This window comes from Phenylobacterium sp. Root700 (assembly GCF_001429025.1).
In the GTDB taxonomy this organism is placed as follows: domain Bacteria; phylum Pseudomonadota; class Alphaproteobacteria; order Caulobacterales; family Caulobacteraceae; genus Phenylobacterium.
The window spans coordinates 109,776-152,556 of sequence record NZ_LMHT01000007.1 but is presented as its reverse complement, the minus strand read 5'-3'; the positions used below and the strand labels follow the sequence as shown (position 1 = coordinate 152,556).

Sequence of the window (42,781 nt, the reverse complement as noted above, 5' to 3'; positions counted from 1 at the left end):
GGTCGGGGCGGCGTTCTTGGCCACCTCGATGCCGGCGCGGGTCGAACCGGTGAACGAGATCAGGTCCACGTCCGGGTGGCTGGACAGCGGCACGCCGACGCCGAGGCCGTCGCCCTGGACCATGTTGAACACGCCGGCCGGCACGCCGGCGGCATGCATGATCTCAGCGAAGATGTGGCCGGTGAACGGCGCGACTTCCGAGGGCTTCAGAACCATGGTGCAGCCCGTCGCGATGGCCGGGGCCACCTTGCAGACGATCTGGTTCAGCGGCCAGTTCCAGGGGGTGATGAACCCGCAGACGCCGATCGCTTCCTTGACGATCATCGTCGGGCCGCGGTCTTCGCTGAACTTGAAGTCCTTCAGCACGGCGATGGCGGTGCCGATGTGGCCCATGCCGATCGGAACCTGAGCGCGCTGCGCCAGCGAGGCCGGGGCGCCCATTTCCTCGGTGACGGCGGTGGCCAGGTCGCCGAAGCGCTTCTGGTACTCGGCCATGATGCGGTTGAGGACGTCGAGGCGCTCTTCGCGGCTGGTCTGCGACCAGGTCACGAAGGCCTTCTTGGCGGCCTGAACGGCCTTGTCCACGTCGGCGGCGCCGCCGAGGGAGATCTTGCCGGCGACCTTCTCGTTGGCCGGGTTGATGACGTCGAGCGTCTTGGGTTCGACCGGATCGACCCACTGACCATCGATATAGAACTGAAGATATTCGCGCATGACGTCCTCCCGGAGGCGTTCGTTGGATTTTTCGGCGCGCCGACGAGAACCCCCGACGGCTTTCAAACAAGCATTTTAGTGATCAATGATCACTGTGGAAGCCCCAATACCCGAGTTCCCTTGGGTGAGCCCTAAGCCAATTGGTGCACATGGGGCTGTCCCGCAACCGGACTACGGCCTTTCAGCACATATCCGGCGCGGATCGAGCCGATGTAAAGGTCCTTCAGATCAGCCCCGCCCCAGGTGATATTGGTCGGGTGATTGACCACCTCGCCGGACGGATCGTCGATCACGGTCACCACTTCCAGCGCCGGCGTAATCACCACCACCTTGTTGGCGGCCGGCAGGCAGACCCAGAGGTTACCCTCGGCGTCCAGGCCCACCCCGTCGGTATAGCCAAGGTCGGCCATCGCCACCTGCGCGCCGCCCGCCTCCTGTAGCTTGCCGAGCACCGGGCCGTAGCGTTCGCCGGGGCCGAGCTTGCCGCCGGGCAGGACGGCGAACCGCATCACGTCGGCGCCGCTGGTCTGGGCGCAGAACAGAAACGCCTCGTCGGCCGACAGCGCCATGCCGTTCGGAAACTTCAATCCCTCGGCGACGATCTCCGACGAGCCGTCCGGCCGCAGCACGAAGATGAAGCCGTCGGCGCGGCCGTCCAGCGCCTGGGGCCAGGTCTCGGCGTGCGTGGAGTTGGCGCACCAGATGTTCCCGGCCCGGTCCATGACCGGATAGTTGGCCGAGGTCAGCCGCTTGCCGCCGACTTCCGCCAGCAGGGTCTCGTGCTGGCCGCTCGCCGGGTCGAACCGCTGCAGCGGCCCCTCCTCGCGGTCATAGATGCCGAAATTGGCGATCAGCACCCGGCCCTGGCGATCCATGTTGATCCCGTTGGGCGCGCCGCCCTTGGGACCCATCCGCCTGAACGAGCCATCCGGCAGGATTTCGGCGACCGCGCATTGGTGGTCGGAGGCGAACACCCGGCCGTCCTTGGCCACGACGACGTCCTCGGGTCGATCGATCCCGACAGCGACCTTGGTCAAGGCGCTGAGCGCGATGGTCTGGAGCGGCATGGCGTTTCCTCGGGCGTTTCTTTTCAGCTTGGCCCGCCCGAACGTCATTCGACAAGGGCCCGCGAACCAACGCCTGGCGCCGGCGAGCGCCTAGACCTCGACAGTCTGCTGAATTACGGCCTCCGGACCGCTCTCGACGCGATCCAGGCTCCTGCGCCCCGTTAGACCCCGGTGGTCGGCCCGATGCCTTCGCCGTTCTCAGGGAAGGTCATCAAGCTCTCACGCCGCACGCGCTCCTGGCGCTGCGTGAGGAAATCGCCGGCCTTCTTGACCAGGGCCTCGGCCTCATGGCCCAGGCGGGCGAACACGCTCTCGGGCGCCGCCACCTCGACCACGGGCTTGTAGCTCTCGATGTCATGAAGGAGCTCCGTGAACTTCTGGTCCGCCGGCGTTCCATGCGCCGGAGGATGTTCCAGAAGGTCGGCCACGCGCTGCAGCGCGGCTTCAAAGGAGGCTTGGTCTCGGATCATGCGCTACTCCTGCCGTTCCGCGCCACCAGCGCCACATAGCAAAGCCTGAACACCGCGCGCGGTTCCATCCCCGAAACATGGTCCCGCACGGGGCGCGGGGCAAGCGTCGACAACGCTCCCGCCCCTTGGCCCGCCCGACAGAAACGCGCGCCTCCCGATAGCTGATCGGCTCCCCCCTGCCGCCAGAGGAACTGCGGCGGCCCCTTGCGAACCACCGCCGCGCCCTCTAAAGCCCGACGGACAAACTCGGAGTTTTTCATGGACGCGATCCTGGCCATCCTCGTCTTCCTCGTCGTCATCGGCGGGCTGAACTACTTCGAATTCGGCCGGCTCGACTAAGACGGCCTTGGCGACCACCCCGCGCGGCGCGGCCCTCATCACCGGGGGCTCGCGCAGGATCGGACGGGCCCTGACGCTGGCCGCCGCCGACGCGGGCTTTGACGTCGCCATCCACGTCCGCGCCATAGACGACGATGCGCAGGCCGCCGCGGCCGACGTACGCGCTCGCGGGCGCAAAGCCTCCCTCCACGCCTGCGACCTGCGCCACGAGGGCGCCACCGCCCCGCTCATCGCCGAGGTCGAGGGCGAGCTTGGTCCCGTGACCCTGCTGGTCAACTGCGCCTCGGTGTTCGAGGACGACTCCTTCGCCAGCATGAACCGCGCCTCGTGGGACGCGCATCTGGAGACCAACCTGCGCAGCCCATTGGTGCTGGCCCAGGCCTTTGCGCGGCGCCTGCCGGCCGACCGCACGGGCCTGATCGTCAACATCCTGGACCAGCGGGTGCTGGCGCCCTCGCCGCATTTCTTCAGCTACTCGCTGTCCAAGAGCGCCCTGTGGGCGGCGACCCAGATGCTGGCCAAGGAGCTGGCCCCGCGCATCCGCGTCAACGGCGTCGGGCCTGGCCCCACCCTACCCTCGATCCACCAGCAGGACGCCGACTTCGCCGACGAGGTCGCCTCCACCCTGCTCAAGCAACCCGTCGCGCCCAGCGAGATCGGACATGCGCTGCGCTACCTCATTGACGCGACGTCAGTGACCGGCCAGATGATCGCCGTCGACGCTGGCCAACACTTGGCCTGACCGGTTTCCAGCCTCCACGGAGCGCACTTGGTTCTCCCATCGCTGCAAGACAACTCGCCCAACGCCCCGACTCCTGAAGTCCATGGGCGCGTGGTCATGACCAAGATCTTCGTCGTCGGCCTGAAGGTCGAGGCCGAGATCGGCGTCTATGCGCACGAGAAGGGCCGCGCCCAGCCGCTGATCGTCGATGTCGAACTCGACGTGCCGACCGCCGGCGCCTCGCGCCTCGCCGACACGGTGAACTACGAGACCATCGGTGAATCGGCCCGCGCCATCGTAGCGGCCGGCCACATCCAGCTGGTCGAGGACTTCGCCGAACGCCTGGCGCGCGCCTGCCTGGCCGACGGCCGCGTAATGCGCGCCCGCGTGCGGGTCGAAAAGCCCCTGGCCCTCGCGCCCCACGCCGCCGCCGCCGGGGTCGAGATCACCGTCGTTCGGGGCTGATCCCTTGGGGGTCTCGCACACCGCGCGGCTCTCGCCTCTGCAGCCGCAGACCGTCTGGACGCTGGAAAAGACCGAGATCGTCGAGCGCAAGGGCGCGCGTGAGCGCCGCTTCCCGCTGTCCCACCTGACCGGCGTGGTCCAGGCCGGGCGCGGGGCGACGCTTCACTTCCAGCGTCGACGCCTGACCATCCCCTCGTTCAGCTACGGCGAACACTTCCGGGCGGAGGATCGCGCGGCCTCGTTCGACGCCTTCATGGCCGCGGTCAGCGCCGCGGCGCCGGCCAGCCCGGTCCGCGCGCCATCGGCCAATGTCGAGGCCTTGCTCTGGATCATGGGGCTGATGGCGGTGGGCGCGCTGGCCGTGCTGTTCGCCGCGGGCCTGGCCGGCGCCTGGCTGCTGGGCGTGGCGCTGGCCTGCCGGCTGGTCTTCATCGTGATCCTGGGCGCCGCCGTCCTACCCTGGCTGCCGCGCACGCGCAGGGCGAGCCGATGATGAACGCGATTTAAGCTGGCAATCTGAGCGATCAGGGCCACATTTCAGTCAGATATTCCTCTTGGGAGACTGAATTGAGCGACACCCAAACCACCGTCGTAACCCGTGAAGACCGCACCCTACCGGCTGTGATCTACGGGCTTTATCTGTTGGGCCTGGTCAACGGGCTCACCATTCTGGTCGGCCTGGTGATCGCCTACATGAACCGCGACGCCGCCGGCCCCAACATGCGGAGCCACTACACCTTCCTGATCAAGACCTTCTGGGTCTCGATCGCCTGGTTCGTGATCGCCGGCGTCCTCATCCTGTTCGGCGGAGTCCTGTCGCTGGTGCTGGTCGGCATCCCGTTCCTGATGCTTGGCCTGTTCATCTGGGGCGTGGTCGGCATCTGGTTCGCCGTCCGCTGCATCGTCGGCCTGGTCTACCTGTCGCAGGGCGAAGCCTATCCGCGCCCCGACACCTGGCTGATTTAACGGCAAAGGCCGCGTCGCCTGATCGAAAGGTCGGCGCGGCCGCTTGTTCCGCCCTTCTCTGGCGGCTCCCTCTGGACGCTAAGCTGCTCTTGGCGCAGCATTAACCCCGTCGACGCGATGGGGGCGACGGCGCGGGGGGATTCGTAGCTGATCTGAGGTGGCGCTGCTGCGATGAGCACAAGCGACGCCAGGGGTCTGCTGGAGGGCGGATCCCCCCGACCACTTCATTGTCAGCTCTGCGAAAACGCCGCCCGCCCCGACCAGGGGCAGGCGGCGATTTTCGTCAAGCCGCCACCAGCTCGCGGCGGACCATGCGGGCGTAGTCGTCCATCAGCGAGAGCGACAGCTTGCCCGGCGTGAAGCTGTACTCGCCGATCTCCGCCACCGGCGTGATCTCGGCGGCGGTGCCGACCACGAAGCATTCGGTGAAGCCCGCCAGCTCCTCCGGCTTGATGTGCCGCTCGATGACCTCGACGCCCTGGCTCTTGGCGAGCGCGATCACCGACTGGCGGGTGATCCCGTTCAGGAAGCAGTCGGGCGTCGGGGTGTGCAGCGCGCCGTCCTTCACGAAGAACACGTTCGAGCCGGTGCTCTCGGCGACATAGCCCCGGTAGTCGAGCATCATCGCGTCGGTGTAGCCGGCCTTCTCCGCGGCGTGCTTGGAGATCGTGCAGATCATGTAGAGGCCGGTGGCCTTGGCGTGCACCGGCTCGGTCTCCGGCGACGGGCGCTTGTACTTGGCCCAGCACATGCGGATGCCCTTGGCGCGCTCTTCGGGCTTGAAGTAGCTCGGCCAGTCCCACACGGCGATCGCCACGTGGATCTTGGTCGCTTGCGCCGAGACCCCGATCATCTCCGAACCGCGCCAGGCGATGGGGCGGAGATAGGCGTCGGTCAGGCCGTTCTTGGCGCAGGTGTCCTTGCAGGCCTTGTCGATCTCGGCCACCGTGAACGGGATTTCGAAATCGAGGATCTCGGCCGACTTGAACAGACGCTCGGTATGCTCGGTCAGCTTATAGATCTCTCCCCCATACATCCGCTCGCCTTCGAACACCGCCGAGGCGTAATGGAGGCCATGGGTCAATACGTGCACCGTCGCCTCGCGCCAGGGCACGAACTGGCCGTCCAGCCAGATCCATCCGTCGCGGTCATCGAAGGGCAGTAAAGACATGAGGGAAAGTCCTCCGTTCAAGAGAGCCCTCTTACAAACCTCCCGATCCGCCGCGTCAAACAAAATGGATTGCAACCCGTAATGGCGGCCGCTGACCCTAGGCTCATCCTGCGCGACGAGGAGTTGGACGCCGGGCTCGAGTTGATGATGCTGGCCGAGGCCGCGCTCTGGGCCGGTGTCGACGCCGGGCTGGCGGCCGAAAACCTTGGCCTGGGCCGGTCCCACTGGCGCGCGGCTTTCCTGCTCAAGCGCCGGCCCGGCGTCGGCGTCCAAGAGCTGGCGCACCTGACCAGCCTGTCGAAACAGGCCGCCAGCCGGATCATCTCCGACCTGGAGGCCAAGGGCCTGGTCGAAAAGGTCGCAGGCGACCTGGACGGCCGCCGACGCGCCGCCAGCCTGACGCAGGCTGGCCAGGCCTTCGAGGAACGGATAGCCGAACGCTTGCGCGCCCAACTGGCCAGGTCCTATCGCGTGGGCGGACTGGACGGCGTGGCCGGGGTCAGGCGCATCCTGTCGGCGCTGGCCGGCGGGCGGATGAAGAGCGGAGGCGCCTGATGGCCGCGATCGAGACCCCGGACCGCCACCTGCTGGTCGTCGACGACGACGACCGGATCCGCGACCTGCTGAAGGAGTATCTCAGCCGCAACGGCTTTCGGGTGACGGCCGCGCCAGGCGGGGCCGCGGCGCGCAAGCTGCTGGAGACCCTGGACTTCGACCTCGCGGTCTTCGACGTGATGATGCCCGGCGAGGACGGCTTCTCGCTGACCGGGTGGCTGCGCGAGCGCAAGGGCGCGGCGGGCCGCACGCCGGTGCTGATGCTCACCGCCCGCGGCCTGGCCGAGGACCGCATCGAGGGCCTGCGGCGCGGCGCCGACGACTACCTGCCCAAGCCGTTCGAGCCGGAAGAATTGCTGCTGCGCATCGAGGCCATCCTGCGCCGCGCCCAGGCCCGGCCGGCGGCCGGGAACGGCGTGATCTCGCTCGGCCTCTGCCAGTTCGACCTCGAACGCGGCGAACTTAGCCGCGACGGCTCGCCCATCCGCCTTACCGAGGCCGAGGTCGCCCTGCTCAAACGCCTGGCCCGCAGCCCGCACGAGCCGGTCGACCGCCTGGAGTTGGCGCGCGAGACCGTTGATCCGTCGGGCCGCGCGGTGGACGTGCAGGTCACCCGGCTGCGGCGCAAGATCGAGAGCGACCCCAAGGCCCCGCGCTACCTGCAGACCGTGCGGGGTGTCGGCTACCTGCTGGCGCCCGACTGATGAAGATCCCGCGCCGCCTCGAACCGATCCACATGCAGCGGCTGATCAAGCGCAGCCTGCCGACCTCGTTGTTCGGGCGCTCGCTGCTGATCATCGTGCTGCCGGTGGCGCTGATGCAGATTGCGGTGACCTGGATCTTCTTCGACGCCCACTGGCAGACCGTCACCAGCCGACTGTCCGACGGTCTGGCCGGCGAGGTGGCCTGGGCGGTCGAGAGCTACCAGGACGATCCCGATTCCGAGACCATGGCCAGGCTGGCCGACCGCGCGGAGAAGTCGCTCAGCCTGTCCATCGCCTTGCAGCCCGGCAAGAACCTGCCGGAAGGCCGCCGCACCAACACCTTCGCCGTGGTCGACCGCTCGCTGGAACGCGCCCTGGCCGAGCGGCTGGACACCCCGTTCTGGTTCGATACGACCCGCTACCCCGCCTATGTCGACATCCGGGTGAAGGTCGACCAGGGGGTGATCCGCATCCTGGCCCCCCGTGATCGCGCCTTCGCCACCCAAGGCCACATCTTCGTGCTGTGGATGGCGATGGCGACCATCCTGCTGACCGCCATCGCCATCCTGTTCATCCGCAACCAGACCCGCACCATCGAGCGCCTGGCCTCGGCCGCCGACGCCTTCGGGCGCGGGATCGACGTGCCGGCGTTCAAGCCGCATGGCGCGCGCGAGGTGCGGCAGGCGGCCCAGGCCTTCCTGGCCATGAAGTCGCGGATCCAGCGCCACATCGACCAACGCACCGCCCTGCTCGCCTCGGTCAGCCACGACCTGCGCACGCCGCTCACCCGCCTGAAGCTGGAATTGGCCTTGGCCGAACCTGGCCCGCGCAACGCCGAGATGAAGCGCGACCTGGCCGAGATGGAGCACATGATCGACGAATACCTCGCCTTCGCCCGCGGCGAGGGCGGCGAGGCCGCCGAGATCGTGCCGCTAAAGCCCCTGATCGACGAGGTCAGCCAGGGCGCCCTGCACGCCGGGGCGCAGGTCCGCGTAAGCGCCGATCCCGACCTCACCGCCAATGTCCGGCCGACCGCCCTGAAGCGGGCGCTGTCCAACCTGGTGATGAACGCCGCCGCCCATGGCGAGCACATCGAAATCTCCGCCGCGGCCCGCCCCGCCGGCGGCGTGGAAATCATCGTCGACGACGACGGTCCGGGCATCCCGGAGGACCGCTACGAAGACGCGTTCAAGGCGTTCAACCGTCTCGATGACGCCCGCAACCAGAACGAAAAAGGGGTCGGCCTGGGCCTGGCCATCGCGCGCGACGTGGCCCGCGGCCACGGCGGCGACGTCACGTTGGATCGCTCGCCATTGGGCGGCCTGCGGGCCATCGTGCGCCTGCCCGGATAGCGACGTTCATCGACACGTCATTCTCCATCGGCAACACTTCGCCGAACATACGGGGAAGAGTCGCATGAAGTTGGTCCATATCGCCGCCGCGTTTGCGGCCTTCTCGGCTCTGGGTTCAGCGGCCCATGCGGCCGATCCGGTCGAGGGAACCTGGCTGGTCCAGGCCGGGACGGCCAAGGTTCGCGTCGCGCCCTGTGGCGGCGATAAGGCCAAGATGTGCGGCGTGGTCGTGTGGATGAAAGCGCCCAACGACAAGGCCGGCCAACCGCAAAAGGACCTCAACAATCCCGACGCGGCGGCGCGCACGCGGCCGATCGTCGGCCTGACCATGATCCGCGATTTCAAACCCGCCGGCGCCGGCAGATGGACCGGCGGCAAGATCTACGACCCGTCCAACGGCAAGACCTATGGCTCGAAGATAAGCCTCAATCCGGATGGCACGCTGAAGGTCGAGGGCTGCATCGCCGTGGTCTGCCAGGCGCAGACCTGGAAGCGGTCGAGCTAGAAAGACGGTCGTCATCCTCCGGCCAGCGGCACGCTGATCCGGGGGATGGGGACTAGCCGCCGAGTTCCTTGGAACGTCGCGCCGCAGCGGCGACGGCGTCGCGCAGCAGGTCGGGGAAACCGCCCTGCCCCATCAAGACTTCAAGCGCCGCCTGGGTGGTCCCCCCGGGCGAGGTGACCTGCTTGCGAAGCTCGGCCGGCTCCTCGCCGCTGGCGGCCAGCAAGGCCGCCGCGCCGGCGATGGTGGAGCGCGCCAGACGCGAGGCGTCGGCGGCGGGCAGGCCGGCCGCGGCGCCGGCGGCCTCCAGGGCCTCGACGAATGCGTAGAGATAGGCCGGCGCAGATCCGGAAACCCCGGTGGCGGCGTGCAGAAGTTCCTCGTCGGCCAGATCGACGGCGGTTCCCACCGGCGCGAACAGGGCATGAGCCCGGGCGCGGGCCTCGGCGCTCGCGGCGTAGATGCTGGTGGTGCCCCGGCCGATCGCCACCGCCGTCGTCGGCATGACGCGGGCGACCGCGCGGCCGCCAAACGCCTGGGCGATGTCGGTGGATTTCACGCCGGCGGCGATGGAGACGATCACGGCGTCAGGCGCCAGGTGCTGGGCGACCTCGGCCGCCGCCTCGCGCCACATCTGCGGCTTCACGGCCAGCAGCACGGTCTTGGCGCGGCTCAGGATCTGGTCGGCCGGATTGACCAAGGCTCCAGCCGCGGCCGCGGCCTCCAGCGTCGGGTTCGTATAGGGCTCGCGGATCAACAGGTCGGCGGCCTGGAAGGCGCCCGCGGCGCGCCACCCGTCGATCAGCGCCCCGCCCATACGGCCGGCGCCCAGCATCAGGATCGGCGTCATGGAACGCTCTTAAGCCTCGCCGACGGTCTCGAACATGCAGGCGGCGATCGCGTCCGCCGGCGACTTCGAGCCCCCCACCAGGAAGTCGAAGGCCGGATAGAAGCGGTCGGCCGCCTCCATCGCCACGTCGATCATCGCGGCGGCCTGGGCCAGGCTCGGCCGCTCGCCGGTCATCAGCGACATGGCGTGGCGGAAGATGATCTCGCCGTCGTCCCAGACCTCGAAGTGACCGAGCCAGACACGCTGGTTCAGCGTCGAGACCAGCTCGAAAGCGGCGGGGCGTTGTTCCGGAGTGACCTGTTGGTCGATGGACAGGCAGAGCTGAAGGCAGTCAGCTTCCGGCCGCCATGCGAACCAAAGCTCGTAGTCCTTCCAGTCGCCGGCGAGCGTGAAGGCGAGATCGCCATCCTCGGTACGATCGAACTGGAGGTTCTCGGCCGTCAGGACGTGCTCGACAACGTCGAGCGGGTCGAGGGTGACCAGGACGTCTTCGTCAGACTGAGGCGTGTCCATAAGACCGGCGGTCCTTTCGCAGATGGCGTGGAGGCCGAGCGGGCCCCCGAATCGCCTGCGATCTTGAAATTAAGCTGCTTCGCGCTGTGTCCGTCACCGGCTTCTTTCCCCGGGCGAGCCACATTCGCGTGTTTGGAATCTAGTCTTTCTTGGCGGCCTTCTTCGGCGCCGCGGATTTCAGCGCCTCGAGCTCGGCGCGCAGAGCCGCGATCTCGGCCTTGAGCGCCTCGAATTCATCGCGGCGGATCAGGTCGAGTTCAGCGGCGAAACGGTCGCCCTGGCTGCGGAACGCGGCCTTAGCCTCCTCGCCGGCCGTCTGGGCGAGGCCCATGGCGGCGTTGGTGAGCTTCGCGAATTCGTCCAGGAAGGGATTCTGGGTCTGCATAGCTTCCTATATGGCCCGGCGGGGGATGAAAGCGAAGGGCTTCTCGTCTAAACCCACAGGCGACGCTTTCGGAGACATATGCCTTGCCGTTCCCCGACTTCGACCCCGTTCTCTTGCAGATCGGGCCTTTCGCAATCCGCTGGTACGCCTTGGCCTATGTGGCCGGCATCCTGCTGGGGTGGCGCTATGTCGCGGGGCTGATCAAGAATCAGAGCCTCTGGGGGCCGCGTGGAGCGCCGGCGACCACCGCCCAACTGGACGATCTGATCCTGTGGATCACGCTCGGCATCATCCTCGGCGGCCGTCTCGGCCACGTTCTCTTCTATACGCCGTCGCTGATCTTCACTGATCCGCTGGAGATCCTGAAGGTCTGGAACGGCGGCATGAGCTTCCATGGCGGCGCCTTGGGCGTGCTGATCGCGGTCTTCGCCTTCGCTCGCGTCAACAAGATCGACGTCCTGCGGATGGGTGATGCGATCACCGCCGCAGCGCCAATCGGGCTGTTCTTCGGCCGCATCGCCAACTTCATCAACGGCGAGCTCTGGGGCCGTCCCACCGACGTGCCGTGGGCGTTCGTCTTCCCGCAGGCCGGGATCATGACCCGCCACCCCAGCCAGCTCTATGAAGCGGCGTTGGAAGGCCTCGTGCTCTTCCTGATCCTGCGCTGGGCGACCCATGGGGCCAAGCTGCTGCAGCGGCGCGGCGTGGTCGCCGGCGTCTTCTTCCTGGGCTACGCGGTGTTCCGGACCTTCGTGGAGAACTTCCGCGAGCCCGACCGCTATCTGGAGCAATTCCCCCTGGGCCTGACCATGGGGATGATGTTGAGCGCGCCGATGGTCATTGGCGGGGTCTGGTTGATCTGGCGGGGCCTGCGCGAGCCGCTGGCGACCGTCGCCGACGCCCCGGCTGACGCCCCGGCGCCAGCCAAGCCATGACCTTGCGCGACCGCCTGACGGCCCAGATCCGGGCCAGCGGGCCCTTGACGGTCGCGCAGTACATGACCGCCTGCCTGCACGACCCGGACTTCGGCTACTACGCCACGCGCCCGGCCCTGGGCGCGGGCGGCGACTTCATCACCGCGCCGCTGGTCAGCCAGATGTTCGGCGAACTCATCGGACTGTGGGCGGTCGAGAGCTGGATCCGGCTGGGCAGCCCCACCCCCTTCCGGCTGGTCGAGATCGGCCCTGGCGACGGCACCCTGATGAGCGACCTGCTGCGCGCCGCGCGGCTGTCGCCGGAGTTCACCGACGCCGCCGAGGTCTGGCTGGTCGAGGTCTCCACGCCCCTGCGCGACCGCCAGCGCCAGACCCTGGGCGACCGGGTGTCATGGGCGGCGTCGCTGGCCGAGGTTCCGGGCGACGCACCGATCCTGCTGGTGGCCAACGAACTGCTCGACTGCCTGCCCGCGCGCCAGTTCGTGCGTACCGAGCGCGGATGGGCCGAACGCATGGTGGGGGTCGACGACGCCGGCGAGCTCGCCTTCGGCCTGGCCCACACGCCGCCGCTGCCGCGCGAGGCGCCGGTCGGCGCCATCCTCGAACAGGCCCCGGCCCAGGCCGCCCTGGGGGCCGAACTCGCCGCGCGGATCACCGTCGACGGCGGCGCGGCCCTGCTGATCGACTATGGCCGCGCGACGCCAGGTTTCGGCGACACGCTCCAAGCGCTGCGCAAGCACCAGAAGGAGAGCCCGCTGGCCGCGCCCGGCGAGGCCGACCTCACCGTCCACGCCGACTTCCCCGCCGTGCTGGCCGCCGCCCACGCGCAAGGCGCCGCGACGGCCCAGATCCTGACCCAGGGCGAATTCCTGGTGCGCCTGGGCGTCGGCTCGCGCGCCGAGGCCCTGGCCGCCGCCCGCCCCGACCGCGCCCAGGAGATCGAACGGCAACTCGAGCGCCTAGTCTCTCCCGACCAGATGGGCGAGTTGTTCAAGGTCGCCTGCATCCATACGCCGGGCTTCGTCCCGCCCGGTTTCGAGGACCTGACTTGACCGACCTGCCCGTGATCACCTCGCCCCTGCTCGATCTGGCGGGGGTTCGCCATGCCTTCTTCACCCGCAAGGGCGGGGTCTCGAGCGGCATCTACGACAGCCTCAATGTCGGACGCGGCTCGGCCGACGCGGCCGAGGACGTCGTGGAGAACCGGCGACGGGCGGCGGCGCATTTCGGGGTCGGCCCCGAGGCGCTGGACACCTGCTACCAGATCCATTCGGCCACAGCCCTGATCGCCGACGGCCCCTGGGGCGATAACCGCCCTGAGGCCGACGGCGTGGTGACCGACCGGCGAGGCCTGGTCTGCGGCGCCCTGGCCGCCGACTGCGCGCCGATCCTGTTCGCCGACCCGAGGGCCGGCGTCGTCGGCGCGGCCCATGCCGGATGGAAAGGCGCCCTGACCGGCGTGGCCGAAGCGACCATCGTCCAGATGCAGGCCCTAGGCGCGCAGCCCTCGCGGATCGTCGCCGTGGTCGGCCCCTGCATCGGGCCGGCGTCCTACGAGGTCGGTCTGGAGTTCCTCGAACGCTTCACGGCCGACGACGCGGGCAACGCCGCGTTCTTCATGCCCGGCGAAGCCGCCGACAAGCGCATGTTCGACCTGCCCGCCTTCGTCCTGCATCGCCTGCGCACCGCTGGCGTCGAGACCTGCGAATGGGTCGGCCGCGACACCTGCGCGGAGGGCGAGCTGTTCTTCTCCAACCGCCGGGCGTTCAAGCAGGGCGAACCGGACTTCGGCCGCCTGCTCTCGGCCATCGCTCTCGTCTAAGGCACGATCGTCGTGAACAGGTAGACCGCGAAGATCACCAGGTGGACGACGCCCTGCAGCACGGTGGTCCGCCCGGTGCCCAGCGACAGGGTGGTGACGATCAAGGTCAGCATCAGCAGCACCATCGCCTTGGCGTCGAGGCCAAGCGACAGCGGCCACTCCATCACCAGCGACACCACCGCGACCACCGGGATGGTCAGGCCGATGGAGGCCAGCGCCGAGCCGAGCGCCAGGTTCAGGCTGGTCTGGAGCCGGTTGGCGCGCGCCGCCCGCACGGCCGCCAGGCTCTCGGGAAGCAGCACGAGGGCGGCGATGATCACCCCGACCACCGCCTTCGGCGCGCCGGCGCCCGCCACGGCCTGTTCGATGGTCGGCGCCAGCGATTTGGCCAGCAGCACCACGGTCACCAGCGCGACGACGAGCAGGCCAAGGCTGATCCAGGCGTCCAGCGCCGTCGGCGGCGCGGCGTGGGCTTCCTCGTCATGGGCCTTGGGGCCGCTGGGCAGGAAGTAGTCGCGGTGCCGAACCGCCTGAACCAGCACGAAGGTTCCGTAGAGCACCAGCGAGACCAGGCCGACGAAGGCCAGCTGGCTTCCCGAGTAGACCGGGCCAGGCGTGCTGGTGGTGTAGTTGGGCAGCACCAGGGTGAGGATCGTCAACGCGGCCAGGGTGGCCAGCGCGGCGCTGACCCCGGCCTGACCGAACTTCTGTTCAAGGTGGCGGGCGCCGCCGACCAGCAAGCAGAGGCCGACGATCCCGTTGAGGATGATCATGATGGCGGCGAACACCGTGTCGCGCGCCAGGCCGGAGGCGGCCTCGCCTCCCGACAGCATCAGCGAGACGATCAGCGCCACCTCGATGACCGTCACCGCGACCGCCAGGACCAGGGTGCCGTAGGGCTCGCCGATCTTATGGGCCACAACCTCGGCATGGTGCACCGCGGCCAGCACGCAGGCGATCAGCCCCACGGCCAGGACAATGTTGAACGGCCCGCCGAGCTTTGCGCCAAACAACAGCAGCGCGCCAACGATGGGAGAGAGCCAAGTCCAGGCCGGGAGTCCGATTTTGGGCATGCCGCACCCTAGACGAAGCATGGCCGTGGCGCGAGGCACGGACGCGTCATTCGCACCGACTGTGGCGCGTGGGCTCTTGCCCCTCCGCATGGCCCTGCTAAAAGCCCGCGCAACACCGACACCATTGCCCCTGAGGGTCTGATGAAGCTGCTGGCCGGCAACTCCAACCGCGCGCTGGCCGAGGCTGTGGCCTCCCACCTGGATCTCCCGCTCACGCGGGCCCAGGTCAAACGCTTCGCCGACAACGAAGTCTGGGTGACGATCGATGAGAATGTCCGCGGCGAGGACGTCTTCATTCTGCAGTCGACCAACTACCCGGCCAACGACAACCTGATGGAGCTGCTGGTCTGCATCGATGCGCTGAAGCGCGCGTCGGCCAAGCGGATCACCGCGGTGATGCCCTATTTCGGCTACGCCCGGCAGGACCGGAAGACCGGGGGCCGCACCCCGATTTCGGCCAAGCTGGTCGCCAACCTGATCGAGCGCGCCGGCGCCGACCGGGTGCTGACCATGGATCTGCACTCCGGTCAGATCCAAGGCTTCTTCGACATCCCCACCGACAACCTGCTGTCGGCGCCGCTGCTGGCGGCCGACATCAAGGAAAACTACGAGAAGCCGTCCGACATCATGATCGTCTCGCCCGACGTGGGCGGAGTGGTCCGGGCGCTGGCGGTGGCCAGCCGGCTCAACGCCGAACTGGCGATCGTCGACAAGCGCCGCTCGGGTCCGGGCAAGAGCGAAGTGGCCAACGTCATCGGTGACGTGGCTGGTCGTCGCTGCATCCTGTTCGACGACATGATCGACGGCGGCGGCACGCTCTGCAACGCGGCCCAGGCCCTGGTCGATGGCGGCGCCCTGGAGGTGTCGGCCTACGTGACCCACGGCGTCATGTCGGGCGCGGCCGTCGAGCGCGTGAACAACTCGGTGCTCAAGGAGCTGGTCATGACCGACTCCATCCCAGCCCCGGAACGCGCCGGCGACGGCGGCAAGATTCGCTATGTCAGCTGCGACAAGCTGCTGGGCGAAGCCATCCGCCGGATCGCCAACGAAGAATCGGTCTCCAAACTCTTCGACTGATCCACAGGATTGGCCTCGTTACGGTCAAGCTTGGTGTATTTCCGTTAAGCATGGGCGGTCACATTCTCGCCCGTTCACGGCGCGATGCTTCGCGCGCCTGTTTAATTGGGGAAGGCGCAGGATGAATTCCGCTTTTCGCGCGGGCCTGACGGTCTCCGCTATCGCTATCGCCGCCGTTCTGAGCGCCTGCGCCGCGCCGCCTCCAGCCAAGCCCGCCCAAAAGGCCGCGCCGCCGATCGTCCTGGCGCCCAAGCTGATCGAGCAGGCCAGCGCCTATCGCTATTACATGGACCGCGCCTCGGCGATCGCGCCGGGCTTCGTCGACGGCCCGGCCATCGCCCAGGCCATGAAGGTCGGCGCCTCCTATGAGCCCAAGCAGTTCCTGCGGGGCGCGATCTCCTACGGCGCCATCGTCGCGCTGCAGGACCCGGCCTTCGTCGCCGGCGTGCGCGTCTACGCCGGCTCCGCCGAGCAACGCCAGCAGATCGCCTACGAGATCATGAAGGACCCGGCCTATGTGGTCGGGCTGCAGGGCTCCGGCAGCGCCGCGGGCCTAGTGGTCGCCGCCCTCGGGGCCGACGGCAACAAGTTCTACGAAGTCGGCAAGACGGTGAAGCAGGCCGCCTACGACGTGCAGAAGCAGGCCTGGTCCAAGTCCGACATCGTCGGCCGCGACCTGCGCCTGTCGCAGGCCAAGACCCTGAGCGCCACGCCGGTGGTGGGCGACGTCGCCGAGACCGCCCGCCTGCAGCAGGCGACGCTGGGCAGCCCCACCCTGGGCCTGACCGGAGCGCCGATCACGCCGCCCTTCACCCCGGTGGTGATTCGCAGCCTTGCCGTCGCCGCCCTGGCCATCCTCGGCCACGCCAGCGAACCGAATCTCGAAACCATCAACGCCATCATGGTCGAGCCGAACATCGCGTCCTGCGCCAACATGGCCAAGCTGAACCTCTATCAGTGCCTGGCCGTGGCCAAGCCGCACTACGAGGACGTCTTCTGCCTGGGCCAGCACGCCATGATGGATACGGCCCGCTGCGTGATCAAAGCCTCCGGCCTTCCCGAGCCCTATGAGGCCCGGTTCGTGCCCACCGTGCGCCCCAACGCGACCTACAAAGTGACCCCGCCGAAAAAGCCCGCGAAGAAACCCGCCAAGAAGCGGTAGAATTCCTCGCGACCGGCCGTTGCCACGGGCCTGGGTTTTGTGTATCTACGCGCACCTTTCGGCCCAAAGGGGTCGTTCCGTCGCCGCGCGGGTTATCGCGCGGCGGCTTCGTTTTGAGGCAAGGCCATGGCCGATATCATCCTGAACGTTGAACTCCGCGAGCGCACTGGAACCGGTGGCGCGCGTGAAACCCGCCGCGCGGGCTTGGTCCCCGGCGTGCTGTACGGCGGTGACAAGGATCCCGTGGCCGTCGCCGTGAAGGCGAACGAGTTCCGCAAGGCGCTCTACACCGGCAAGCTGCTGGGCCACCTGGTGACCCTGAAGCACGGCGACGAAACCCAAGCCGTCATCGCCAAGGCGATCGACATGGACCCCGTCACCGACGTGCCGGTGCACTTCGACCTGTTCCGCGTCGGCGAGCATCAGCTGATCAAGATCGCCGTGCCGGTGCACTTCAAGAACCACGAGGCCTCGCCGGGCCTCAAGAAGGGCGGCACGCTGAACATCGTCCGTCACGACGTTGAGCTGTCCTGCCCGGCCGACGCCATTCCGGAAGAGCTGGTCTGCGATCTGACCGGCCTGGACATCGGCGACACCATCCGCATGTCGGCCTTCGAACTGCCCAAGGGCGTCGTCGCCGCCCTGGATCGCGACTTCGTCGTCGCCACCCTGGCCGGCTCTTCGGCTTCCGCCTCGGCCGACGCCGCGGCTGACGAAGCCGGCTCGACCGCCGAGTAAGCGAAACGATCTCTTCTTCGCGAGGAGATCGTATGCTTGTCCTTTGCGGCCAAGGTAATCCGGGAGCCCGCTATGCGGGCAACCGGCACAATATCGGCTTCATGGCCGTGGACCAGATCGGGCGCCGTTGGCGCTTTGGTCCCGAACGCTCTCGTTTCTCCTCCCTCGTCCGCGAGGGGGAGATCGAGACGCCAGGCGGCGCGGTTCGCGCCCTGATCCTGAAACCCCAGACCTATTACAACGAGAGCGGCCGAGCTGCGGCTGAGGCGCTCAAGTTCTACAAGCTGAAGCCCGCCGACCTCGTACTGTTCTACGACGAGATCGACATGGCGCCGGGCCGCTTCCGCATGAAGACGGGCGGCGGCGCGGCGGGCAATAACGGCGTCCGCTCCCTCACCGCCCATATCGGCCCCGATTTCCGCCGCGCCCGTCTCGGCGTCGGCCATCCGGGGCACAAGGACCGCGTCCAGGGCCACGTGCTGTCGGATTTCCACAAGGTCGACCAGCAATGGGTCGCCGACCTGCTGGGGGCGGTGGCCGACGCCGCGCCGCTGTTGGCCGCCGGCGAAGACGAGAAGTACCAAACCGAGGTCATGCGCCTGGCCCCGGCCGACAAGAGCGACATCCCGCAGGGCCGCGGCTGACTGGCCTGACGACATTTTCTCCCGCGTCCGCTAAACCGGCGCCGACCCAATCCTAGAGGACGACATGGCCCTTAAAGTCGCCATCGTCGGTCTGCCGAACGTCGGCAAATCGACCCTGTTCAACGCGCTCACCCAGACCGCGGCGGCCCAGGCCGCGAACTATCCGTTCTGCACCATCGAGCCCAACACCGGCGACGTGGCCGTGCCCGAGCCGCGTCTGGACGCCCTGGCGGCCGTCATCCCGTCCAAGGAAATCATCCCGGCGCGGATCAACTTCGTGGACATCGCCGGCCTGGTGCGCGGCGCGTCCAAGGGCGAGGGCCTGGGCAACCAGTTTCTGGCCAATATCCGCGACTGCGACGCCGTCGCCTTCGTGGCCCGCTGCTTCATCGACGACGACATCACCCATGTCGAAGGCAAGGTCGATCCCCTCGCCGATCTCGAGACCATCGAGACCGAGCTGATGCTGGCCGACCTCGAGAGCCTGGAGAAGCGGGTCTCCAACCTGGAGAAGCGCGCCAAGGCAGGCGACAAGGAAAGCGCCCAGACCCTGCGCCTGGTTCAACTGGCCCTGGTCGAGCTGAACGCCGGCCGCCCGGCCCGCAAGGCCGTGGTCTCCGCCGAGGACGACAAGGCCTGGCGGATGCTCCAGCTGCTGACCTCCAAGCCCGCCCTCTATGTCTCCAATGTCGACGAGGCTTCCGCGGCGACCGGCAACGAGATGTCGAACATGGTGGCCGAGCGCGCCAAGCGTGACGGCGCCGACCATGTGTTCATCTCCGCCCAGATCGAGAGCGAGATCGCCATGCTGGACCCGGCCGAGCGCGCCGAGTTCCTGGAGACCCTGGACCTGGCCGAACCGGGCCTGAACAAGCTGATCCGCGAGGCCTATCACCTGCTGGGCCTGCAGACCTACTTCACCGTCGGTCCCAAGGAAGCCCGCGCCTGGACCATCCACAAGGGCGACACCGCCCCGCAGGCGGCCGGCGTGATCCACACCGACTTCGAGAAGGGCTTCATCCGCGCCGAGACCATCGCCTACGAGGACTATGTCCGCCTCAAGGGTGAAGCTGGCGCTCGCGAAGCCGGGAAGTTCCGCCAGGAAGGCAAGGAGTACGTCGTCCAGGACGGCGACGTCCTGAACTTCCGCTTCAACGTCTAGCGCGGCAGGTTTTCTATGGGCGGCGCCTTCCTATCTCCGTTGGGCGCCGCCGCGATCTCTGCTTAGGTCCCGCCACAAACGGGAGAGACACATGGGCGAGACGATCACCCTTCGGGGCGCGGACGACTTCGAGTTTTCCGCCTATCACGAGCAGGCCCTCGCTCCGCGCAAGGGCGGCGTGATCGTCCTGCAGGAGATCTTCGGTGTCGACCGCCACATCCGCGCCGATGTCGAGCGCTGGGCCAAGGCGGGCTACGAGGCTGTCGCCCCTTCCCTCTACGACCGCCGCGAGCCCAGCTTCACCGCCGGCCATGATCCCGAGGGCCTGACCGCCGGGGTCACCCATGCGCGCGCCACGCCGCTGGATCAGGCCCTGGGCGACATCGCCGCCTGCCGCGACTTCCTGGCTGAGCGTGGCAAGGTCTTCGTCGTCGGCTATTGCTACGGCGGATCGCTGGCCTGGCTGAGCGCCGGCAAGCTGGAAGGCGTCGCCGCGGCGTCGAGCTATTACGGCAGCCTGGTCCAGGCCAACGCCGCCCTGCAGCCGCTCTGCCCGACCATCATCCACCTCGGCCGCACCGATCCCGGGATCAAGGCCGATGACGTCGAGGCCGCCGTCCTCGCGCACCATACCGACGTTCCGGTCTACATCTACGAAGACGCCGGTCACGGGTTCAACAATGAGAGCCCCGAGCGCTACGGCGAAAAAGCCGCCGACCTGGCCAGGGCCCGCACGCGCGAACTGTTCGAGGCCGCCTGAGCGTGGGCGAGACCATCACTCTGAAGAGCGGGTTCGACGGCTTCGAGCTGGGCGCCTATCACGCCAGGCCGACCGACGCCCGACGCGGCGGGCTGGTGCTGATCCAGGAGATCTTCGGGATCACCGATCATATCCGCGAACTGGCCGACAGTTTCGCCGAGGAGGGCTATGAAACCATCGCCCCGGCCTTCTACGACCGCCTGGAGCCTGGGTTCGCCGCCGACTACGGCCAGGAAGCCGTAGCGAAGGGCGTAGGCTACTCTCAGGAGACTCCCTGGGACCAAGTAGCCGGAGACGCCCAAGCGGCCATAGACGCCCTCTCAGGGCCGGTCTTCGCGACCGGCTTCTGCTGGGGCGGAGCGGCGACCTGGCTGGCCGCCTGCCGCTGCACCGGCCTCTCGGCGGCCTCGGCCTTCTATGGCCGGCGGATCACCGAGCTGAAGGACGAGACGCCGAAGGTTCCGATCATCCTGCATTTCGGCAAGACCGACGCCTCGATCCCGCTGGAACGCGTGGAAGAGATCCGCGAGGCCCATCCCGACGTTCGGGTGCACCTCTATGAGGCTGGGCACGGCTTCGTCTCCGATCGCCGCGCCGACTATCACGCCGACAGCGCCCACCTGGCCCGTCTGAGGACGCTGGCCTTGTTCTCCAACAACGGCGGCGGACGCAGCTCGATCTAGGAGGGCGGTTCCTCGATCTGGGCGCGGACCTCGGGCACGGTCTCCAGCGCGCGCACCAGCACCGCCTGGGCCGCCAGGATCCCGATCCCGGCGGCGTAGCCGGAGAAGACCCCGGCGGGATAGCGGCCGCCGTGGCCGACCGCCCAGACCTGCCAGTAGATGAACAGCGCGGCGGCCGCGAGCAGCCCCACCCCGGTCAGCACGGAGATCGGGGTCTGGCCGAACCCGGCCTGGAAGCTCAGCCAGACATAGCGGGCCAGCATCCGCTTCAGGAACGGCACCAACAGCGGCAAGGACAGGCAGGCGAACAGGAAGACGCTGGGCCAGGCCAGGGTCCGCTGGGCGATCAGCGCGTCGCCTCCGGGCAGCACCTGGAAGGCGTTGACCACCGCCCCGGCATAGATCAGCGACGCCGCGCCGACGGCGACGTCCTGCATGCGTCTGAAATCGCGCCAAGCCCGCGTAAACACCATGCCCAGCACTTAGCCGATGGTTTGGGCGCCGATAAGGCCCGTCGGCGGCCTTTGCGCCAGACCGCGTCGGAAATTTCACGCCCGCCCAAAAGACGCGCTACGGTCCGTCAGGGACGAGCAGCCGATCCCCCATGCGGCCGCCCTGTCGCCGAGGGCGAGCGGCTTGGCTATGCTGCGCGCCAGAGTCATCCGACGGACGTCATGAAGCTCGCAATCCTCGCCTCCACCGCCCTGCTGGCCGCCCTGACGTCGGCAGGCGGCGCCTGGGCCGGCGAGAGCGCCTGCTGGTACGAACAGGGCGTCATCGTCGCGCCAGCTTCCATCGCCGGCCTGGCCGGAGACTACATTCTCGACACCGGGACCCCGGTCACCCAACTGCATGAGACCAAGGCGCAGGGCGCGGGCATCGCCGAGAGCGCCCTGCATGGCCGGGTGCAGATCGCCGGTCTCACCCTGATTGACCGACCGTTCAAGGTCGTCGACCTCGACGCACGGACCGGGGCCTTTCCCACGCCGATCGCCGGCGTGATCGGCGCCGATCTGCTGTCGGGCTACGTGGTCGACATCAGCTTCGCGCCCTGCACGGTCGCGATCTATCCGCTGCGCAAGGCGCCGGCCTTCAAGGCGAAGGCCTCGCTGCCGCTGGTGCGCGGCGCGGGTGTCGCGCTTGCTCGGGCCGCGGTCTCCGACGGACCCCACGCCCTGGGCGGCGATTTCGTCATCGCCACCGGCGCCGACACCGCCGTCCGCGTCGATGCGCGCCTGGCCAGCGTTCCAGGGGCGGCGAAGCCGCAGGACGTCCTGCCCTATGCCGAGGGCCGCGCGAAACTGCGGGCCGCGTCCTTCGCCGGCGTGCTGCTTGAGAACCTGGACGGCGGACTGGTGATGGACGGCCCTGCGGCGGCCGGCGTGATCGGCGCGCCGCTGCTGGCGCGCTGGCGGCTGCGGTTCGACTTCCCACGGGGCCGGCTGCTGCTGCGCCCGGCCGGCGGCTAGGCAAAGAAAAAGGCCCCGGACGGATCCGGGGCCTTCATCGTTCTTGGCTTGGAAAACCGCCCTAGTGGGCGACGTTCTTCCAGATCTTGCGGTAGCTCGCATAGAGCAGGCCCGCGAAGATCAGCAGGTAGATCATGGCCGCGAAGCCGAACGACTTGCGCTCCTGCATCTTGGGCTCCGAAGCCCAGGTGAGGAAGGCGGCGACGTCCTTGGCTTCCTGCTCCAGCGTCGACTTGGTGCCGTCGTCGAAGGTCACCTGACCGGCCGCCAGCGGCGGGGCCATGGCGATGAAGCCGCCGGGCGGAACCTTGTCGTGCGGACCCGACCAGGCGGCCGTCACGTCGCCGGCCATATAGGGGTTGTAGTGCTGGCCGACGCCGACCTTCAGACCCGCGGGCGGTTCCTTATAGCCGGTCAGCAGCGAGTAGATGTACTGCGGCCCGTGGTGGCGAGCCTTGGCCATCACCGAGAGGTCCGGCGGCAGGGCGCCGCCGTTCGAGGCCCGGGCGGCCGGTTCGTTCGGGAACGGCGACGGGAACCGATCAGCCGAGGTGCCGGGACGCTCGATCACGTCGCCGGTTTCGGAGTCGATGTCCTTGATCTGATAATCCTTGGCGATCGACTTCACATACGGATTGTCGTTCGGGTTCGGATATTTCGGATCGTAGAACGGGCCGTCCTTCTGGCCGAGGTTCCGGAAGCTCATCAGGGTCATCGAGTGGCAGGCCGAGCAGACCTCCCGATAGACCTTGTAGCCTCGTTGCAGCTGGGCCTGATCGAACTTACCGAACGGGCCTTCGAAGCTGTACTCGACATGCTTCACCGGCGCGGCGGCGCCAGCAGCGAGGGCGGCGGGGGCCGACAGCATGGCCAACCCAAGCGCCGCGAGCGCGATACCTTTACGCAGCATCTTAGGCTCAACCCCTCTTTTCAGGCGAAGCCGCGGCGCCGGCGGGCGCGTTGGCGGGATGCGAAAGCACAGGCGCACTGATCGATTCCGGTTGCGGAAGCGGGGTCTCGGTGAGGCCCAGGATCGGCAGGATGACCAGGAAATACGCAAAGTAGTAGAGCGCCGCGAAACGGGACAGCCAAACGAAGCTGTTCAGGTCCGCGTCGATCAGAGTGAAGGTCGACAGGTGCGGGATGACGTGATCATCGGGCAGCTGACCACCGCAATAGCCGAGGATCAGGCAGGCCAGCAGGAAGATGAAGAAGTACAGCTTCGCCGTCGGCCGGTAGCGCATGGAGCGCACCTTGGAGGTGTCGAGCCAGGGCAGGACGAACATCACCGCGATGGCGCCGAACATCAGCAGCACGCCGCCGAGCTTGTCCGGAACCGCGCGCAGGATCGCGTAGAACGGCAGGAAGTACCATTCGGGCACGATGTGCGCCGGGGTGACCAGCGGGTTGGCCGGGATGTAGTTGTCGGCGTGGCCGAGCGCGTTCGGGTTGTAGAACACGAAGCTGGCGAACAGGATCAGGAAGACCACGATCGCGAACCCGTCCTTCACCGTGTAGTACGGGTGGAAGGGAACGGTGTCCTCTTTCGACTTCACGTTCACGCCGGTCGGGTTGTTGTTGCCCGGCACGTGCAGCGCCCAGATGTGCAGGCCAACGACGCCGGCGATCATGAAGGGCAGCAGATAGTGCAGCGAGAAGAAGCGGTTCAGCGTCGGATTGTCGACCGCGAAGCCGCCCCACAGCCAGGTGGTGATCGCTTCGCCCACGATCGGCAGAGCCCCGAACAGGTTGGTGATCACGACGGCGCCGTGGAAGCTCATCTGACCCCAGGGCAGCACGTAGCCCATGAAGGCCGTGGCCATCATCAGCAGGTAGATCACGCAGCCCAGGATCCACAGAACCTCGCGGGGAGCCTTGTAGGATCCGTAGTAGAGGCCGCGGAACATGTGGATGTAGACCGCGATGAAGAACATCGAGGCGCCGTTGGCGTGCATGTAGCGGATCAGCCAACCGTAGTTGACGTCACGCATGATGCGCTCGACCGAGGCGAAGGCGTGATCGACGTGCGGCACATAGTGCATGGCCAGCACGATGCCGGTGACCAGCTGAATGCCAAGGCAGACCGCCAGGATGCCGCCGAAGGTCCACCAGTAGTTCAGGTTCTTCGGCGTCGGGAAATCAATGATGCTGTCGTACGCGAGGCGCACGATCGGCAGACGGGTGTCGAGCCAACGCTCGATGCCGGTCTTGGGTTCGTAGTTCGAATGTCCGCTCATCGGTCTTAGCCCACCTTGACCTTGGTGTCGGAGAGGAAGGCGTAGTCGGGCACCGCGAGGTTCTTCGGCGCAGGACCCTTACGGATGCGGCCGGAGGTGTCGTAGTGCGAACCGTGGCAGGGGCAGAACCAGCCGCCGAAGTCGCCGCCGCCGAACGTGGGCACGCAGCCCAGGTGCGTGCAGGTGCCGATGACTACGAGCCATTCGGCCTTGCCCGGCTTGTGACGCTCTTCGTCGGTCTGCGGGTCACGCAGATCAGCTTTGTCGTCCTTGATCGCCGCGGCGATCTCAGCGCCGGTGCGCTTACGGACGAACAACGGCTTGCCGCGCCACTTGATCACGACCTGCTGGCCGAGTTCGACCTTGGTCAAGTCAAACTCGACCGAGGCGAGCGCCAGCGTATCGCCGGACGGGTTCATCTGATCGATGAACGGCCAGGCGAGACTCGCGACGGCGCCGCCGGCCGCGACGGCCGCTGCGATATGAATAAAATCACGCCGGTTCGGGTCGTCGCCCGCGGCATGCGTATCGGGATTTGCGCCCACGACGGTGTCGGCCACCTTAAAGCTACCCTTCGTTTGGGGCCGCAAGGACCGCGACCCTTCGGATCTTACCGGAAAACCGGAGCGATCCCGCCTTCGACCCTGCCAGACGTTCTGGTAAGGCCATCGGAACATGAACGCTGGAGCAAGGGCGAAACCTTCGGAAGAGTTGTGGATTGCGGTTTGCACCCCACCTTCCGCGATTCGCCCCGAGCCCCGGCTAATCCCGTGGCTGGACCGCTTAGAATGCTGCTCGCGCTTTTTCAACCGGACATTCCGCAAAACCTTGGCGCGGCTCTTCGCCTCGGGGCCTGTATGGGGGTCTCAGTGCACGTAATTGAGCCCTGCGGATTCCCCCTCTCGGACAAGGCTATCCGGCGCGCAGCAATGGATTACGGCGAACCGGCCGACGTTACGCGCCACCCTGGCTGGGCCGAATTTCACGCCAGCCGGCAAGGACGAATTGTATTGTTCAGCACCAAGGGCGCGACGCCTTTGCACGACTTCAGTTTCCGCTCAGATGACATATTGCTGTTCGGCCGAGAGAGCGTCGGCGTCCCTGACGAGGTCCACGAGGCCTCCGACGCCCGCGTTTTCATTCCGCTGACGGCGGGCCGACGCTCGCTGAACGTGACGGTTTCGGCCGCGATCGGGCTCTCCGAGGCGTTGCGTCAGACGGGGCAATTTCCTAAGGCAGCCGCATGACGACCCTGCCTCCCGAAATCCAAGCGCGCCGCGCGCGCACCCAGGAATGGTTCGAAGCCCTGCAGCTGCGCATTATCGCGGCGCTGGAGCTGCTCGAGGACGAGGCGCCCGCCGGCCTCTATCCCGAACCCGCCGGCCGGTTCGACATGCGTCCCTGGACGCGTGAGACCGGGGTCGGCGGCGGCATTGGCGGCCACTTCAAGGGCCGGTTGTTCGAAAAGGCCGCGGTCCACACCTCGGCGGCGACCAGCCGGTTCGCCCCGGCGATGGCCGCCGAGATGCCCGGCGCGGACCAGGACCCCTCCTATGTCTCGGCCAGCATCAGCCTGATCGTCCATCCGCGCTCGCCGCGCGTGCCGACCGTGCACATGAACACCCGCTTCCTCTCGACGGCGGTGAGCTGGTTTGGTGGCGGCGCCGACCTGACCCCCATGGTCGACGAGCAGCGCAGCCAGGAGGCCGACGACGCCATCCTGTTCCACGCCGCGATGAAGGCCGCCTGCGACGCCTTTGACCCCGATTGGCACGAAAAATACCGCGCCTGGTGCGACGAGTATTTCTTCCTGCCGCACCGCAACGAGACGCGCGGCGTCGGCGGGATCTTCTACGACCGGCATGACTCGGGCGATTTCGAGAAGGACTTCGCCTTCACCCGCGCCGTGGGCGAAGCGTTCCTTGAGGTCTACCCGAAGATCGTCCGCCATCGGATGAGCGAGCCTTGGACCGAGCAGGATCGCCAGGAACAGCTGGTCCGCCGCGGCCGCTACGTCGAATTCAACCTGCTCTACGACCGCGGGACGATGTTCGGCCTGAAGGCCGGCGGCAACATCGAAACGATCTTGTCGTCCATGCCGCCGTTGGTGAGCTGGCTCTAGGTCAGCGCCCGCTAGGCGCTTTCCAGGAACCGCTGGAGCCAGGCGCCGACCCGCAGGCGGTCGTCGGGCTGCTCGTAGCTCATGACCGCCTTGTCGGCCTGCTCGTCGGTGTAGCGCGAGCCGCGACGGTTCTCGATCAGGGCCCTGGCGTAGGCCGGATCGAACTCCGGGTGCAGTTGCAGCGAGATCGCCCGCGCTGGGCCGTAGTCCAGCATGCCCATCGGGCAGAAGTCGTTGCCGCCGATCACGCTGGCGCCGGGCGGCGCCTCGACCACCTGATCCTGGTGCGAGGCCGGAACCGCCACCGGTTCGCCTGAGTCCATCCAGGCCTGTGGCTGGCCGATTCGGTAACGATGCAGGCCCACGCCCCAGCCCTTGGGAGACTGGATCACCTTGCCGCCGAACGCCTCGGCCATGATCTGGTGGCCGAAACACACCCCGACCAGCGGGACCTGCCCCTTCGCGCCGCGCAGAAAGTCCTTCAGCGGGTCGATCCAGGGCAGCGGGTCATAGACGCCGGCCGAGGAGCCGGTGACCACATAGGCCGCGCAGGCGTCCACCGAGGTCGGCAGCCCGCCGCCCGCGACGTCGAAGGTGGCGTAGTCATAGGCGCTCTCGCCCAACAGCCTGCGGAACATCGACGGATAGTCGCCGAACCGCTCCTTGACGCCCTCCGGCGGCTCGCCGGTCTCCAGGATGCCGAGTTTCATGCGTCCCTTGCTCGCGCTCAATAGGCCATCCCCTGCGCCACGGCCTTCAGCTTCTCGATGGCCGAGAACTTGTCGTCGATGAAGTCGTGGTCGATCCACCAGGCCTCGACCTCGCGCAGCACCTGGCCGACCATCGGCCCCTTGGGCACGCCCGAATTGATCACGTCCTCGCCGGTCAGCGGGAACGGCGGCGGGGTCCAGCTTTCGGCCAGGGCCAGCAGTCCGCGCCACTGGTGGGTGGCGCCCGTGCGGCCGGCGTTGGCCCAGGCCAGCTTGATGCGGTCGGAGAAGGTCCCGACGCCGATCTGGTAGACCGCCCGGCGGCTTTCGCGCGGGCTCATCCAGGAGGTGATGCGCGGCGTCTTGCCCATCGCCTGGATCAGCCGCTCCTTCTGGTCATTGGAGAGCCGCAGGGCTTCGGCCGCCTTGCCGGCGCCGATCTGATCGCCCGGGATCAGGGTCGCCAGCCGCAGCAGCGGATCGTTGGTGAAGAGCTGCTCGGTCTCGACCTCGACCAAGGCGTCGAAGGCCGCCAGATCCTGGGCGGCCGGCAGCAGCTGCGAGAGCACGCCTGTCTCCCCCATCAGGGCGACGGCGGGGCGCGGATCATCGGCGCCGAGCAGCTTCAGGAGCTCCTTGGCCACTCGCTCGGCCGCCAGGTTCTTCAGCAAGTCCTTGCCGGCCGCGCAGGCGGCCAGCGCCGCGGCGTCCGGCTCGCCCTTGCCGTACCAGGCCAGGAACCGGAAGAACCGCAGGATCCGCAGCGAGTCCTCCTCGATCCGCGTGGCCGCGTCGCCGACGAAGACGATTTTGCCCGCCTTGGCGTCGGCCACGCCTACGCCGGTCGGGTCGAAGAGCGCGCCTTCCCGGTCGGCGTAGACCGCGTTCAGGGTGAAGTCCCGACGCTGGGCGTCCTCGCTCCAGTCCTGCGTGAACGCCACCACCGCCCGGCGCCCGTCGGTGGCGACGTCGCGGCGCAAGGTCGTGATTTCGAAGGGCTTTCCAGCCGCGATGGCGGTGATCGTCCCATGCTCGACGCCGGTCGGAACGGCCTTCAGGCCGGCGGCGGCCAACGCCTGCGTCACCTGGTCAGGCGTCAGGGTGGTGGCGATGTCGAGGTCGTCGACCGGCGCGCCGAGGATGGCGTTGCGCACGCAGCCGCCGACGAACCGGGCGCACCCTACCCCGCCCTTGGCCTCCAGCGCGTCGAACACCGGGGCTGCGGTCGTCATCCAGGGCTTATGGCCGATGCTGTCCGTCACGGGGCGGGCGCCTTCTTGTCAAAATGGCCGGGCGAGACACGCCCGCCCGAGGTCACTTCCGCGGGCACATAGGTCTCCCCGCGGTTGTCGACATGGAACAGGGCCGTCGCCATCAGCGAAAGCCCGAACAGCAGCCCGGCGGCCGCGACCAGCCAGACCCAGGGCGTCGCCCCCATCGGCCTTCCAGTCCTGTGCGCGACCTCACGCCAGATGAACCAGGCGATGAAGGGGACCGTGATCAGCAGGAGACGAAAAATCAGCACCTCAGGCCACCGCCGCGCCGTAGAGCCGCTCATAGAGCGCCCGCAACATTCCCGCCGTCGCGCCCCAGATGAACCGGTCCTCGTGGGTCATGGCGTAGAATCGCCGGGTCTCGCCCTGCGGCCCCAGGCGTTCGTGCTGTTCGTGGTTGGCGGGGTCCATCAGGAACCCGAACGGCGTCTCGAAGATATCGGCCACCTCGGCCGGGTTGGGCTCCAGCGAGAACCCCGCCTGGATGAACCCCACCACCGGCGTCACCAAGAACCCGGTGCCGGTGCGATAGGGCGAGGACAGGCCAGCCAGCGAGACGAAGTCGGGCGCGAGCCCCACCTCCTCGTGCGCTTCACGCAGGGCGGTCTGCCAGATGGTCTCGCCAGGATCGCAACGGCCGCCCGGCAGGGCGATCTGGCCGGTATGGCGGCGCAGGGTGTCGGCCCGGCGGGTCAGCAGCACCGAATAGCCGCCCTCCCGTTCAATCAGCCCGACCAGCACGGCGGCCGGCATCAGTTCGACGGGCTCGTTCGGAAAGGCGTTGGGTCCGAGGTCGAAGTCCGACGCGGCCTGGGTGGCGTGATCCCCCTCGAGAGGATCCAGATGCTGCTCGATCCAGGCGCGCAGTTCGCCTGATGGCGCGGTGGGGCTCACAGGCGGTGCGCTCCGGCCGGGCCGACCGGGAACCAGGCCCCGTTGGAGGCGACGCCCAGGCGCGGCCCCTCGGGGGTCTCACGCTCCTGCGCCAACTCGATCAGTTCGTAGAACACCGGCCGCGCGATCAGCGCTTCAAGTCCCCGGCGGACGTGCAGATAGGGGCGCGGCTCACCGGTGGCTTCGTCCATATCGACCCGGATCTCGTTATCGGGTCCGGCCTCGACCTCGTCGCCGACATTGGTCAGGAATTTCAGGGTCTCGCCCTCCCGGTCGACCCGGGTGGCGATGAAGGGCGCGTCCTCAACGGTGATCTTCATCTTCTCCACCGGGGTCACCAGGTGGAAGCCGTCAGGGTCTTTGCGCAACACGGTGGAGAACAGCCGCACCAGCGCCTCGCGGCCGATCGGCGAGCCTTCGTGGAACCACAGGCCGTCCTTGCGGATGACGATGTCGATTTCACCGCAATGGGCGGGATTCCATAGATGCACGGGCGGCAGACCGCGTCCGGGCGCCTGCGCCTTGGCCGCGGCGATGACGCCTTCGAGGCCGGGTCTTCCTGTGGTTGCTCCCATGCGGGAGAAGGTAAGCCCCCGGACGCTCCGCCTCAATGGCGACGCAGGGTCAAGCGGCGCCTTAAGACGCGATTAGGCGGTGACAGGTCCGGCGAGATCGCTCGCGCCTAGCGCCAGGACCCGGCGCTGATCGACCGGGCCGGGCAGACGCACGTCCCTGGCGGCGGCGACCGAATAGCCGAACCGACCGAAATAGGGCTCGTCGCCGACCAGCAGCACCGGATAGCCGGCGGCCTGGGCCGCGGCGCTGGCGCGCTGCACCAGTTCCCCGCCGGTTCCATACTTCCGACCCTCGGCGCGCACGGCCAGGGGACCCAGGAAGATCGCGGGACGACCGCCCACATGGATCGCCCACATACGGACCGATCCCACCAGACGCGGGCCCTCCCAGGCGCAGAACGACATTTCGGGGCGGAACTCGGCGAACTCGCGCACGCGCTCGGAGACCTTGGTGAAACGGCCAGGTCCGAAGGCGTGATCCAGCAGCGCCTCGATGGCGTCTGCGTCGTGGGGCTGTTCGTGGGTGAAGGAGAGGGCCTGTTCGGCGGGAACGATCATGAGCGGCTTTGCGAACGACGGGGACTAAAGGATCCGTCGCCGCGCGTGCAGCGCTGCGGGACGGAGGCTCAGTTGGCGCGGCTGGCGCGCTCGGTTCGTCGTTGGCGTCGCATGGACGTCGTTCCGATCAATTCACTAGAAGGCGCGGCGCATAAGGCCATGACAGGCGCAGGTCAATCTCGCTTTGCGCCGCGGCTTTCGCCTTGCCAAGCCCACCCCTCGGGTCAAGGCTGCCGGCACAGCCGCCGGGAGACCCGCCATGGAACGCATCGAAGTCGTCGAATACACCGACCTGGTCTGCTCCACGGCCTGGGGCGCCGAGCCGCTGCTGCGGCGGCTCGACTGGCGCCACGGCCACCACCTGGCTTGGCGCAAGGTGATGGGCGGGCTGGTCGGCGACGCCGCCACCGGCAAGGACGACTGGGACCGCGTCAGCGCCGCCGAACCCATGCGGGCCTACTGGAAACGTGTCTGGCGGCTGACCGACATGCCCTATCCCAACCCGATGCGGCTGATGCTGCAATCGACCGATCCGGCCGGCGCGGCGGTGAAGGCCGCCGAACTGCAGGGCCAGGACGTCGCCGATGCTGTGCTGCGCCGGTTCCGCGAGCAGGTCTTCATCTTCGGCCTGGGTCCGCAGACCCCCGACGAGTTCGAGGCGGCGACCCAGGGCGTGCCGGGTCTCGATCACGCCCGCTGGCGCGCCGACCAGCAGCGCCCCGAGGTCGCGGCCGCCTATCGCGCCGATTGGGAGGAGACCCGCCGCCCCAACGACTATGTGCGCAACCTCAAGCACGACAGCCCGATGAACGGCGAGCTGAAGCATTCCGAGGGCCACGACCGCTACGCCCTGCCGACCCTGATCTTCAAGGGGCCCGGCGGCGAGCACACCGTGGCCGGCTGGGTTCCCTATGAGGACTATGTCGCGGGCCTTGAGGCCGCCCTGCCCGGCGCCACGGCCGACCCGCGCCCTGATCCGACCCCGGACCAGGCGCTCGCGCGCTGGGGCGTGCTGACCGCCAAGGAGCTGGCGTTCCTCTGCGGCGAAGCGGCCAAGCCGCCGGCCGATGCGGTGGTCCACGACTGGGGCGACGGCCTGGTCTACTTCAGCGCCGCGGAGGCGCAGGCCCGCCGGCTGGCTCTGACGGTCTAGCTTCCGCGCCATTGCTACGCGCGCCCCGGCGCCCCAAGTTGCCGCGCCCATGACCGACGCCTTCCTCCCCGAGCCCGACCAGCCCGTCTCCATCCGCGACCTCCTCAAGCGCACCGACTATGTGAAGTTCTGGACCGCCCGCGTCGCCGCGACCCTGGGCGTCCAGATCCAGAGCGTGGCGCTGGGCTGGCAGATGTACGCCGTGGCCCGCGAAACCATGGATGTGAAGCAGTCGGCCTTCTATGTCGGCATGATCGGGCTGGCGGCCTTCATCCCGGTGCTGCTGCTGTCGCCGTTCGCCGGCGAGACCGCCGATCGGCACGACCGGCGCAAGGTGCTGCTGATCTGCTACGCCGGCGAGATCACCACCGCCGTCGTCCTGGCCGCCGCCGCGATCTTCCACTTCGCCTCGATCCCGCTGCTGCTGGTGCTGTCTGGCCTGTTCGGCGCCAGCCGGGCCTTCATGGGCCCCTCCTCCACGGCGCTTGGACCAATGCTGGTGCCCAAGAGCCTGCTGCCGCGCGCCATCGCCTGGAATTCACTGGCCTGGCAGGGCGGCTCTATCGTCGGGCCGGCGATCGGCGGCCTGCTGCTGACCCACTCGACCGGCCTGTCCTACAGCGTCACCACCTGCCTCTACGTGCTGGCCGCGATCTGCGTGTTCCTGATCAAGGGTAACGCCAAGCCGGTGGCCCAGGCCGGTTCGCGCTGGGCGCTGATCAAGGAAGGGCTGGTCTACACCTGGACCAACAAGATCGTGTTCGGAGCCATCTCGCTCGACATGTTCGCCGTGCTGCTGGGCGGGGCCACCGCCCTGTTGCCGGTGTTCGCCCGCGACGTCCTGCATGTGGGGCCGGAGGGGTTCGGCATCCTGCGCGCCGGCCCGGCGATCGGTGCGACCCTGGTGGCCGTGGTGCTGGCCAGCTACCCGATCCGCCGGCATGCGGGCCTGATCATGTTCGCCGGCGTGGCGGTTTTCGGCGCCGCCACCGTCGTCTTTGGCCTGTCGAAATCCCTGCCGCTGTCGGTGTTCGCCCTGGCCGTGCTGGGCGGCGCGGACATGCTGAGCGTCTATGTCCGCCAGACCCTGATCCAGATCGTCACGCCCGACCAGATGCGCGGCCGGGTGGCGGCGGTGTCGTCGCTGTTCATCGGGGCTTCCAACGAGTTGGGCGAGTTCGAGAGCGGCGTGGTGGCGCGGTTCTTCGGCCCGGTAGGCGCGGCGATCTTCGGCGGTGTCGGCGCGCTGATCGTCACCGGCGCCTGGGCCAAACTGTTTCCCGCCTTGCGCAAGGCTGACCGGCTCGAATAACAAACAAGGTATTCTTTTAGGGAGATAGGTTCATGGGCGCTCTTTCAGGCAAGGTTGTATTGGTTACCGGAGGCGGCAACGGCATTGGCCGTGATTGCGCGCTGATCGCGGCGCAAGAAGGCGCGAAAGTCGTCGTCAACGATCTCGGCGGCAGTCTGGCCGGCGGCGACGAAGGCTCGGCGGGTCCGGCCGAACAGGTCGCCCAGGAAATCCGCGCCGCTGGCGGCGAAGCGGTCTCGAACTCCGACAGCGTCACCGACCTCGACGCCGTCTACGGCATGGTCGAGCAGGCCAAGAAGGAATTCGGCGGTCTGCACGCCGTGATCAATCCGGCCGGCATCCTGCGCGACGTGATGTTCCACAAGATGACCGAAGCCGAATGGGACGCCGTCATCGCCGTCCACATGCGCGGTTCGTTCAACGTGGCCCGCGCGACCATCGAGCTGTTCCGTGAGCAGAACGACGGCGCCTACATGTTCTTCACCTCGACCTCGGGACTGCTGGGCAACATCGGCCAGGCCAATTACGGCGCGGCCAAGATGGGTATCGCCGGCATGTCGCGGATCATCGCCATGGAAGGCGCGCGCAACAACATCCGCTCCAACTGCCTGGCCCCGATCGCCTGGACCCGCATGACCCAGTCGGTGCCGGTGAAGGACGAAGCCGCCGCGGCCCGCCGCGCGGTGATGGCCGAGAAGATCCGCGCCGACCAGCCGGCCCGCCTGTCGGTGGCCCTGGTGACCCCGGCCGCGGCCCACATCTCGGGCCAGATCTTCGGCGCCTCGGGCGAAACGATCACCCTCTACAGCCAGCCCCGTCCGATCGCGACCGAGACCAAGGACTCGGGCTGGAGCGTCGACACCATCCTGTCGGAAGCCATGCCCGCCATGGCCGACAAGTTCTTCCCGCTCTCGCGTCCGGCTCCCGCCAGCCAAGGCGGCGCGGCGGCTGCGCCGGCCACGGCCGGCTAAGACCCGACATCGGTCGGTGACGATCTTGGCGGCGGCGGTCCCTCGGGGCCGCCGCCGTTTTCGTGTCGGCGCTACAGCCGGTGCAGCCGCGTCCACTGGTCGCGGGTCATCTCCCAGTAGATCGAGCGGCGGATCGAGCCGTCGGGTCGGACGCTTTCGCGCTCCCCCTTCCGCTCGAAACCCGCCCCGTCGATGGCGGCGGCCGAGCGCACATTGTCCAGCGCGGCGGTCAGCCCGATCAGCCGCACGCCCAGGATTTCGAACATGAAGGCGGTGGATCGCCCGACGCCGGTCCGGCCCTGGCCGCTGTTCTGCTGATCCGCGCGCCGCGCGCCGGCGATCTCCGCCGACGAGCGGTCCGGCCAGACCGTGAAGCGTGAGTAACCCGCCACCTCGCCGGCCTCGTCCAGCGATACGGTCAGCAGGCATTCGCCCTTCTGGCGCAGCGCCTCGCTCTGCTCGATCCAGCGGCCGACGCTTTCTTCGGTGATCGGCCGGGGCAGGTCGTAGATCGGATCGGAGACCTTAGGGTCGGCCAGCAGTCTCGTTAGGCCGGCCACGTGCTGGGGTCCGGCGACGACGAGGCCCTCGCCGCCCGCCCCGCGCACGGCGGCGCGAATCGCGGCCTCCTCTTCCGGGGTGGCCTGCAGCACCGTCTTGGGTGGCGCGCTCATGGCGTTCTCCTCCGCTACCGCTGGTTGGCCCAGCCTTTGCTCCACTCTAATCGACCTAGGGAGTGTTCGCATGCAAGTCGGCGGTTCCAGCCTCGCCAACAGCCTTTTCTCCGCCGATCCGCTGAGCAAGATCGGCCAGATCGGCAAAACCGACTCGGCAAAACCCTCCGCGGCCGCCGAGGCCGAGCGCAAGGCCGAGGCCGCCAAGTCCAGCCAGCACGCCCTCCTCGACGAGATCCGTGAGAAGGGGATCTACGCCTGGGCTCAGGAACAGAAGCTCGAAAAGCTGCGCGAGAAGGTCCGCGCCGAGGTCATGGCCTCCTCCCCCGACGCCGAACCCTCGGCCATCGAGGACGAGGTCGCCCGCCGCGTGAAGGAGGCCATGGAAGAGGCGCTCAAGACCGAGACCGCCGAAGCCGCCAAGCGCGGCGAACCGGCCAAGCCGATGATCATCGACATCTCGGTCTAGGAAGGCCCTCGCGCCTGGCCCGCCCGCATCAGGGCTGTCGCTTCAGAGTTTCCTTGAGGAGCGCGATCGCGGTGGCGTCCGAGGCTTTCGGACCAGAGATCGAGACCTTCACGAAGTCCTTGCCGCGAACCGCGCCGGCCGCCCAGCCCATGTCGTTGACGACAAAGCCGCGAGTTCCGATGTCGGGTAGCTTGCGGAAGCCGGGCGCGAGGCTCGGGATCTCGGCGTCGTCGGCGCCAACGATCGTCACCATCACATTGCCCTCGCCGTCCTTGGCGGTCCACTGGCAGGCGTAGCCCAGCCCCGCATTGCCACCGGCGTTGAGCGCTTCGCCAGCGTAGGCCTCCAGTTCGCCCGGCTTGAACAGTTTGCAGATCGGATTGTCCGAAGCCGCGCCCTTGGAGTCACCGGTCAGAACACCGGCGACCTTCTGGGCGTCCTTGTTGGCTCCAGAATCACAGGCAGACGCAAGCAAGGCGAAGACGGCGACGACAACGATCTGTTTCATCTTTCTCTCCCTTAGGCTGCACAACCTTGAGGGGCGAGCGAAGCAGAGATCAACTCCGATTTTCGGCGTCCTAAGGCGCGCTGTGCTCAGGCGAGCTCACGCGGTCCGACCGGACTCGGCTTGTTCTCGGCGACCCAGCGCTTCTCGTCATCGGTGTTTGGCAACGGCGGGCGATGCCCCTCGATCGACCAGAGTTCGTACGAGGTCTCGTCGATGTGGAACTCCCAGGAGAACCCACGCTCGCCGATATAGGGGGCCAGCGCCGCGTCGCACTGGCCGATCCACCAGGTCCGCGCCTCGGCGGTCGGCAGGGTGCGGGCGATGTGGTCCACCCAGATGCGCACGAAATTGTCCGCCGGCTCGCCACCCACATAGAACGAGTCCGCGGCGACCTCCTGGAACACCACGCCCACATAGAACTTCGGCAGGCGGGCGTAGAGCCCGGTGATCGCCTCCGACAGGCCCTTCTTCTGCTCGGCGCTGAACGCCCCGACCGGATGATAGATTTTCCAAAGCGGCATCGAACGGCTCCTTGAACGGCGGCTACAGCGCCGCCTTGACTTCAACAATGATGATAATCATCATTGAGTCCGACAGATCGTCAAGAGGCAAGCCATGAAGATCACCAAGACGCAGGCTGGCGAGAACCGCGAACGGATCGTCGGCGCGGCCTCCAGCCTCTTTCGCGAACGCGGCTTCGACGGGGTCAGCGTCGGGGACCTGACCAAGGCGGCGGGCTTCACCCACGGCGGTTTCTACAATCACTTCAAGTCCAAGGAGGCGTTGGCCGCCGAGGCGTTAGGCAGCGCCTTTGCGACCATGGCCGGCCACCGCGAACGCGCCCGCGACCTGCCCGAAATGCTCACCCATTATCTCTCGCAGGCAGCGCGCGAGGCTCCGGGCAAGAGCTGCCCCGCCGCAGCCCTGGGCGGCGATGTCGCCCGACAATCGAGCGACGTGAAGAGCGTCTTCGCCGCCGGGGTCGAACAGATGATCGTCTCGGTCGAGGCGCGCCTGCCGCCTGGTCCTGATCGTCGCGAGCAGGCGCTCAGCGTCGTCACCCGCATGGTCGGCGCCCTGATGCTGGCCCGCGCAGTCCCTGACGGCGCCTTGGCCGACGAACTCTTGGACACCAACCTGCGCCTGGCGATCTCGGACCTGGCCTAGCCCGCCGCGCAGGCCGTGAGCCTATCCCTCATGACCGGCCTTTATCCTCTCGGCCACCCGGCGTATCACGCGGCAAGTTCGCGGCGATTGAGCCTGGGGGATTCTGGTTGGCCTATCTGATCATCAAGGCGTTGCTGTCGGGCGCGATCATCGCGGCGGTCTCCGAGATCGCCAAGCGCAACCCGGGTTTCGGAGCCTTGGTGGCGTCCCTGCCGCTGGTTTCGATCCTCGGCATGATCTGGCTGTGGCGCGACACGGGCGATGCTCAACGCATGGCCGCCCACGCCGAGGCGACCTTCTGGTTCGTGCTGCCGTCGCTGCCGATGTTCCTGCTGATCCCGGCCCTGCTGCGGCGCGGGACGCCATTCTGGGCGGCGCTGGCCATGGGCTGCGCCATGACCATCGGGCTCTACTTCGCCATGACCTGGATCGGGCCGAAGTTCGGGCTGAAGCTCTAGCCGGCCGCCAGGGCCTTCAGGGGCTCGCCGCTCATTCGCCGTGTAATCCACTCGTTCATCGCGTCCGCGCCCAGCGAGTCGTAGAAGGCGATGGAGGGCGCGTTCCAATCCAGTACGGACCACTCAAGGCGCGCCAGGCCCTGGGCCACGCAGCGCTTCGCCAGCGCCCGCAGCAAGGCCTTGCCCGCCCCCAGCCCACGCGCCTGCGGGACCACGAACAGGTCCTCCAGATAGATCCCGTGACGGCCTTTGAAGGTCGAGTAGTTGTAGAACCAGATCGCGAAACCGACCGGCTCGCCGTCCGCCTCGGCGATGTCGCAGAACAGCCGCGGCGTCTCGCAGAACAGGTGTCCGGCCAGATCGGCCTCGCTCGCCTCGACCTCGTCGAGCAGCTTTTCGTACTCGGCCAACGCGCGGATGAAGCCGTAGATCAGCGGGGCGTCGGCGGGCGTCGCGGTCCGCACTTGCACCTCGGCCGCCGCGGCGCTCTTCTCCTGGCCCATGCCCGTCTCTCCCGACTTTCTCGACTATGTGCTCGAACAGCTCTCGCCCCTGGGCGGGATCACCCACCGCCGGATGTTCGGCGGGGTCGGCGTCTCGCGGCATGACCTGTTCTTCGCCCTCATCGCCGACGACGGGCTCTACTTCAAGGCGGACGAGGTCAGCCGCCCCGATTTCGAGGCGGCCGGCTGCGAGCCCTTCAAGCCGTTCGGCGGCGACAAGGCGATGAGCTACTGGAGCGTCCCGCTCGACGCGCTCGAAGACCCGGACGAGATGCGGGTCTGGAGCACCAGGGCCCTGGACGCCGCCTTGCGGGCCAAGGCGCCGAAGAGCCGCAAGCGCTGAGGACCTAAGCCCCGCTCCTCAGGCCTATGAACCCAGCCCTGTGGTCTCTTCCGAGATCGCCCACAGACGCTCGGCGCTCTCCGGGTCGAGGGCGTGCGGCATCACCCCGTGGACCGGGTCTTCCTTGGTCCAGGGGCCGGCCTCACGGCAGTCTTCCAGATAGAGGCCGCCGATCCCTTCCAGCTCGTCGCCGACCGCCGCCCAGACGCTGGTCGAGGCGCCCTGTTCAGTGGTCTTGAAGCCCTCGCGGATATCGCCCTCTTCATTCATCCAGCCCATAGCGACCATCTCCTCCTTGGGAAGGTAGCGCTGCAGCGGGGTCATGATGCCGCCGGGCATGACGGCGTTGGCGGTGACGCCATGTTCCTCGAACCGCGCGGAGTAACCCACGGCGAACAGCGAGTTGGCGGTCTTCGACTGACCATAGGCCTCCCACTTGTCGTAGGCCCGCGTGCGGTAGTGGATGTCGTCCCAGTTGATCCCGCTGCGCCGGTGGCCGATCGAGGAAAGCTGAACGACGCGCGCCAGGCGGTCCTCGTCCGAGGCGTTCATCAGCGCTCGGGTCAGGCCCATGGTCAGGGCGAAGTGGCCGAAATGGTTGGTGCCGATCTGCAGCTCCAGATCCTCGGCGGTGTGCAGCAGCGGCGTGGCCATGACGCCCGCATTGTTGATCAGCACGTCCAGCGGCTGGTCGCCCCAGGCGTCGACGAACGAGCCGACCGAGCCGAAGCTGGCCAGATCCAAGGTCCCGGCCAGCACGCGGTCGGCGCCGATGCTCTGGTTGATCTCGGCGGCGACGCGCTCGCCCGCCACGCGGTCACGGACCGCCAGCATGACGTCGGCTCCGGCTCCGGCCAGGGCTCGGGCTGTCTCCACCCCGATGCCGCTGGCGCCGCCTGTCACGATGATGTTCCAGCCGGCGAGGTCGTGGTTGTTCACGACGATGCGAGCCGGGGTGAAGGCTTCGAAGCGGGACTTGATCATAGGGCTTAGGCGACCTTTCCGAAGTCCGGCGCGCGCTTCTCGGCGAAGGCGGCGAAGGCTTCCTTGGCTTCCGGGGACTTGAGCTGGGCGGCGAAGTGCACGCCCTCTTCGTCCATGCGCGTGGCGATGCCGACTTCGTCGCGCATCAGGGCCTTGGTGATGGTCACAGCGGCGGGCGGACGCGCCGCCACCGCCTCGGCCGCCGCGCGGGCCTTGGCGCGGAGTTGGTCGAGCGGAACCACCTCGTTGGCGATGCCCCATTCCACGGCCTTCTTGGCGTCGACGGCCTCGCCCAGCACGAACATCGAGAAGGCGCGGGTGTGGCCGATACGGCTGGGCAGGGTGATGCTGGAGGCGGCCTCCGGCACCAGGGCCAGGTTGACGAACGGTGTGGTCAGCAGGGCGTTCTCGGCCACATAGACCAGATCGCAATGCAGCAGCATGGTCGTGCCCACGCCCACCGCCCGGCCATTGACGGCGGCGATCAGCGGGGTCTTGGCGCGCGCCAGGGCGGCCAGCAGCGGATTGCCGCCGCGCCGCGCCTCGCTGGCGCTGGATTCACCGGCGTTGACCGCGGCGAAGTCGGCCAGGTCGTTGCCAGCGGTGAACATGTCGCCATTGCCCTGGATCACCACGCAGCGGACGTCCTTGTCGAACGCCGCCTGGTCAATGGCGTCGCCCAGCGTCTGGTACATGGCGCGGGTCAGCGCGTTCTTCTTGTCCGGGCGGTTCATGGTCAGCGTCAGCACGCCGCCGGACTTTTCGATGAGAATATGATCGGACATTAAAAGCGCTCCCTAATGCTTACAGCGTATACCTAGGCCGCCGCCCTGTACCAGACGACGCCGGCTGAATCGGTCTCTTTCACCGCCTCGCCGCGCGCCAACAGGCAATTGAGATGGGCCAGGCTCTCGCCAGTCGCCATGCCCAGAACCCACTCGTCGATCTTGCGCCGGAACAGCACGGGGAAGGCGTCAACGGCCCGCTTGGGCTCGACCAACAGCGCGCGCAGACGGGTCAGGCCCCGCTCGTGGCCGCCGATCAAGTGGTCGATCCGGGCGTGCAGGCCGTGGAACGGCGCGTTGTGAGCCGGCAGCACCAGCACGTCGTCAGGCACCCGCCCCTTGATCGCCTCCAGCGTGGTCAGCCACTCGGTCAGCGGATCGCCGTCCGGCTCGGTCGGAAACACCGAGACGTTCGAGGAGATCTTCGGCAGCACCTGATCGCCGGAGATGAACAGCTTCAGTTCCGGGCACCACAGGCAGGCATGCTCCGGCGAATGGCCCGAGCCGACCACGACCTGCCAGGTCCGGCCGCCGATCTCGATCTGGTCGCCGTCGTTCAGGCGGCGGAAGCTGTCGGGCAAGGCGTGCAGGCCGCGTCCGAAACCGCCGAACTTGGCGCGGTAATTCTCCAGCGCCTCCTCGTCCCAGCCGGCGGCGCGGTAAAAGTTCAAGGCGTCGGCCGGCGCCTCGCGGCCCGTGTCGGCGGCCAGCGAGCGGCACATCAGGAATTCCAGGCGGGTGATCCACAGCCGGCACTGGAACTTCCGGGTCAGCCAACCGGCCATGCCGATATGGTCGGGGTGCATGTGAGTCACGAAGACCCGCGTCACCGGGCGGTTGCCGAGTGATTCGGCGAAGGCCTTGCGCCAGGCCTGTTGAGTGTCGGGGCCGCCCATGCCGGTGTCGACGATCGCCCAGCCGCCCTCTTCCTCGATCGCCCAGACATTGATGAAGGCCAGCGAGCCGCCCAGCGGCATCCGCAGCCATTTGACCCCAGGGGCGATATCGATCGCTTGGCCGGTTTCAGGTCCGTGTTCAAAGGGATAGCTCAGCTTGGGTCGCGGGGCCTGTTCGTAGGCCTCTTCAAATCCGTCGCGCAAAACCCGTCTCCTCGTAATCGTCGGGCGCCATTTTCCGACGCGCCGGGGGCGGGCGCAAACCCTCAATGCACGCAACCAGCGCCTTGGTTCAGACGCTGTTCACGACGAACTTGACCCATAGAGCCGTCGGAGGCTTATGTCCGCCCTTAGGGAACCACCCAGGAGATTTAAACCCATGAGGCCATTCATCACCGGGCTGGCCGCCACCTTGGCCTTGCTGGCCCTGGCGCCGGCGGCCACCTCCGCGCCCAAGAAGGTCGAGGAGATTACGGAAAAGGCGCGTACCCAGGGGATGGCCGAAGCGCCCGCCTTTGCGAAGGCGGCCGGCATCGCCTGCAACGTCACCGACGCCCGCTTCGTGGGCAAGGTCGAGGACAAGAAGGCCAAGACCGCCACCAGCTACTACGAAATCGATTGCGACCAAGGCGTCGGCTTCGTCCTGTCGGCCGCGTCCGGCGGCGCGACGACGTCGTTCACCTGCATCGAGGCCAACACCCCGCAACCCGACGGCAAGCCGTCGACGCTGGGCTGCAAGCTGCCGGGCAACGCCGATCCGAAATCCGACCTGAAACCGCTGCTCGCGGCCGCCAAGGTCCAGTGCACGCCCGAGCAGGTTCGCGGCGTCGGTCAGAGCGCCACGGCGACCTATATCGAAGTCGCCTGCCAGGGCAGCAGCCAGGGCTACATCATCAAGTCCAGCGCCCCGATGGACGCCGCCAAGCCCGTCGAAGCCAGCGACTGCATGCTGTACGACGGCGCCGACAGCAACATTAAGTGCACCCTGCGCGACGCCGCTTCGCGTCTGGCGGTGGTCGACACCCTCGCGGCCTCGGCCAACAACGGCTGCACCGTGAAGGAAAAGAAGTACGTCGGCCAATCGCAGACCGGCTCGGCCTTCTTCGAAGCCGCCTGCACCGACGGCAAGGGCTACATGTACCGTGTCGACGCCGGCAAGCTGGCTCAGACCTACGAGTGCGCCAAGGCCTCGACCGTCATGGGCGGCTGCACCCTGACCGACTCCAAGGAAGCGGTCACCGAGCAGAACGGCCTCTACACGCGTCTGGCCAAGACCGCCGGCTTCAACTGCGAAGTCTCCAAGTACGCTCCGTTCCCCGGCCCGGCCGGCAAGGACATCGTCGAGATGGCCTGCTCCAACCGTCCGGACGGCGGCGTCGGCATCTTCGGCGGCCCGAACGACAAGCCGATCGTCTATGATTGCGCCCGCGCGCCGATCGCCGGCTACCGCTGCTCCTTCACCAAGCCTGAGGCCGGCTACAGCCTGGTCACTGGCGACCTGAAGAAGCTCGGCAAGAACGAGTGCACGGTCTCCAACAGCCGCATCATCGGCAAGACCGCCAAGGGCACGACCTACATGGAAGTGGCCTGCTCGGATGGCCTGAAGGGCTACATCATCGAGTACGGCGCGGACCTGAGCCCGCTGACCACGACCGGCTGCGCCTTCTCGAAGGACTGCAAGCTGCCGGGCAACACCTAAGCGGCACGACCTAGCGAAAACGACGAAGGCCCGGGGGACGACCCCGGGCCTTTTTCGTGGGCGCTGAACGCGACGCCTGAAACAGAAAGCCCCGCAGGCGAACCTGCGGGGCTTTTCTCTTCCGGCTTCAGCCCCTGGAGGCTGAATGCGGCCTTAAGCGTGGGACGAGGTCAGGTGGCCGCTGGTGAAG

General features: G+C 67.8%; 56 protein-coding genes (1 of these 56 running past the window's edge). 30 read left to right on the top strand and 26 right to left on the bottom strand.

Annotation, left to right across the window (positions count from 1 at the left end; translation table 11 throughout):
* The 3 genes from ASE02_RS22830 to ASE02_RS03065 all read right to left on the bottom strand — a co-directional run.
* The coding region (locus ASE02_RS22830) for an aldehyde dehydrogenase family protein (protein WP_235536584.1) at nucleotides 1-714 on the bottom strand (714 nt) is incomplete at its 3' end.
* A 131-nt stretch (nucleotides 715-845) separates the two neighbouring features.
* Complete coding sequence (locus tag ASE02_RS03070; RefSeq protein ID WP_056731032.1) at nucleotides 846-1,781, bottom strand: SMP-30/gluconolactonase/LRE family protein; 936 nt, start codon at nucleotides 1,779-1,781, stop codon at nucleotides 846-848.
* Nucleotides 1,782-1,942: 161 nt separating this feature from the next.
* Nucleotides 1,943-2,251, bottom strand: a complete 309-nt coding sequence (locus tag ASE02_RS03065) for a hypothetical protein (protein WP_056731030.1) — start codon at nucleotides 2,249-2,251, stop codon at nucleotides 1,943-1,945.
* Between the two features lie 204 nt (nucleotides 2,252-2,455).
* Between ASE02_RS03065 and ASE02_RS23135 the strand changes: the two genes are divergently transcribed.
* From ASE02_RS23135 to ASE02_RS03045, 5 genes are all read left to right on the top strand, one after another.
* Nucleotides 2,456-2,590: a hypothetical protein gene (locus ASE02_RS23135; protein WP_255354014.1), complete on the top strand. Its 135-nt coding sequence runs from the start codon at nucleotides 2,456-2,458 to the stop codon at nucleotides 2,588-2,590.
* Nucleotides 2,591-2,597: 7 nt separating this feature from the next.
* A complete protein-coding gene (locus tag ASE02_RS03060; RefSeq protein ID WP_056731028.1) occupies nucleotides 2,598-3,332 on the top strand; it encodes an SDR family oxidoreductase in 735 nt (244 codons plus the stop codon).
* A gap of 96 nt (nucleotides 3,333-3,428) precedes the next feature.
* The gene (gene folB, locus ASE02_RS03055) at nucleotides 3,429-3,776 is read left to right on the top strand and encodes a dihydroneopterin aldolase (protein ID WP_056731026.1); all 348 of its coding nucleotides are present in this window, start codon (nucleotides 3,429-3,431) and stop codon (nucleotides 3,774-3,776) included.
* A 4-nt stretch (nucleotides 3,777-3,780) separates the two neighbouring features.
* The gene (locus tag ASE02_RS03050; protein ID WP_056731024.1) at nucleotides 3,781-4,269 is read left to right on the top strand and encodes a hypothetical protein; all 489 of its coding nucleotides are present in this window, start codon (nucleotides 3,781-3,783) and stop codon (nucleotides 4,267-4,269) included.
* Nucleotides 4,270-4,343: 74 nt separating this feature from the next.
* Nucleotides 4,344-4,742, top strand: a complete 399-nt coding sequence (locus ASE02_RS03045) for a hypothetical protein (RefSeq protein ID WP_056731023.1) — start codon at nucleotides 4,344-4,346, stop codon at nucleotides 4,740-4,742.
* A 283-nt stretch (nucleotides 4,743-5,025) separates the two neighbouring features.
* On the opposite strand, the gene ASE02_RS03040 is transcribed toward ASE02_RS03045, so the two are convergent.
* On the bottom strand, nucleotides 5,026-5,913 hold the full coding sequence (locus tag ASE02_RS03040; protein ID WP_056731021.1) for a branched-chain amino acid aminotransferase: 888 nt from the start codon (nucleotides 5,911-5,913) through the stop codon (nucleotides 5,026-5,028).
* A gap of 81 nt (nucleotides 5,914-5,994) precedes the next feature.
* On the opposite strand from ASE02_RS03040, the gene ASE02_RS03035 reads away from it, so the two are divergent.
* The 4 genes from ASE02_RS03035 to ASE02_RS03020 all read left to right on the top strand — a co-directional run bounded on the left by ASE02_RS03035 (nucleotide 5,995) and on the right by ASE02_RS03020 (nucleotide 9,029).
* Nucleotides 5,995-6,468, top strand: coding sequence for a MarR family winged helix-turn-helix transcriptional regulator (locus tag ASE02_RS03035; RefSeq protein ID WP_056731019.1), 474 nt, complete (start codon nucleotides 5,995-5,997; stop codon nucleotides 6,466-6,468).
* Entirely contained in the window at nucleotides 6,468-7,172 is a 705-nt protein-coding gene (locus ASE02_RS03030; protein ID WP_056731017.1) for a response regulator, read from the top strand. Before ASE02_RS03035 ends, ASE02_RS03030 begins: the two co-directional genes overlap by 1 nt.
* Nucleotides 7,172-8,524, top strand: coding sequence for an ATP-binding protein (locus ASE02_RS03025; RefSeq protein ID WP_082601844.1), 1,353 nt, complete (start codon nucleotides 7,172-7,174; stop codon nucleotides 8,522-8,524). The genes ASE02_RS03030 and ASE02_RS03025 overlap by 1 nt, the downstream gene beginning before the upstream one ends.
* 64 nt (nucleotides 8,525-8,588) lie before the next feature.
* Entirely contained in the window at nucleotides 8,589-9,029 is a 441-nt protein-coding gene (locus ASE02_RS03020) for a DUF2147 domain-containing protein (protein WP_056731015.1), read from the top strand.
* Between the two features lie 52 nt (nucleotides 9,030-9,081).
* On the opposite strand, the gene proC is transcribed toward ASE02_RS03020, so the two are convergent.
* The 3 genes from proC to ASE02_RS03005 form a co-directional block, all read right to left on the bottom strand.
* On the bottom strand, nucleotides 9,082-9,876 hold the full coding sequence (gene proC, locus ASE02_RS03015) for a pyrroline-5-carboxylate reductase (RefSeq protein ID WP_056731014.1): 795 nt from the start codon (nucleotides 9,874-9,876) through the stop codon (nucleotides 9,082-9,084).
* Nucleotides 9,877-9,885: 9 nt separating this feature from the next.
* The gene (locus ASE02_RS03010) at nucleotides 9,886-10,389 is read right to left on the bottom strand and encodes a YbjN domain-containing protein (RefSeq protein WP_056731011.1); all 504 of its coding nucleotides are present in this window, start codon (nucleotides 10,387-10,389) and stop codon (nucleotides 9,886-9,888) included.
* A gap of 139 nt (nucleotides 10,390-10,528) precedes the next feature.
* The gene (locus ASE02_RS03005) at nucleotides 10,529-10,774 is read right to left on the bottom strand and encodes an accessory factor UbiK family protein (protein WP_056731010.1); all 246 of its coding nucleotides are present in this window, start codon (nucleotides 10,772-10,774) and stop codon (nucleotides 10,529-10,531) included.
* An 83-nt stretch (nucleotides 10,775-10,857) separates the two neighbouring features.
* Here ASE02_RS03005 and lgt point away from each other — a divergent pair, with 83 nt between their 5' ends.
* The 3 genes from lgt to pgeF are packed head-to-tail and all read left to right on the top strand — an operon-like array spanning nucleotide 10,858 to nucleotide 13,531.
* Nucleotides 10,858-11,709 (top strand): prolipoprotein diacylglyceryl transferase, encoded by an 852-nt coding sequence (lgt, locus tag ASE02_RS03000; RefSeq protein WP_056731008.1) that lies wholly within the window; start codon nucleotides 10,858-10,860, stop codon nucleotides 11,707-11,709.
* Nucleotides 11,706-12,761, top strand: coding sequence for a class I SAM-dependent methyltransferase (locus ASE02_RS22825; RefSeq protein WP_056731006.1), 1,056 nt, complete (start codon nucleotides 11,706-11,708; stop codon nucleotides 12,759-12,761). The genes lgt and ASE02_RS22825 overlap by 4 nt, the downstream gene beginning before the upstream one ends.
* Nucleotides 12,758-13,531 (top strand): peptidoglycan editing factor PgeF, encoded by a 774-nt coding sequence (pgeF, locus tag ASE02_RS22820; protein WP_056731004.1) that lies wholly within the window; start codon nucleotides 12,758-12,760, stop codon nucleotides 13,529-13,531. Before ASE02_RS22825 ends, pgeF begins: the two co-directional genes overlap by 4 nt.
* Here pgeF and ASE02_RS02985 read toward each other — a convergent pair.
* Entirely contained in the window at nucleotides 13,528-14,604 is a 1,077-nt protein-coding gene (locus tag ASE02_RS02985) for a calcium:proton antiporter (RefSeq protein ID WP_056731003.1), read from the bottom strand. The genes pgeF and ASE02_RS02985 overlap by 4 nt on opposite strands.
* 141 nt (nucleotides 14,605-14,745) lie before the next feature.
* Here ASE02_RS02985 and ASE02_RS02980 point away from each other — a divergent pair, with 141 nt between their 5' ends.
* The 7 genes from ASE02_RS02980 (at nucleotide 14,746) to ASE02_RS02950 (ending at nucleotide 20,830) form a co-directional block, all read left to right on the top strand.
* Nucleotides 14,746-15,681 (top strand): ribose-phosphate pyrophosphokinase, encoded by a 936-nt coding sequence (locus tag ASE02_RS02980; RefSeq protein WP_056731001.1) that lies wholly within the window; start codon nucleotides 14,746-14,748, stop codon nucleotides 15,679-15,681.
* A gap of 121 nt (nucleotides 15,682-15,802) precedes the next feature.
* Nucleotides 15,803-16,843: a hypothetical protein gene (locus tag ASE02_RS02975; RefSeq protein WP_056730999.1), complete on the top strand. Its 1,041-nt coding sequence runs from the start codon at nucleotides 15,803-15,805 to the stop codon at nucleotides 16,841-16,843.
* A gap of 126 nt (nucleotides 16,844-16,969) precedes the next feature.
* On the top strand, nucleotides 16,970-17,581 hold the full coding sequence (locus ASE02_RS02970; protein WP_056730997.1) for a 50S ribosomal protein L25/general stress protein Ctc: 612 nt from the start codon (nucleotides 16,970-16,972) through the stop codon (nucleotides 17,579-17,581).
* Nucleotides 17,582-17,613: 32 nt separating this feature from the next.
* Complete coding sequence (pth, locus tag ASE02_RS02965) at nucleotides 17,614-18,225, top strand: aminoacyl-tRNA hydrolase (RefSeq protein ID WP_056730995.1); 612 nt, start codon at nucleotides 17,614-17,616, stop codon at nucleotides 18,223-18,225.
* A 64-nt stretch (nucleotides 18,226-18,289) separates the two neighbouring features.
* Nucleotides 18,290-19,387 carry a redox-regulated ATPase YchF gene (gene ychF, locus ASE02_RS02960; protein WP_056730993.1) on the top strand — a complete coding sequence of 366 codons (1,098 nt, stop codon included), beginning with the start codon at nucleotides 18,290-18,292 and terminating at the stop codon, nucleotides 19,385-19,387.
* A gap of 91 nt (nucleotides 19,388-19,478) precedes the next feature.
* The gene (locus ASE02_RS02955; RefSeq protein WP_056730992.1) at nucleotides 19,479-20,147 is read left to right on the top strand and encodes a dienelactone hydrolase family protein; all 669 of its coding nucleotides are present in this window, start codon (nucleotides 19,479-19,481) and stop codon (nucleotides 20,145-20,147) included.
* A 2-nt stretch (nucleotides 20,148-20,149) separates the two neighbouring features.
* Complete coding sequence (locus ASE02_RS02950; RefSeq protein ID WP_056730990.1) at nucleotides 20,150-20,830, top strand: dienelactone hydrolase family protein; 681 nt, start codon at nucleotides 20,150-20,152, stop codon at nucleotides 20,828-20,830.
* Here the strand turns inward: ASE02_RS02950 and ASE02_RS02945 are convergent.
* Nucleotides 20,827-21,267 carry a hypothetical protein gene (locus ASE02_RS02945; RefSeq protein ID WP_056730988.1) on the bottom strand — a complete coding sequence of 147 codons (441 nt, stop codon included), beginning with the start codon at nucleotides 21,265-21,267 and terminating at the stop codon, nucleotides 20,827-20,829. The genes ASE02_RS02950 and ASE02_RS02945 overlap by 4 nt on opposite strands.
* A gap of 237 nt (nucleotides 21,268-21,504) precedes the next feature.
* On the opposite strand from ASE02_RS02945, the gene ASE02_RS02940 reads away from it, so the two are divergent.
* Nucleotides 21,505-22,299, top strand: a complete 795-nt coding sequence (locus tag ASE02_RS02940) for a hypothetical protein (RefSeq protein WP_056730987.1) — start codon at nucleotides 21,505-21,507, stop codon at nucleotides 22,297-22,299.
* A 61-nt stretch (nucleotides 22,300-22,360) separates the two neighbouring features.
* On the opposite strand, the gene ASE02_RS02935 is transcribed toward ASE02_RS02940, so the two are convergent.
* From ASE02_RS02935 to petA, 3 genes are read right to left on the bottom strand one after another with little or no spacing between them, the layout of a single operon-like run.
* A complete protein-coding gene (locus tag ASE02_RS02935; RefSeq protein WP_056730985.1) occupies nucleotides 22,361-23,209 on the bottom strand; it encodes a cytochrome c1 in 849 nt (282 codons plus the stop codon).
* Between the two features lie 7 nt (nucleotides 23,210-23,216).
* Nucleotides 23,217-24,536 (bottom strand): cytochrome b/b6, encoded by a 1,320-nt coding sequence (locus ASE02_RS02930; RefSeq protein ID WP_056730984.1) that lies wholly within the window; start codon nucleotides 24,534-24,536, stop codon nucleotides 23,217-23,219.
* A 5-nt stretch (nucleotides 24,537-24,541) separates the two neighbouring features.
* Nucleotides 24,542-25,096 carry a ubiquinol-cytochrome c reductase iron-sulfur subunit gene (gene petA, locus ASE02_RS02925; protein WP_056730982.1) on the bottom strand — a complete coding sequence of 185 codons (555 nt, stop codon included), beginning with the start codon at nucleotides 25,094-25,096 and terminating at the stop codon, nucleotides 24,542-24,544.
* A 228-nt stretch (nucleotides 25,097-25,324) separates the two neighbouring features.
* Between petA and ASE02_RS02920 the strand changes: the two genes are divergently transcribed.
* Both ASE02_RS02920 and hemF read left to right on the top strand, forming a co-directional pair.
* Complete coding sequence (locus ASE02_RS02920) at nucleotides 25,325-25,783, top strand: tRNA (cytidine(34)-2'-O)-methyltransferase (RefSeq protein ID WP_056730980.1); 459 nt, start codon at nucleotides 25,325-25,327, stop codon at nucleotides 25,781-25,783.
* Entirely contained in the window at nucleotides 25,780-26,658 is an 879-nt protein-coding gene (hemF, locus tag ASE02_RS02915) for an oxygen-dependent coproporphyrinogen oxidase (RefSeq protein WP_056730978.1), read from the top strand. Before ASE02_RS02920 ends, hemF begins: the two co-directional genes overlap by 4 nt.
* An 11-nt stretch (nucleotides 26,659-26,669) precedes the next feature.
* On the opposite strand, the gene ASE02_RS02910 is transcribed toward hemF, so the two are convergent.
* The 6 genes from ASE02_RS02910 to ASE02_RS02885 all read right to left on the bottom strand — a co-directional run bounded on the left by ASE02_RS02910 (nucleotide 26,670) and on the right by ASE02_RS02885 (nucleotide 30,669).
* Nucleotides 26,670-27,368, bottom strand: a complete 699-nt coding sequence (locus ASE02_RS02910) for a type 1 glutamine amidotransferase (protein WP_056730975.1) — start codon at nucleotides 27,366-27,368, stop codon at nucleotides 26,670-26,672.
* Between the two features lie 17 nt (nucleotides 27,369-27,385).
* Nucleotides 27,386-28,600, bottom strand: a complete 1,215-nt coding sequence (locus ASE02_RS02905) for a CCA tRNA nucleotidyltransferase (RefSeq protein ID WP_056731254.1) — start codon at nucleotides 28,598-28,600, stop codon at nucleotides 27,386-27,388.
* Between the two features lie 26 nt (nucleotides 28,601-28,626).
* Nucleotides 28,627-28,893 carry a hypothetical protein gene (locus ASE02_RS02900; protein ID WP_056730973.1) on the bottom strand — a complete coding sequence of 89 codons (267 nt, stop codon included), beginning with the start codon at nucleotides 28,891-28,893 and terminating at the stop codon, nucleotides 28,627-28,629.
* A gap of 1 nt (nucleotide 28,894) precedes the next feature.
* Complete coding sequence (locus ASE02_RS02895; protein ID WP_056730971.1) at nucleotides 28,895-29,536, bottom strand: CoA pyrophosphatase; 642 nt, start codon at nucleotides 29,534-29,536, stop codon at nucleotides 28,895-28,897.
* On the bottom strand, nucleotides 29,533-30,111 hold the full coding sequence (locus ASE02_RS02890; RefSeq protein ID WP_056730970.1) for a DUF1285 domain-containing protein: 579 nt from the start codon (nucleotides 30,109-30,111) through the stop codon (nucleotides 29,533-29,535). The genes ASE02_RS02895 and ASE02_RS02890 overlap by 4 nt, the downstream gene beginning before the upstream one ends.
* A 72-nt stretch (nucleotides 30,112-30,183) precedes the next feature.
* Nucleotides 30,184-30,669, bottom strand: a complete 486-nt coding sequence (locus ASE02_RS02885; protein ID WP_056730968.1) for a GNAT family N-acetyltransferase — start codon at nucleotides 30,667-30,669, stop codon at nucleotides 30,184-30,186.
* Between the two features lie 259 nt (nucleotides 30,670-30,928).
* Between ASE02_RS02885 and ASE02_RS02880 the strand changes: the two genes are divergently transcribed.
* Genes ASE02_RS02880 through ASE02_RS02870 form a run of 3 tightly spaced genes read left to right on the top strand, consistent with a single transcriptional unit; the run spans nucleotide 30,929 to nucleotide 34,105 of the window.
* Complete coding sequence (locus tag ASE02_RS02880; protein ID WP_056730966.1) at nucleotides 30,929-31,822, top strand: DsbA family protein; 894 nt, start codon at nucleotides 30,929-30,931, stop codon at nucleotides 31,820-31,822.
* 49 nt (nucleotides 31,823-31,871) lie between these two features.
* On the top strand, nucleotides 31,872-33,134 hold the full coding sequence (locus ASE02_RS02875; RefSeq protein WP_056730965.1) for an MFS transporter: 1,263 nt from the start codon (nucleotides 31,872-31,874) through the stop codon (nucleotides 33,132-33,134).
* A gap of 32 nt (nucleotides 33,135-33,166) precedes the next feature.
* Nucleotides 33,167-34,105, top strand: coding sequence for an SDR family NAD(P)-dependent oxidoreductase (locus tag ASE02_RS02870; RefSeq protein ID WP_056730963.1), 939 nt, complete (start codon nucleotides 33,167-33,169; stop codon nucleotides 34,103-34,105).
* 71 nt (nucleotides 34,106-34,176) lie between these two features.
* Here the strand turns inward: ASE02_RS02870 and ASE02_RS02865 are convergent, their stop codons facing one another.
* The gene (locus tag ASE02_RS02865) at nucleotides 34,177-34,779 is read right to left on the bottom strand and encodes a GNAT family N-acetyltransferase (protein WP_056730961.1); all 603 of its coding nucleotides are present in this window, start codon (nucleotides 34,777-34,779) and stop codon (nucleotides 34,177-34,179) included.
* 70 nt (nucleotides 34,780-34,849) lie between these two features.
* Between ASE02_RS02865 and ASE02_RS02860 the strand changes: the two genes are divergently transcribed.
* Nucleotides 34,850-35,248 carry a hypothetical protein gene (locus ASE02_RS02860; protein WP_056730958.1) on the top strand — a complete coding sequence of 133 codons (399 nt, stop codon included), beginning with the start codon at nucleotides 34,850-34,852 and terminating at the stop codon, nucleotides 35,246-35,248.
* Nucleotides 35,249-35,276: 28 nt separating this feature from the next.
* Here the strand turns inward: ASE02_RS02860 and ASE02_RS02855 are convergent, their stop codons facing one another.
* The gene (locus tag ASE02_RS02855; RefSeq protein WP_056730956.1) at nucleotides 35,277-35,756 is read right to left on the bottom strand and encodes a hypothetical protein; all 480 of its coding nucleotides are present in this window, start codon (nucleotides 35,754-35,756) and stop codon (nucleotides 35,277-35,279) included.
* A gap of 86 nt (nucleotides 35,757-35,842) precedes the next feature.
* On the bottom strand, nucleotides 35,843-36,277 hold the full coding sequence (locus ASE02_RS02850; RefSeq protein ID WP_056730954.1) for a tautomerase family protein: 435 nt from the start codon (nucleotides 36,275-36,277) through the stop codon (nucleotides 35,843-35,845).
* Between the two features lie 94 nt (nucleotides 36,278-36,371).
* Between ASE02_RS02850 and ASE02_RS02845 the strand changes: the two genes are divergently transcribed.
* Complete coding sequence (locus ASE02_RS02845) at nucleotides 36,372-36,923, top strand: TetR/AcrR family transcriptional regulator (protein ID WP_056730952.1); 552 nt, start codon at nucleotides 36,372-36,374, stop codon at nucleotides 36,921-36,923.
* Nucleotides 36,924-37,030: 107 nt separating this feature from the next.
* Nucleotides 37,031-37,381: a DUF3147 family protein gene (locus tag ASE02_RS02840; RefSeq protein WP_056730950.1), complete on the top strand. Its 351-nt coding sequence runs from the start codon at nucleotides 37,031-37,033 to the stop codon at nucleotides 37,379-37,381.
* On the opposite strand, the gene ASE02_RS02835 is transcribed toward ASE02_RS02840, so the two are convergent.
* A complete protein-coding gene (locus tag ASE02_RS02835; protein ID WP_056730949.1) occupies nucleotides 37,378-37,884 on the bottom strand; it encodes a GNAT family N-acetyltransferase in 507 nt (168 codons plus the stop codon). The genes ASE02_RS02840 and ASE02_RS02835 overlap by 4 nt on opposite strands.
* Here ASE02_RS02835 and ASE02_RS02830 point away from each other — a divergent pair.
* Nucleotides 37,883-38,227 carry a TfoX/Sxy family protein gene (locus tag ASE02_RS02830; protein ID WP_056730947.1) on the top strand — a complete coding sequence of 115 codons (345 nt, stop codon included), beginning with the start codon at nucleotides 37,883-37,885 and terminating at the stop codon, nucleotides 38,225-38,227. The two genes, ASE02_RS02835 and ASE02_RS02830, sit on opposite strands and share 2 nt — an antisense overlap.
* 24 nt (nucleotides 38,228-38,251) lie before the next feature.
* Here the strand turns inward: ASE02_RS02830 and ASE02_RS02825 are convergent, their stop codons facing one another.
* From ASE02_RS02825 to ASE02_RS02815, 3 genes are read right to left on the bottom strand one after another with little or no spacing between them, the layout of a single operon-like run.
* Nucleotides 38,252-39,211 (bottom strand): oxidoreductase, encoded by a 960-nt coding sequence (locus ASE02_RS02825; protein ID WP_056730946.1) that lies wholly within the window; start codon nucleotides 39,209-39,211, stop codon nucleotides 38,252-38,254.
* Between the two features lie 5 nt (nucleotides 39,212-39,216).
* On the bottom strand, nucleotides 39,217-39,996 hold the full coding sequence (locus ASE02_RS02820; RefSeq protein WP_056730943.1) for an enoyl-CoA hydratase-related protein: 780 nt from the start codon (nucleotides 39,994-39,996) through the stop codon (nucleotides 39,217-39,219).
* A gap of 32 nt (nucleotides 39,997-40,028) precedes the next feature.
* The gene (locus ASE02_RS02815) at nucleotides 40,029-41,096 is read right to left on the bottom strand and encodes an MBL fold metallo-hydrolase (protein WP_056730941.1); all 1,068 of its coding nucleotides are present in this window, start codon (nucleotides 41,094-41,096) and stop codon (nucleotides 40,029-40,031) included.
* A gap of 175 nt (nucleotides 41,097-41,271) precedes the next feature.
* On the opposite strand from ASE02_RS02815, the gene ASE02_RS02810 reads away from it, so the two are divergent.
* Nucleotides 41,272-42,591 (top strand): hypothetical protein, encoded by a 1,320-nt coding sequence (locus ASE02_RS02810; protein ID WP_056730939.1) that lies wholly within the window; start codon nucleotides 41,272-41,274, stop codon nucleotides 42,589-42,591.
* Nucleotides 42,592-42,744: 153 nt separating this feature from the next.
* Here the strand turns inward: ASE02_RS02810 and ASE02_RS23130 are convergent, their stop codons facing one another.
* Nucleotides 42,745-42,781, bottom strand: partial view of a hypothetical protein gene (locus ASE02_RS23130; protein ID WP_255354013.1) — the end only. 95 nt of this gene lie beyond the right edge of the window; the window shows 37 of its 132 coding nt (coding positions 96-132); its start codon lies off the right edge, out of view; the stop codon is at nucleotides 42,745-42,747.

Excerpts from the sequence above, each read along its gene's own strand:
- ASE02_RS03070 (WP_056731032.1), bottom strand. The coding sequence starts at position 1,781 with ATGCCGCTCCAGACCATCGCGCTCAGCGCCTTGACCAAGGTCGCTGTC.
- ASE02_RS03065 (WP_056731030.1), bottom strand. The coding sequence starts at position 2,251 with ATGATCCGAGACCAAGCCTCCTTTGAAGCCGCGCTGCAGCGCGTGGCC.
- folB (WP_056731026.1), top strand. The coding sequence starts at position 3,429 with ATGACCAAGATCTTCGTCGTCGGCCTGAAGGTCGAGGCCGAGATCGGC.
- ASE02_RS03040 (WP_056731021.1), bottom strand. The coding sequence starts at position 5,913 with ATGTCTTTACTGCCCTTCGATGACCGCGACGGATGGATCTGGCTGGAC.
- ASE02_RS03035 (WP_056731019.1), top strand. The coding sequence starts at position 5,995 with ATGGCGGCCGCTGACCCTAGGCTCATCCTGCGCGACGAGGAGTTGGAC.
- ASE02_RS03030 (WP_056731017.1), top strand. The coding sequence starts at position 6,468 with ATGGCCGCGATCGAGACCCCGGACCGCCACCTGCTGGTCGTCGACGAC.
- ASE02_RS03025 (WP_082601844.1), top strand. The coding sequence starts at position 7,172 with ATGAAGATCCCGCGCCGCCTCGAACCGATCCACATGCAGCGGCTGATC.
- ASE02_RS03020 (WP_056731015.1), top strand. The coding sequence starts at position 8,589 with ATGAAGTTGGTCCATATCGCCGCCGCGTTTGCGGCCTTCTCGGCTCTG.
- proC (WP_056731014.1), bottom strand. The coding sequence starts at position 9,876 with ATGACGCCGATCCTGATGCTGGGCGCCGGCCGTATGGGCGGGGCGCTG.
- ASE02_RS03010 (WP_056731011.1), bottom strand. The coding sequence starts at position 10,389 with ATGGACACGCCTCAGTCTGACGAAGACGTCCTGGTCACCCTCGACCCG.
- ASE02_RS03005 (WP_056731010.1), bottom strand. The coding sequence starts at position 10,774 with ATGCAGACCCAGAATCCCTTCCTGGACGAATTCGCGAAGCTCACCAAC.
- ASE02_RS22825 (WP_056731006.1), top strand. The coding sequence starts at position 11,706 with ATGACCTTGCGCGACCGCCTGACGGCCCAGATCCGGGCCAGCGGGCCC.
- ASE02_RS02985 (WP_056731003.1), bottom strand. The coding sequence starts at position 14,604 with ATGCCCAAAATCGGACTCCCGGCCTGGACTTGGCTCTCTCCCATCGTT.
- ASE02_RS02980 (WP_056731001.1), top strand. The coding sequence starts at position 14,746 with ATGAAGCTGCTGGCCGGCAACTCCAACCGCGCGCTGGCCGAGGCTGTG.
- ASE02_RS02975 (WP_056730999.1), top strand. The coding sequence starts at position 15,803 with ATGAATTCCGCTTTTCGCGCGGGCCTGACGGTCTCCGCTATCGCTATC.
- ASE02_RS02970 (WP_056730997.1), top strand. The coding sequence starts at position 16,970 with ATGGCCGATATCATCCTGAACGTTGAACTCCGCGAGCGCACTGGAACC.
- pth (WP_056730995.1), top strand. The coding sequence starts at position 17,614 with ATGCTTGTCCTTTGCGGCCAAGGTAATCCGGGAGCCCGCTATGCGGGC.
- ychF (WP_056730993.1), top strand. The coding sequence starts at position 18,290 with ATGGCCCTTAAAGTCGCCATCGTCGGTCTGCCGAACGTCGGCAAATCG.
- ASE02_RS02955 (WP_056730992.1), top strand. The coding sequence starts at position 19,479 with ATGGGCGAGACGATCACCCTTCGGGGCGCGGACGACTTCGAGTTTTCC.
- ASE02_RS02945 (WP_056730988.1), bottom strand. The coding sequence starts at position 21,267 with ATGCAGGACGTCGCCGTCGGCGCGGCGTCGCTGATCTATGCCGGGGCG.
- ASE02_RS02940 (WP_056730987.1), top strand. The coding sequence starts at position 21,505 with ATGAAGCTCGCAATCCTCGCCTCCACCGCCCTGCTGGCCGCCCTGACG.
- ASE02_RS02935 (WP_056730985.1), bottom strand. The coding sequence starts at position 23,209 with ATGCTGCGTAAAGGTATCGCGCTCGCGGCGCTTGGGTTGGCCATGCTG.
- ASE02_RS02930 (WP_056730984.1), bottom strand. The coding sequence starts at position 24,536 with ATGAGCGGACATTCGAACTACGAACCCAAGACCGGCATCGAGCGTTGG.
- ASE02_RS02920 (WP_056730980.1), top strand. The coding sequence starts at position 25,325 with ATGCTGCTCGCGCTTTTTCAACCGGACATTCCGCAAAACCTTGGCGCG.
- hemF (WP_056730978.1), top strand. The coding sequence starts at position 25,780 with ATGACGACCCTGCCTCCCGAAATCCAAGCGCGCCGCGCGCGCACCCAG.
- ASE02_RS02910 (WP_056730975.1), bottom strand. The coding sequence starts at position 27,368 with ATGAAACTCGGCATCCTGGAGACCGGCGAGCCGCCGGAGGGCGTCAAG.
- ASE02_RS02905 (WP_056731254.1), bottom strand. The coding sequence starts at position 28,600 with ATGACGACCGCAGCCCCGGTGTTCGACGCGCTGGAGGCCAAGGGCGGG.
- ASE02_RS02890 (WP_056730970.1), bottom strand. The coding sequence starts at position 30,111 with ATGGGAGCAACCACAGGAAGACCCGGCCTCGAAGGCGTCATCGCCGCG.
- ASE02_RS02885 (WP_056730968.1), bottom strand. The coding sequence starts at position 30,669 with ATGATCGTTCCCGCCGAACAGGCCCTCTCCTTCACCCACGAACAGCCC.
- ASE02_RS02880 (WP_056730966.1), top strand. The coding sequence starts at position 30,929 with ATGGAACGCATCGAAGTCGTCGAATACACCGACCTGGTCTGCTCCACG.
- ASE02_RS02875 (WP_056730965.1), top strand. The coding sequence starts at position 31,872 with ATGACCGACGCCTTCCTCCCCGAGCCCGACCAGCCCGTCTCCATCCGC.
- ASE02_RS02870 (WP_056730963.1), top strand. The coding sequence starts at position 33,167 with ATGGGCGCTCTTTCAGGCAAGGTTGTATTGGTTACCGGAGGCGGCAAC.
- ASE02_RS02865 (WP_056730961.1), bottom strand. The coding sequence starts at position 34,779 with ATGAGCGCGCCACCCAAGACGGTGCTGCAGGCCACCCCGGAAGAGGAG.
- ASE02_RS02860 (WP_056730958.1), top strand. The coding sequence starts at position 34,850 with ATGCAAGTCGGCGGTTCCAGCCTCGCCAACAGCCTTTTCTCCGCCGAT.
- ASE02_RS02855 (WP_056730956.1), bottom strand. The coding sequence starts at position 35,756 with ATGAAACAGATCGTTGTCGTCGCCGTCTTCGCCTTGCTTGCGTCTGCC.
- ASE02_RS02850 (WP_056730954.1), bottom strand. The coding sequence starts at position 36,277 with ATGCCGCTTTGGAAAATCTATCATCCGGTCGGGGCGTTCAGCGCCGAG.
- ASE02_RS02845 (WP_056730952.1), top strand. The coding sequence starts at position 36,372 with ATGAAGATCACCAAGACGCAGGCTGGCGAGAACCGCGAACGGATCGTC.
- ASE02_RS02830 (WP_056730947.1), top strand. The coding sequence starts at position 37,883 with ATGCCCGTCTCTCCCGACTTTCTCGACTATGTGCTCGAACAGCTCTCG.
- ASE02_RS02835 (WP_056730949.1), bottom strand. The coding sequence starts at position 37,884 with ATGGGCCAGGAGAAGAGCGCCGCGGCGGCCGAGGTGCAAGTGCGGACC.
- ASE02_RS02825 (WP_056730946.1), bottom strand. The coding sequence starts at position 39,211 with ATGATCAAGTCCCGCTTCGAAGCCTTCACCCCGGCTCGCATCGTCGTG.
- ASE02_RS02820 (WP_056730943.1), bottom strand. The coding sequence starts at position 39,996 with ATGTCCGATCATATTCTCATCGAAAAGTCCGGCGGCGTGCTGACGCTG.
- ASE02_RS02810 (WP_056730939.1), top strand. The coding sequence starts at position 41,272 with ATGAGGCCATTCATCACCGGGCTGGCCGCCACCTTGGCCTTGCTGGCC.